The following is a 57671-nucleotide window of genomic DNA, read 5'->3' on the forward strand; positions in this document are numbered from 1 at the left end:
TTATTACAATAATTATAGATACCAATGGAACTTAAAAAAGATGACTCCTGTTCAATACAGAAATCATCTTCTTATGGCAGCATAGGCTTTTTATAAAATGTCCTTTACAAAGGGTACACTTTAGTTTCTCTGCGGTCTTTTTTATTGTGCATTACTATCTAAAAACACTATCCTCAAAGAGTCCATTCTCAACAAAACAATTTTTTTATACTGAATATATAGAAAATGGTATGATAGTAAATAAAAAAAGGAGGCGACGGTTTTATGAAGGATCAATTAGGAAGACCATTAAGAGATTTACGGATTAGTGTTATTGATCGCTGTAATTTTCGCTGTCAATATTGCATGCCAAAAGAAATCTTTGGTCAAGACTATCCATTTCTCCCTCCTAGTGAATTATTAACATATGAGGAATTAGAAAGGCTAGCAAAGGCTTTTGCTGAGCTAGGAGTCGAAAAAATACGTTTAACGGGTGGAGAGCCTCTATTACGAAAAGATCTACACTTACTAATAGAAAAACTAATTCAAATAGAGAATATTAAAGATGTTGCTTTAACAACAAATGGTGTGCTTCTTCCTAAATATGCTCATTCTTTGAAAGAGGCCGGGCTGCAAAGAGTGAATATAAGTCTAGATAGCTTAAATGATCAGTTATTTGGCGAAATTAATGGAAGAAACGTTGGAGTGAATCCAGTCAAAAAAGGGATTGCTGCAGCTAAAGCTGCGGGACTGGGGATAAAAATTAATATGGTAGTAAAAAAAGGTTTAAATGATTCTGAAATTATTCCTATGGCAACCTTTTGTAAAGAAAACGAATTAGAGCTTCGGTTTATTGAATACATGGATGTAGGAAGTACAAATGGTTGGAGTATGAAGGATGTTATCACAAAGAAAGAAATATATGAGATTTTAGCAGAGAACTTTGAATTACTTCCTGTAGAAGCCGCTTACTACGGGGAAGTGGCAAAAAAATATCAATATCAAAATACCAATATACATGTTGGATTTATCACTTCCGTATCAGAATCATTTTGCTCTACCTGCACTAGAGCTAGACTTTCAGCGAACGGACATTTATATACATGTTTATTTAATGGAAATGGACATTCTATTCGAGATTTTATGAGAAAAGATGTTAGTGATAGTGAATTAGTTGAGTACATAGTAAACATTTGGTCTAATCGTAATGATCGGTACTCCGATGAACGAACAGAGGAAACAAGGAAAAATAGAAAGAAAATAGAAATGTCATACATTGGTGGTTAAAAAAGGGGGACTAATTAGTGGAAAGTAGAACACCTATACCTGTAAAAGAGGCGGTAAAGAAAGTAATGGATTTCCAAAAGGAAGGGCAATCCGAATTAATACCACTTCTTGAAAGCAATAATAGATACTTAAGCAAAGAGATAGTGGCTACATATGATGTTCCAAGATTTGATCGTTCTGCATACGATGGTTTTGCCCTTCGCTCTGTTGATACAAATGGTTTAACAAAGGACTATACAAAATCCTTTAAGATTGTAGACGAAATTGGTGCAGGACAGGTTTGTAAGAAATCAGTTGGTGAATTTGAAGCAGTTAGAATTATGACAGGGGCTATGCTGCCATCTGATTGTGATGCTGTAGTAATGTTTGAAGTAGCAAATGAATACCAAGAAAATGGACAAGCATTTATAAAACTAGATCATTCGGTAAAAAAAGGAGCTAATCTTTCTTTTCAGGGAGAGGATGTAACCGAAGGAAGCTTACTTGTTGAAAAAGGAACCAAAATTAATCCTGGAATCATTGCTCTGCTTGCAACCTTTGGATATGAATATGTTCCAGTTGCAAGAAAACCAATAGTAGGGGTTTTTGCAACTGGATCGGAGTTATTGGAAGTAAATGAACCACTTGAGGAAGGGAAAATACGTAATAGTAATGCATACATGATTCTAGCTCAAATAGAAAGAGCTGGTGCCATTCCTATTTACTTTGGGAAGTTAGAAGATCAGTTAGAGCAAAGCTATCAATTAATGAAGGAAAAATTATCAGAAGTAGATATACTTGTTACTACTGGTGGTGTTTCTGTAGGAGACTATGATTTTCTTCCTGAAATTTATAATAAATTAGGTGCTAATGTATTGTTTAATAAAATAGCCATGCGACCAGGCAGTGTCACAACAGTAGCTCATATTGCAGATAAACTTCTATATGGATTATCAGGAAATCCTTCTGCATGCTATGTTGGATTTGAACTTTTTGTAAGACCGATTATAAGAACAAGTCTTTTTTCTAAGGAGCCACATTTATTGAAAGCACAGGCCATATTAGGAGAAGATTTTTTAACTGCCAATAGTTTTACAAGGTTTTTCCGAAGTACAGTACAATACCATTCAAACATCCTTTACACCTATCCAAGCGGTGTAGATAAAACGAATATAGTAAGTAGCTTAGCATTTGCTAATGCACTTACCATTCTACCTGGTAATAAAGAAGGCTATGCAAAAGGTGAGAAGGTGGAAGTACTTTTGCTAGAGGATGATAGAGGATCTGAATGGCCATGGGATTAACCCATATAAAATTTTTATGTAAAGGGGCAAGAAAATGAGTGCAGAAAAAAAGTTATCAATACAAGAACAAGAAGAACTATTAAAAACATTAAAAACTCGCTTTGAGAAAAACATGCACCGTCATGAAGGTATGGAGTGGGGGAAGGTTCAGGAAAAACTCGAAGCTCATCCAGAAAAATTGTGGTCTCTTTCTGAAATGGAAAGAACAGAGGGAGAACCAGATATCATTGAATATGATAGCAACAATGATCAATACACCTTTTATGATTGTTCAAAGGAAAGTCCTAAAGGAAGAAGAAGTTATTGCTATGATCGAGAAGCGTTAGAGGCACGGAAAAAACATAAGCCGGAAAATAATGTACTAGATATGGCTGCTTTTATGGGAATTGAACTTCTAACAGAAGTAGAATATCGAGTATTACAGCAACTAGGTGAATATGATTTAAAAACCTCTAGTTGGGTAAAAACACCAGAACATATTCGTAAACATGGAGGAGCCATCTTCTGTGATCGCCGCTATGACACCGTATTTGTGTATCATAATGGAGCAGACTCTTACTATGCTGCTAGAGGATTTCGAGGGTCTTTAAGGGTATAGGAAGTTGTCCTGTTATTTAAACTTATATTGTTACATAAAGCCTCTTCATTAATTTGATAAGGCTTTTTCCTATTTTATGCTACAAATAAAGTTACGAAGAACATCCTATTTACCTCGTTAAATTTCTGAATAATAAGAAAACAAAAACTTTTATGAAAAACAGTTGCTTTTATGGAGTGTTGTTTTTATAATAAGAGAATCTTAGATTAATAAATATAAATAAAAATGATTAAATATACATAAAAAGAAGAAATGGAGGAAGCTATGAAAGCAGCAATTATAGGAACAACCGGTTATGGTGGGGCAGAATTGATGCGAATATTACACAGCCATCCAATCTTTACTATACACTCTGTGCATACAACAAGAGAGGAATTGCCTGTATCAAATGAGTATCCGCATCTCTATAACATTATTAATCAGACTTTAGAGCCTATTAATCCAAATAAAATAGCGGAAGAATGCGATATTGTCTTTTTAGCAACTCCAACTGGTGTGTCTGGAAAATTGGTATTGGATTTTTTAGATAAAAATATACAGATTGTAGACTTATCTGGTGACTTACGACTAAGAAATACGGAGGATTATCAAAAGTGGTATAAGAAGGAACCTGTATCTAAAGAGGTGGTACAGAGCTTTGTATATGGCCTATCAGAGTGGAATAAAGATCAAATTGCAAGTTCAAATAAGGTTTCTAATCCAGGATGTTATCCAACTGCTACACTCTTAGGTTTAGCTCCATTAGTACAAGAAAATCTCATTAGTCCGAGTAGTATCATTGTAGATGCGAAATCAGGTATTTCTGGAGCTGGAAGAAGTCCTTCTCGATCTACGATGCTGGCAGAAATGAATGAGAATTTTAAAATATACAAAGTGAATGAACATCAGCATATTCCAGAAATAGAGCAACAGTTATCTGATTGGAATCCTGAAATGCAACCAATCACCTTTTCGACACATTTATTGCCAACTAATAGAGGTATTATGGCAACTATATACGTATCATTGAAAGAAAGCTTAAGCACTAAAAATATTCATAATCTATACATGGATAAATATTCTAATCATCCTTTTGTAAGAATAAGGCCACTAGGAACATATCCATCTATTAAAGAGGTAAATGGATCTAATTATTGTGATATAGGTTTGCATGTGGATGAACGAACAGGTAGATTAACAATCATTTCAGTTATTGATAATTTAATGAAAGGGGCTGCAGGGCAAGCTGTTCAAAATGCCAATATTATGAATGGCTTTGATGAAGTAACTGGGCTACAGTTTCTACCCCTATACCCTTAAGGAGGAGCAAATGGTGCAAGTGATTACAAGTCAAGAAGACGTTACATCTCCAATAGTGGAGGTAAAAGAGGGAAGCATCGTAACACCAAAAGGATTTAAGGCAGCAGGTGTGCATGCAGGTCTTCGATATAATAAAAAGGATATTGGGGCAATTGTAAGTGAAGTACCAGCAAATTGTGCAGCCGTATATACTACTAGTCATTTTCAAGCGGCTCCTCTTAAGGTAACACAGGATTCCATAGCTTCCGAAAAGCTAATTCAAGCAGTCGTTGTTAATAGTGCTTGTGCCAATGCATGTACGGGAGATCAAGGATTGAAAGATGCCTATAGGATGCGCCAATTAATGGCAGAGGCACTTCAAATAAAAGAAGAATATGTAGCAGTTTCTTCCACTGGGGTAATTGGTGAATTCCTTAAAATGGATAAAATAGAAGAAGGAATTAAAAAGTTAGAATTTCATCATACAACGGAATATGCAACTGCTTTTCAAGAAGCGATTCTCACAACAGATACGGTTATGAAGAAATGCTGCTATCAAGCAACTATTGCTGGAGTAACTGTAACAATGGGCGGTACATCTAAAGGGTCGGGAATGATTCACCCTAATATGGCAACTATGCTTGGTTATATCACGACAGATGCCAATATATCATCAGAAGTACTTCAAGGTGCTTTAAGTAAAGTTATCCCAACAACTTTTAACCAAATTACAGTAGATGGTGATACATCTACAAATGATACAGTGCTAGTATTAGCAAACGGGATGGCAAATCATGAACCATTAACGGAAAATCACCCAGATTATCCACTGTTTCTAAAGTTACTATCTGTCACTTGCGAGAGCTTAGCAAAGCAAATTGCCAAAGATGGAGAAGGTGCAACAAAGTTAATTGAAGTGGCTGTTTCAGGGGCTAAAACAGATGAAGAAGCAAGAATGATTGCGAAACAGATTGTCGGATCTAATTTAGTGAAAACAGCTATCTATGGATCAGATGCCAATTGGGGCAGAATAATCACGGCAATTGGTCAGACAGAAACAGATGTGAATCCATCAAGTGTTGATATTGCGATTGGTCCTATCCGTATGTTAATTAAGAGTGAACCTCAAGGTTTTTCGGAAGAGCAAGCAATAGAATACTTAAATCAAGATTTTATCCAAATATTCGTTGATTTACACAATGGAAATGGTGCAGGCAAAGCATGGGGATGCGACTTATCTTATGATTATGTCAAAATTAATGCTAGCTATCGAACTTGAGGTGAATAGATGAAGACTATACTGATAAAATGCGGCGGTAGTGTTATTGATCAACTCTCAGAGGAGTTTTTTGCTAGTTTAAAAGAATTAAAGAATGATGGATATCAATTAGTTTTTGTTCATGGCGGGGGACCAGATATTAATGAAATGCTAGAGCTTTTTCAAGTGAAGCCTGAATTTCATGATGGTCTTCGTAAAACCACTGAAGAAACTATGGCTATAGTGGAAATGGTGCTATCAGGTAAAACAAATCGTAAATTAGTTCATTTACTAAAACAAAATGGATTAAATAGTATTGGAATTAATGGAACGGATGATAATTGTATTGCTGCATCTATTATAGATGAAGAAAAATTAGGATTAGTTGGAAATGTACGAAATGTTAATTGCAAGCTGATTTCTTCCTTACTAGAAGAAGGCTATCTTCCTGTTATTACACCTTTAGGGGTGACAGAAGATGGGAAAAAGCTAAATATTAATGCAGATTATGCAGCTTCTGCTGTTGCCAAGAGTTTAAAGGTGGAACAATGTTTGTTTGTTACAGATGTTGCAGGTGTAAGAATAGACGGAGAATATCAATCTGTTATGGCACAAGAGGAGATTCTTCACTATATAGAAGAAGGACAAATAACTGGTGGAATGATTCCGAAAGTCACATCAGCATTAGCTGCCTTACAGAGTGGATTAAATAGTGTCATGATTGTTTCTGGTAAGAATAAATTCTACGATAAGAAGAAGCTACAAGGAACTCAAATTATTGAGAAAGTAGGGGTACTATAATGAGTCATTTATTTCCAACCTATTCAAAATGGGAAATAGAACCTGAATCAGCAAAAGGGACTTTTATATATGGTAAAGATGGAAAAACATATCTAGACTTTACATCAGGTATTGGTGTATGTAATTTAGGTCATTGTCAGGAAGAAGTAAAGACAGCAGTAGAGCAGCAACTAAATAAGTTTTGGCATGTTTCTAATATGTTTCCTATCGATTTACAAGAAAAAACAGCTGCGTTGTTAACAAAAGCATCTGGTTTAGATGTGGTGTTTTTTGCAAATAGTGGGGCAGAAGCAAATGAGGCTGCCATTAAATTAGCTCGTAAAGCTACAGGAAAAACAAAAATTCTAACCTTTTTGCAATCTTTTCATGGCAGAACCTTTGCTACTATGTCAGCAACTGGTCAGGATAAAATTAAACAAGGCTATGGACCAATGTTAGAAACATTTGAATATCTTCTATATAATGACCTAACTGCATTAAAAGAGAAAATCAAAGATGATGTTGCTGCTGTGATGCTTGAAGTGATTCAAGGGGAAGGTGGAGTACACCCCGCTAAAAAGGAATTTCTTCAGGAAGTAGAGGCTTTATGTAAAGAAAATGGAGTATTACTTATCATTGATGAAATTCAAACAGGAATAGGAAGAACAGGTAAACCTTTTGGATTTCAGCATTATCAAATAAAACCTGATATTATCAGTGTGGCTAAGGGTTTAGCAAATGGTATACCTGTTGGTGCTATTGTAGCTGATGGTAAGCTAAAAGAAGTTTTTGGACCAGGAAGTCATGGGACAACATTTGGTGGAAACCCAATTGCTATGGCAGCAGCGGCAAAAACGTTAGAAATTATTTTTAAAGAAGCCTTCTTAGAGGAAGTGCAGCAAAAAAGTACATTCTTATTTTCTTTATTACAACAAAAACTTGCGAGTATTCAAATGGTAAAAGAGATTAGAGGAATTGGCCTGATGATTGGCATTGAGTTAGATCAATCAGTGAGTAATATCTTAGGTGAATTACGTAGTGAAGGTCTCATTGTATTAAATGCAGGAGATAATGTAATACGTTTATTACCTAGCTTGAATACATCGAAAGAAGAGATAGAAAAAGCGGTTTTCACTCTTGAAAAAGCATTAAATATTTATGCAAAAACTACAGTCTAATATGTATTTTTTTGCAATTTGATGTATAATTATAAGAAAAGTAGTGTAACTATACATGAATTATCGAGGTGTACAAAATGGAAGGTTATTTGCACTTAAGTAATGGCATCACATATAAAGGGGAATTCCCTACAAAGTTAAAGGAAGTTAATATTATTGGAGAAATCGTATTTTTCACTGGTATGACAGGGTATCAAGAGGTATTAACAGATCCTTCATACAAAGATCAAATCATTGTATTTACTTATCCGTTAATTGGAAATTATGGCATAAACAAAGAAGACTTTGAGAGTAAGAAACCCCATGTAGCGGGAGTTATTGTATACGAGGCAAATAAAGAAGCATATCATTACCAAGCAGAATATTCATTGTTTGAATACTTGGAAAAATGGAATATTCCACTTCTCACACATGTCGATACAAGAGACATCGTAAAAAATATTCGTGTGTCAGGTTCTATGCCTGCAGTACTTTCCATGAATAAGGAGATATCTTCTGATAGCTTCGTACTAAATCAAGACGTAAAAGTAGCAAAGGTATCTGAAATGAACTTTCATTCCTATGGAGAAGGGAAATATCATATAGTACTTGTTGATTTTGGTAAAAAAGAGAGTATGTTAACAGCTTTAGTAGAGCGTGGCTGTAAGGTGACAGTTGTACCTTTTAACACTTCCTATTCCAATATAAAAACATTGCAACCTGATGGAATACTCTTATCTAATGGACCAGGAGATCCGAAAGAATTGGTCAGCATATTGCCAACTATTAAAGCATTAATTCAATCATATCCTACTTTAGGGATTTGCTTAGGACATCAATTAGCAGCTCTTTCTCTTGGAGCACATACAACGAAGCTTTCGTTTGGTCATAGAGGAGCTAACCATCCAGTAATGGATAAGACGAACAATAAATTAATTATGTCTTCTCAGAATCATAGTTATGTAGTAACAGAAGATAGCTTGCATAATACGGGCTGTCTCGTAAGATTTTATAATCTGCATGATCAATCAGTAGAAGGGCTATCACATAGTATTTACCCTCTGCAAACAGTACAATTTCATCCAGAAGCGAATCCTGGACCAGCAGAAGGTTGCTATATATTTGATGAATTCGTAGAAAACGTAAAAGCGAATAATGGGAGAGTTTTTGCATATGCCTAAAGACACAGCGATAAATACCATATTAGTGATAGGATCAGGACCAATTGTTATCGGTCAGGCAGCAGAGTTTGATTATGCTGGAACACAAGCTTGCATGGCATTAAAGGAAGAGGGATACAAAGTTATTCTTGTTAATAATAACCCTGCAACCATTATGACAGATCAAAGCTTTGCAGATGCAATCTATTTTGAACCTTTAACAGTAGATGTGTTGGAAAAAATTATTCAAAAAGAGAAACCAGAAGGACTTCTTGCTACATTAGGAGGGCAAACTGGATTAAACCTTGCTTTTCAGCTTAATGAACATGGAATTCTTGAAAAGTATAACGTGAAATTGCTAGGAAGTTCTATTGAATCCATTAAAAAAGGGGAAGATAGAGAAAAATTTCGAGCATTAATGTATGAGTTAAATGAGCCAGTACCTGAAAGTAAAGTAGTACATTTTGTAGAAGAAGCTATTGAATTTGCAGATGAAATTGGGTTCCCAATTATAGTCCGACCTGCATATACATTGGGAGGAACAGGTGGCGGAATTGCAGATGACATGGAAGAATTCACGAAACTTGTATCTGGTGGACTAAAGGAAAGTGCAATTGGACAATGCTTAGTGGAAAGAAGTATTGCTGGCTTTAAGGAAGTGGAATATGAAGTAATGCGTGATAGCATGAATACATGCATTACTATTTGTAATATGGAAAATATTGATCCAGTAGGAATTCATACAGGTGACAGTATTGTTATTGCTCCATCCCAAACATTAACAGATGTAGAGTATCAAATGCTACGTTCTGCTTCTATTAAAATCATTTCTGCCTTAGGAATTATAGGTGGATGCAATATCCAATTTGCTTTAGATCCGAATAGTAAAAAATACTATTTAATTGAGGTAAACCCAAGGGTAAGTCGTTCCTCTGCACTTGCTTCCAAAGCAACTGGTTATCCTATAGCACGAATGGCTGCAAAGCTAGCAGTAGGATATACGTTAAATGAAATCATTAACCCAGTTACAGGGGATACATTTGCAAGCTTTGAACCAGCTCTAGATTATGTAGTAGTTAAGTTTCCTAAATGGCCATTTGATAAATTTCCAACTGTTGCAAGAAAACTTGGAACACAGATGAAGGCTACAGGAGAAGTAATGGGAATTGATAGAAATATAGAAAGAGCCTTGTTAAAAGCTATTCGTTCCTTAGAGATTAAAGGTGTAGATTTAACTATACCAGGGCTGGAGCATAAATCAGTTAGCGAGCTATATGCGGGTATGTTAGAGCAAACAGACGAAAGATTTTTTATCATTCTAGAATTGATAAGAAGAGAAGAATCACTCTCAAGCATTCACGAATTAACAAAAATTGATTTGTTTTTCCTTCATATCTTTAAGAGATTAATAGGGATGGAAAAGGAAATAATCCAAACTTCTATAGAAACAGTATCGAAAGAAAGTATGCAAAAATGGAAAGAAAAAGGATTTAGTGATGCTTTCCTTGCAACTGCATGGAACACATCGGAGAGTGCTATTCGTCATAAACGTAAGGAGCTTGAAGTATTGCCTATTTATAAAATGGTGGATACTTGTGCAGCTGAATTTGAAGCAAAAACCAATTACTATTATTCCAGTTTTTACGGAAGCAATGAGCAGAAGGTTAGTGAAAAGAGAAAAGTACTTGTTATTGGAAGTGGACCAATTAGAATTGGCCAGGGAGTAGAGTTTGATTATTGCTCTGTTCATGGTGTTTTTGCTTTAAAGGAAGAAGGCATAGAAACGATCATTATTAACAACAACCCTGAAACAGTTAGTACAGACTTTGCAACTGCCGATCGTTTGTACTTTGAACCACTAGTAATTGAAGATATTATGAATGTCATGGAATCGGAAAATATTCAAGATGTTATCGTTCAATTAGGTGGTCAAACGGCTATTAATGTGGCTAAAGGATTAGAAGCATTTGGCGTAAATATCTTAGGAACAAAAAGTGAAACAATCGATGTTTTAGAAGACAGAGATTTGTTCTATAAGCTATTAGAGGAAGAGGATATTCCACATATTCAAGGGGATATTGTTCAAAATAAACAACAGATTATAGAATCCGTTCAAAAGCTTGGTTATCCAGTTTTAATTCGTCCTTCCTATGTAATTGGTGGTAAAGGAATGGAGCGTATTAATAATGAGATAGAATTAAACAATTATTTCCTAAGTGATATTCCTTATCCTGTCCTTGTTGATCAGTTTATGGAGGCTTCAGAGGCGGAATTGGACTTAGCTGCAGATGGAACCGATATATGTGTGCCAGCTATTATGGAGCATATTGAGAAAACAGGTGTACATTCAGGTGATAGCTTATCTATCTTACCAGCAAGAAATCTCTCCAATCAAGTGAAGGGAAAAATGCTTGATTATGCGAAGCGAATTGTGACTAATACAGGTTATAAAGGATTAATGAATATTCAATACATTGTGAATGGAGAAGACGTATATGTTCTAGAGGTAAATCCTCGTGCAAGTCGGACTGTTCCTATTGTAAGCAAGGTTACTGGTGTTCCTTTAGTACAAATTGCGACAAAAATATTGCTTGGGAAATATTCATTATCAGAAGATGAGAAAGTTTTCAAAGATAATATTGAGTTTACTTGTATTAAATATCCTGTCTATTCTAATTATGCTTTAAAGGGATTAGATTCTAAAGTAGGTCCTGAAATGCGTTCAACTGGTGAAGGAATTGCTTTAGCAATGAGTACAGAAGAAGCTTTAAAGAAAGTCTTTCACCCAACTCTTAAAGTGATGAAACAACAGGACATGAAAATTGTCATAAAAACAATGGAAGATGTCGAAGAACTAAAGGCTGCTGCTAAGGATGTAAATATACTGGTAGAAATAGCTAGTGAAGAAAATATTAAATCGTTATTATCAGATAAACAAACAGTTGCTTTCTATAATAATACAGATAAAGAAACAGATAAGCTTTATCGAGAAATGGCAACAATAAATAGAATTATTACCTTTACCCAAAAAGAAAGTGTTGAAGCGTTTATTCACTCACTAAAAGTAAATGACTTTACTGTCCACTCTATTCAAGATTGGCATAAAACGTTAGCAAAAGGAGTAAGTGTCGTATGATTGGAACATCAGAGCTTGATTTAAAAGGCAAAGATTTATTATCGTTAAAAAACTACTCAAAAGAAACCATTTTAGAATTATTAAATAAAGCGAAGGAATTAAAAGAGTCCCACCTCCAAGGAGAAATCATTGAACCGTTAAAAGGGAAAACACTGGGAATGATATTTGAAAAGTCTTCAACTCGTACAAGAGTATCCTTTGAAGCAGGTATGTTGCAATTAGGTGGGCATGCACTTTATCTTAATAGTCGTGATCTTCAAATAGGAAGAGGAGAGCCCCTACCTGATACTGCTAAGGTACTGTCTCAATATGTTGATGCTATTATGATTAGAACTTTCTCTCATAGCACAGTAGAAGAACTGGCAGAGCATGCTTCTATTCCTGTAATCAATGGATTAACAGACCTTTATCATCCTTGTCAGGCTTTAGCAGATTTATTAACTTTACTAGAAGTGAAAGGCACACTAAAAGGATTGAAGCTAGCGTACATTGGAGATGGAAATAACGTTGCACACTCTTTACTAATAGCATGTTCAAAAGTAGGTGTAGATATTTCTATCGCTACACCAAAATCTTATGAAGCATCAGAAGAAATTGTTGAGCTAGCTAAATCTTTTGCTGAAGCTAATGGAAGTAACGTAACTATTACTCATGATCCAATTGAAGCTGTTCAACAAGCAGATGCTATCTATTCTGATGTTTGGACTAGTATGGGACAGGAAGCAGAAAACGAGCAAAGACTACAAGACTTCCAAGGGTTCCAAGTAAATGCTGAACTAGTAAAATATGCTAAAGAAGACTATGTTTTCCTGCATTGCTTACCAGCTCACCGCGAAGAAGAAGTAACAGCAGAAATCATTGATGGTAAACATTCTTATGTTTTCCAACAAGCAGGAAATAGACTACATGCTCAAAAAGCATTGTTGGTAGAAATACTGAAATAATTAATTGTATAACAATAGTAATTGAAGTGGGGTTGTATTAATAAAATAATCAACCTCCTTCATTATAAGAATAACTATAATCTTCTGTTAATAGGTTATCTTTCATCTAAGCTGTAGGTTTTGTTTATAACAAACCTACAGTTTTTTAATGAAAATAGAAACTTAATATCACCATACATTCTTTACTTTATTTACCGTAATGTAAATCGTAAAAAAGGTCATACTAATTAGCAGTTAAGTAAACCTATTTTACTTAATGGTTTGTTTGTGACTTATGAAGGAGGAGTTTATTTTGGGACAAAATAGACAGTTTCGTCCAGGTCAAAAAGCACCAAACAATGGTATGTATATAGAAATAGGAGAAACAGGTAGTAACGTAAATAACCCACAGAAGTTAAAGATGAAAGCAGGAGATCATTTTCCTGAAAACTCCAACCATAATCGTGTTTGGACATACCAAAGAAAACCATAAATGGACAGGTTTCACTTCTTGGTAATGGGTTAAATTATATAATGTAAAGATTTAAAGGAGATGTCTTTAAGCATCTTATACAACAGAGATTCGTAGTGTATAAGAACTTAGAGACATCTCTTTACATATGGGAAAAATATACTATAATAATATCAAAGGTCAAAAATGGTCAAAGACGGAGGCGAATGGTATGAATGTAGAACAAATGACAGAAAGAGTACAATTAGCCATTACAGAAGCTCAAGCACTAGCTAAAAGTGAAAGTCATCAAGAAGTTGATGATATTCATTTGTTTCTTGCTATCCTTCAACAACAAGATAACTTACTTGCTTCAATATGGAACAAACTAGACAAAAGTTCTGAACAATTAAAGAAAATTCTTGAAAGTGAGTTGGCAAAGAAGCCTCAAGTTACTTTCAATGGTTCACAAGAAGGTACCATTTATATTACTAGTCAATTACAAGGACTCTTTACACAAGCAGATAAAGAAAGACAATTATTAGAGGATGATTATTTATCTATTGAGCATGTGATTCTAGCTGCAAGTATAGAAGAGAAAACATCTATAGGGAAAATCTTCAAACAAGAAGAGATTCGATATTCTGAACTCATGAAAGTAATAAAAGAAGTTAGGGGGTCACAAAAGGTGACATCTAAAAATCCTGAAGCAACACATGAAGTGTTAAAAAAATATGGTCGAGATTTAGTAGAAGAAGTAAAAACAGGGAACGTAGATCCAGTCATTGGCAGAGATAATGAAATTAGAAATGTAATTCGTATTTTATCAAGAAAGACAAAAAATAACCCAGTACTAATTGGGGAGCCAGGTGTAGGAAAAACAGCAATAGTGGAAGGTCTTGCTCAGCGAATTGTGAGAAAAGATGTTCCAGAGGGATTAAAGGATAAAACAATCTTTTCTCTAGATATGGGAGCTTTAGTTGCTGGAGCAAAGTTTAGAGGAGAATTTGAAGAGAGACTTAAAGCGGTTTTACAAGAAGTGAAGAATAGTGATGGAAGAATTATCCTCTTTATTGACGAGTTGCATACGATTGTAGGTGCAGGAAAAACAGATGGTGCAATGGATGCTGGCAATATGTTAAAGCCTATGTTAGCAAGAGGAGAGCTTCATTGTATAGGAGCAACAACTCTAGATGAGCATAGACAGTATATTGAAAAAGATCCTGCGTTAGAAAGACGCTTTCAACAGGTGTTAGTATCAGAGCCAACTGTTGAGGATACAATAGCCATTTTAAGAGGATTGAAAGAAAGATTTGAAGTGCATCATGGAGTAAATATACAAGACCGTTCCATTATAGCGGCGGCAACCTTATCTGACAGATATATTACAGAACGATTTTTACCAGATAAGGCAATTGATTTAATTGATGAAGCTTGTGCCATGATTCGAACAGAAATTGATTCTATGCCTATTGAAATTGATGAACTAACTAGAAAAATTATGCAACTAGAAATAGAGGAAGCTGCCTTAAATGGAGAACAGGATGATAATAGCAAAGAAAGACTTTCTATTATTACGAAAGAATTGGCAGAGTTAAGAGAAAAAGCGAACAGTTTAAAAGCAAAGTGGCAACTTGAAAAAGAGGCATTAGAAGGAATCAATGAAAGAAAAGAACAATTAGAAAAGAAAAAACGGGAGCTTGAAGAAGCCGAGAATAATTATGATCTGAACAAAGCAGCTGAACTAAGACATGGTAGTATCCCTAAATTAGAAAAAGAAATTAAAGAGCTAGAAGAGAACGAGAAGCAAAAGAATGAAGAGAGAATTCTGAGAGAAGAAGTGACAGAAGAGGAAATTGCTAATATTGTAGCAAGATGGACAGGTATTCCTGTAACGAAGCTTGTGGAAAAAGAACGAGAAAAGCTACTGCGTTTAGAACAAATTTTACATGAACGAGTGGTAGGTCAGTCAGAAGCAGTACAACTTGTTAGTGATGCCGTTCTTCGGGCACGAGCTGGAATCAAAGATCCTAATCGACCAATTGGTTCCTTTTTATTTTTAGGTCCAACAGGTGTAGGAAAAACAGAACTAGCAAAAGCATTAGCAGCAAGTCTGTTTGATAGTGAGGAGCATATTATTCGCATTGATATGTCTGAATACATGGAAAAGCATGCTGTTTCCCGACTAATTGGTGCGCCTCCAGGTTATATTGGCTACGAAGAAGGTGGCCAACTAACAGAAGCCGTTAGAAGAAAGCCTTATTCCGTAGTCTTGTTAGATGAAGTGGAAAAGGCACATCCAGAGGTATTTAATATTCTTCTTCAAGTATTGGATGATGGGAGAATTACAGATTCTAGAGGAAGAACAGTTGATTTTAAAAATACAGTAATCATTATGACATCAAACCTAGGTTCTCATTTGTTATTAGAAGGCACTGGAGAAGATGAAATTCCAGAAGAGGTAAGAAATGGGGTAATGAATACATTGAAGGGTCATTTTAGACCAGAGTTCTTGAATAGAATCGATGAAGTTATCCTATTCAAGCCATTAACATTGGAAAATATAACGAATATTGTAGACAAGTTAGTAGAAAATCTTCAATCAAGATTATCCAATCAATACATTTCTATAAGCATGACAAGAGCTGCAAAAGAATTTATAGCAAAAGAAGGATTCGATCCTGTGTTTGGAGCAAGACCATTAAGAAGATTTCTACAGAAAACAGTAGAGACACTGATGGCTAAAGAAATAATAGCAGGAACGATAAAGGAAAATGATACTGTAGAAATTGATTTTAATGGAAAAGAAATTGTTATAAACAAATAGATAGGGATGTTCTATTGTTCACCAGGCATTGGTCTAAAAAAGTGATTTTAACTCTAAGGTAGCAGGATTTAAGCAAAAAAAAGCGAAGAAATATAAAAAGGTGTTTAAATATCTGCAACAATTGTGCATATATTTAAACACCGACTGATATTTTATTGATTAATGAGAACCTTCTTGACGTGTAGGTTCATCTGGAATAATTGCAGAAATAAGAAATACTAACAATGAAAAGACAACTGTTAGAATTAACCCCATTGTGAAGCTAAATGGTACTCCATTCATTGAACCAACCACATATACTAGCATTTGAGAAAGTACAAACGTCCAAAAAATTGTCATTATGTAACGCAAATGAATTCACCTCTTTTAATAAAGCTACTTTTTCTATATCCATCTTATCATAATGCTCTTAATTAATAAACGGGTATTATCAGGTTTCACTGCTCCGTAATATTTTATGTTTACTAGCATAATTTGCAACATGTAAATATATTCATTCCTGTATTTCTTCCAGAAAGATAGGCAAACTCCCTTACATTTTAATAAAAGAGACATACATTATTAGAAGGAAATTGTTTGAAAAGGAGTTTTTATAATGGAGAACCGGAACTTTCAGCTAGATACCGAATGGAATATGTTACATTATCCTCCACAACCTAATGGTTTCGGTATCTTGATAATTGGAGATGAAAGGAACTTTGTGACTGACTCTAGTAGCTATTGGAACCAGAATGAGGGGAAAAAGCTACTAATTGATTCACTTAGAAATGAAGGTTACACGATCTTTTACTCGAATCTTTACGGTAAAAACTGGGGAAGCGAAAAAGCATTGCAATTAGCCAAGAGATTATATGAATATATTATAAGAACAGAAATACTCAATCAGAAAATTCATATTATAGCGGAAGGAATGGGAGCACTTACAGCCATTCAGTTAATGATGGAAATGCAAGATAATATACGTTCGGTAGTTCTTTTAAATCCAATTCTCTCCCTTAAGGAACATCTAGAAAGAGAACAGGAGCATAGATTTTTTTTCAAAAAATTAAAGTCTGAGATTAGTATTGCTTTCAACACAAATCAGAAGGAGCTACTGAGCTTTCTCAAAAGTAGAGAAGAATATCAGTTAGAGGATACAAAAACACCGACTAAAATCATTCATACTTTACAAAATGGAAGATCCTATTATCAAGCAAATGAATTGAAGCAAGCTTCGGTTAGTTGGGAAGAAAAAAACCTACCAATCTTAGTATCGTATGTATTACCTGAAAAAAGAAGTGCTATCTCTAGTCAGATTGAGGCTTTCTTTAAAAAGAATGAAAAACATCTATAATAATTCTTCATGCTACATGCTGTTCTAAAGTGGTTACTGCTAGAGCAGCATTTTTGTATTTACCTTACATAAAGAAGGGAAATATTTGTTTATGCGTATGCATAATATACAGTAAAGAATGGTATTAGGAGGCTTTTTCATGCAGAAAGCAATCATTTGTGGAGTATATCAATTCCTTGGGTTTCAATTATGCTCCTATCTCTTAGAGAGTGGAGTGGAGATAGTTGGATTTACACCTCCAGCTATCTCTATAGATCATTTAGAGGAGAAGAAAATGGAGATTGGAAGAAATGCAAACTTTAATGAACGGAAATGGAATGATTTTCATCAAGTTGTACAACTAAATGATAGTCACCTTTTTATAGATCTTTATTCATTAAATAGTGAGAGAATAATCTATTCTACTGTTAAGAAGTTTTTAGAAGAGAAGGCTGTTCAAAGTGCTTTAGAGAATGTATCAGTTACTATTCTAGCTAATATTACATCACTAACTAGTAAAGAACCAGCATTTTGGGAACAAGAGAATTTTAAGGATCTTAATTTGAAGGTCATATACTTACCCACTTTATATGGACCATGGCAGCCACATGAATTTTCTTTTCAACAGTTACTTAGTAATAAAGAAAAAGAGATACAAGTGAATGATGCTGAGTATATTTTAGATGCTATTTATATAGAAGATGCTGTTATGGAAATTATAAGACAATCTAAAAAGATAGAAAGTGCATCCCTAGTTTTTAGAAGCAATGTTTCTAACCATTGGAAAGCATGTACGGAACTATTAGAGTGGAATGTACAGCTACCAAGGAATCATGCTAGCATCATTTCTTTTGAAGAAATGATGGAGGTAATAGTAACTAATAAACATAGTCTCCGTGATAACTTAGATAAGCAAAAAAAACACTATGAGTTATTTAGAATATAGTGTTTTTCTTTCATAAGAAAAAGGGCATTTAAGCAACTAAATAATGGGAAACTAGAATGCTAAAGAATCTCCATTAAAAGAAGGTGGGAACGTACAATTATCTAGATTACATTCCTTAATCTATCCACTTTTTCAATAATGGAGATAGATCCTTAAGTAAAGGCTTAATTTCATTGGCTGAGGTCATAAATAGTTCTACATTTTTCATTAATAATGCTATATCAATTTGATCAATATAGTTCATAATAGCATTTATATTACCATCATCATCGCTATCTATTTCTTCCTCTACTGCTTCATCTCTATTAGTATTTGCTCCAAGGATCCAAGCATCTCCTTTTCTTCTTCTAGGTTCATTTGGTTGTATTTTACTATGGCTATCTCTGTTCTCTCTTCTTAATGGAGTGGCACCGAACATGAATTTAGAAAGATGATCAACTTCTTCTTTTTCCTCTAATTCGTTTTCCTTCTCCTCTAACTCGAACTCATGTATGTTGTGTTTTTCTTCCATTTAGATACCTCCCTTCTCCGATAAGGATCAGTCTATATAAATCTCCTATTATATTATGAAAATAAAAGGACAGATGCTTAGACCAATGTATATACTAAGCAAAATATGTTGCCAAAAGAAGGTGGATTTTGATAAAATTAGTACCAAGTCATAATATTTGATAATAATATATATGGTAGTATTTATATACTTTATTGTTGTTGCTCTAGAAAGATTTAAGGGTAAGCTAATAAAACAAGCATAATAGGTAATGAAAAGGAAGATTTACCGTATAAACGGTGATTATAAGGGAGCTGAACGCTTTGAGTACAGGAATAATAGGCATTGGTCGCGAGTTACCAGAAAAAATCCTAACAAATTTTGATTTAGAAAAAATGGTTGATACTAATGATGAGTGGATTCGAACAAGAACTGGTATTGAAGAACGTAGAATTGCAGATGACAATACAGAAACATCTGATATTGCTTATGCTGCTGCAAAGAAAGCTATTGCTGATGCTGGTATTACTCCAGAAGATATTGATATGATTCTAGTGGCAACAGTAACACCAGACCAAGCATTTCCCTCTGTTGCATGTATGATTCAAGAGAAATTAGGTGCTACAAAGGCTGCTGCGATGGATTTGAGTGCTGCTTGTGCAGGATTTATGTATGGTATGGTTACAGGTAAACAATTTATTGACTCAGGTGTTTACAAACATGTATTAGTGGTTGGAGTTGAAAAGCTTTCAAAAATCACTGACTGGGAAGATCGAAACACTGCTGTGTTGTTTGGTGATGGTGCAGGAGCTGTTGTATTAGGGAAGGTTTCAGAAGGGAGAGGTATTCTTTCCTTTGAACTTGGTGCAGACGGTACTGGTGGAAAGCATTTATTCTTAAATGAGCAAGACTATATTTATATGAATGGTAGAGAAGTTTTTAAATTTGCTGTTCGTCAAATGGGCGAAAGTAGTGAAAATGTATTGGCGAAAGCTGGGTTAACGAAAGAGGATGTTGATTTCTTAATTCCACATCAAGCAAATATTCGTATTATGGAAGCTTCTAGACAAAGGTTGAATTTACCTGAAGAAAAGCTTTCCAAAACAGTTCATAAGTACGGAAATACAAGTGCAGCTTCTATTCCTATTTCTTTAGTAGAAGAGTTAGAAGCAGGAAAAATTAAAGAAGATGATGTTATCGTTATGGTTGGCTTCGGTGGCGGTCTAACTTGGGGTGCCATTGCTATACGCTGGGGTAAATAAGAAGTCTTTTAATAGCTCAAAAGAGATAATCACAAACTAGATACTAAAGAGAAAAGGAGAATAAATCAATGAGTACGAAGAAGAGAGTAGTTGTTACTGGAATTGGTGCTGTAACACCATTAGGTAATGATGCATCAACAACTTGGGAAAATATCGTTGCTGGAAAGTCTGGAATTGGACCATTAACAAGAGTAAATGCAGACGAATATCCAGCTAAAGTAGCAGCAGAATTGAAAGATTTTAATGCGGAAGATTATATGGAGAAAAAAGAAGCGAGAAAAATGGATCGCTTTACTCAATATGCTCTAGTAGCTTCACAAATGGCAGTAAAAGATGCTGAATTAGAAATAACAGATGCTAATGCTCCTCGCGTTGGTGTTTGGATTGGTTCTGGAATAGGTGGAATGGAGACATTTGAAAATCAATATGAAATGTTCCAAAAAAGAGGCTATAAGCGTGTAAGTCCTTTCTTTGTACCGATGTTAATACCAGATATGGCGTCTGGACAAGTTTCCATCTCGCTAGGGGCAAAAGGAGTCAACTCTTGTACGGTTACAGCATGTGCAACTGGTACTAACTCTATTGGAGATGCATTTAAAGTCATTCAACGTGGTGATGCAGATGCTATGATTACTGGTGGAGCAGAAGCGCCTATCACAAAAATGTCTGTAGCAGGATTTTGTGCTAACACGGCATTATCCTTTAATCCAGATCCAAATACAGCAAGTAGACCGTTTGATGCTAATAGAGATGGTTTTGTAATTGGGGAAGGTGCAGGAATTGTTGTCCTAGAAGAGCTTGAGCATGCTCTAGCAAGAGGAGCAAAAATCTATGCTGAAATAGTTGGCTATGGTTCAACAGGAGATGCTTATCATATAACATCACCTGCTCCAGGAGGAGAAGGTGGAGCGAGAGCAATGAAAATGGCAATCGATGATGCTGGTTTAACTCCAGAAGATATTTCATACATTAATGCACATGGGACAAGTACTGCATATAATGATAAATTTGAAACAATGGCAGTAAAAGAAGTTTTCGGTGAGCATGCATACAAAGTACCAATGAGTTCTACAAAGTCTATGACTGGTCATTTACTTGGAGCTGCAGGTGGAATTGAGGCAATCTTTAGTGTGTTAGCTATAAGAGATAGTGTCCTACCACCAACTATTAACTTTGAAACAGCTGATCCTGATTGTGATTTAGACTATGTAGTAAATACCCATAGAAAACAAGAAGTTAATGTGGCTATGAGTAACTCATTAGGCTTCGGCGGACACAATGCAACGATTGTGTTTAAAAAGTATCAATAATAACTAAACAAGCTAGTGGCAACTTTTCTAAATCAGATTTGTTGCCACTAGCTTTTTATTTATAATTATTATAAATTGATATTGACTATCATCATAAAGTTGATATAATTAAATTTATATAATAGGTGTTAAACAAAGAGAATCAAGAGTCAAGCATGGGCTTTCTTTATGGAAAATATGTAGAAAGGACGAATTCTATGCTTAGTATAGAAAAGGCAAAACACCTTTTAAAAGAACAAAATATACGTCTTACACCACAACGACTAGAATTAATGAACATACTTTCTCAAGAAAACAAACATTGGACAGTAGATGAAATATATAAGTTACTAAATGAGAAAATGCCTTCTGTAAGTATTACAACTGTTTATAATAACATTCATTTATTTGCTGAACTGAATTTAGTAAAAGAAATTCAATTTGGTGAAGGGCTTAGCAAATATGAATGGAAAAAATCCGACCATTATCATATCGTATGTAGTGAATGTCAAGAAATCGTTGATATTTGGTATCCAACATTAAAGGAGGTCGAGGTATTTGCAAAATCTATCTCTAAATTCAATATCACATCCCATAACCTCCAATTCTATGGAATTTGTGAACACTGTCAAAGCGAATAGAATAACTGAACCTAGCATTTGTCTAGAATGTAAGCAACCAATTAAAAAATTAAAACATTCCATTATTTGTGGATGTGGCAGCCGTTTAAGACATGATGCAATGAAAAGATAAATGATAAATCATAGATTACGCCTAATATATATTTAGTTACTTCTCCGAATAAGGGTTGTTTTCCGTTACAGGGGGTTCGCTTTTTCGTGGGGCTCGGAGCTTGAGAAACGGTCTGCCATTGTCATGCTGGGTCTCATCTGTTTCGCAAATCCCAAAGGAGTCTCCCCCTTCCACTTCAAACAACTGCGTAGAAAAATAAAGTTTTTCTAAATTAATTTTTTAACAAGCTGAAACCCATTTAATGATGGGTTTTTTTATTTGAAAAAATGGAACCAAACTAAAAGAGTAACCATATAATGTCTATACAATACATCTATACAAAAAGGGGACATTCTTGTGGGGGTTGTTGATACGGAAAAATGGTTAGATGAACACTTCTCTGATCCAGTTACTATTTGTCATAACTTCAAAAAAGATTTTGATGATGATAAACCGCAAAATATTTATCAATATTTATCTAGTTTTGGTATGTATAAGCCCACAAGAAGAACAAAATTAATCTATGAGCAGCTAAAAGCGGGTAAAATATGGGGGAAAATAGATCGCCTTTTCAATAAATATAAAAAGAGGTGGAATGGTCCAGATATTCCTGTTTATATATTTCCCTTTCAAGCTTCATGGGGAGAGAAGGAGAATAAATCAGGTGTATCATTTCCGAATCAGCTCTTTCTTTTTATAGGAGACATAAAGGATGATAAAGAGCTAGAAGCATTATTTATACATGAATATCATCATGTATGTAGAATCCATGCTCAAAAGAAAAGCATAGAAGAATATACGTTGTTAGATTCCATTATAATGGAAGGGCTAGCGGAATTAGCTGTAAGAGAGAATTGTGGAGAAACCTATAATGCAACATGGTGTCATTTATATGAACCAGAAGAAATGAAGAAATATTGGGAAGAGAAAGTAAAGGAACATATGAATATAAAAAAAACAGAAAAGAAGCATGACGAATTATTATATGGTTTTGCTCGGAATCCAAGTATGATTGGATATTGCATAGGATATTATTTAGTAACTACTTTTCATGCAAAGAGAAAGTTATCAGAACAACAGTATTTCACTGTGAAAAGTAATTATTTTGTTTCTTAGTTGACTAGCTAAGGGAAGTCTAGTTAGTCCTTTTTCTTTCCTATATAAGTCATTTGTTAGAAAGTTTGTACATATGATAGAACTATCAATGATTTATAGAAGGGCAATGTACAAGTTGGTTTAGGGCATATCAAAAATAACCTGCTAAAATAGGAATAAATTAACTACTACTTGCCCATACTGATTGACAAACAGAAATTGAAGTGAGGGATAAAATATGCAGTATCTTCATGATGTTTGGGTAAATTGGTTTGAAGGAGAAGAAAACGGCTATAATGTTTGTCACTTTCATGAATGGAGAAAAGACGATGGAGTAGAGTTATTGGACCAGGTTCCACTTCTGAAAGTAGACTCTTGTCTTTATAATTACATAGAAAATGATTTAGCAGAATTGCCAAGACAATTATTAGAAGAGATTTTTCAAAAAGCATATCTTCGTAAAAATCATGAAAGAGTTCAATTAGATTATTGTTTTGTAGTTTCAGATGGAGTAGGTATATTAGTAGTTGATACAATAGGATATTCTGTTCCGATACGAAAAAGTCGCATGATTCCAAGACAAGAACAATTAGCCTATGAATTATTAGAAAATCAAGAAACCATTCATTATTACTTTAAAGGAAACGATGAGAAGGAATTTCATATTTTATCTCCAGAACCATATGTAATGAATGGATTGACCAGAAAAGAAAGACAGCTAAAGCAATTATTGTTTATGGCTCTTGATCAATTAAACTCGTCGGAAAACGTTGCGGAAGTGCGTTATTGGTATACAGAGTGGAGTCCTGAGCGGTACTTTGAAATTCAACATCTAAACTTTGAACATGTTTGGAATGAGCTTTACGAAAGTACCAAATATGGATGGTCAAGCAAGCATGAGAAATTCTGTGAAAATATTATTAAAGGGCAGCCATTTTTTGAAAAGCTATGGGAAATGGAGCATGGCCCAAAGGTCAATTAACGTAATCCGTATAGTAAGAGGGTACTCTAAGATTTGCAAATCTTTAGAGTACCCTCTTTATATTTGGGATGAGGAAAATATATGATTCTCTATTTTTGCTTAGTTCTAAGTTTGAACAAGTTATAACAGCATGAGATAATGAAATAGGGATTTTTTAGCAATTTTTTTAAAGAGAAATAGAAAGTTGTGGCGGTTAATCATTCAGTTGAAGCAGTTAATTAGGAGGAGAAGCCATGCAAAGATATTATTTAACACTGGATATTGGAGGTACTTATATTAAATATGCTTCTATAAATTCAGAAGGGAATATTGGGGAAAAGGGAAAAGTAGAAACACCAAAAAGTCTTGATGAATTGTTTCTGCTTATTGATGAGATATGGGCTACATATAAAGATAAGGTTAATGGAATAGCGATTAGTTGCCCAGGTCGTGTTGATACAAATACGGGTACTGTATATAAAGGTGGGGCACTTCCATATTTAGATGGCACTTCTTTTAAAAAAATTCTTGAGGATAAGTATAATATGCCTTGTGCAGTATGTAATGATGGAAAAGCTGCTGCCTTAGCTGAGCTGTGGTTAGGTCATTTACAATCAATTGAAAATGGAGCTGCAATAGTTTTAGGAACAGGTGTTGGCGGAGGTATAATAGTAAATGGAAGAATTATTCAAGGGGATCATTATCAAGCAGGAGAATTAAGTTTTCTTTTGCGTTCTCCCGAAAGTACTAACACAGATAATTTTATTGGTTTTAGTGGCTCTGCAGTCAACTTTATTCGGAAATCTAGTCAACTTTTAGAACTGGATAAATTGGATGACGGAATAGCTGTTTTTGAAGCAATTAATGAAGGAAATCATGAAGAATTGATAGAGAACTTTACTATCTATTGTAGAGAAATAGTTTTTATCATTCATAATTTACAAGCAATTCTTGATATATCAAAGGTAGTGATCGGAGGTGGAGTTAGTGCGCAACCCATCTTAATCAAGGGTATTCGCGAGCAATATAACCTTTTAAGAAGAAATTCCAAGTTGATAGATCAAACATTTGAGGCAGTGGAGATCGAAGTATGTAAATTTGGAAGTGAAGCCAATTTATTAGGAGCACTTTATCAATTATTAGTACAGCTTAAAATAAAGTGACAGGAGAATATTGAGCGGATGATTTAATGGGTGAATACAAAGTATCCACCCATTAAATCATTCTTATCTTCTTTTTCTTCCTAATCCCATAGCATTTTCCATCTTTTTAACCATTTTGCCAGCTACTAAATTTGCTTTATTAGCACCTTCATCCAAGATGTCGTCAAGCTCAGATGATGCCATTAGTTCTTTGTACTTCGCTTGGATAGGTTCTAATGCTTCAACCACTACATTGGCTAAATCATTTTTGAAGTCCCCATATCCCTTACCTTCATATTTAAGTTCTAAGCTCTCCACGCTTTCTCCTGAAAGAATTGAATAGATAGATAATAAATTAGATACCCCAGGTTTATTTTCTTTATCAAACTTAACGATACCTTCTGAATCAGTAACAGCACTCTTAATCTTTTTAATGATTGTTTTAGGCTCGTCTAGTAAAGTAATAGTCGCTTTTGAATTAGGATCTGATTTACTCATTTTCTTAGTAGGTTCTTGTAATGACATAATTCTTGCTCCAACCTTTGGTATACGAACTTCAGGTATTGTTAATATGTCATTATACTTTTTATTAAATCTATCTGCTAAATTACGTGTTAGCTCTAAATGTTGTTTCTGATCATCCCCGACTGGCACAATATCTGTGCTATATAATAGGATATCTGCTGCCATTAGTGGCGGATAAGTTAAAAGTGCAGAAGAAACTGCTTCTTTTCCAGAGGACTTGTCCTTGAATTGTGTCATTCTCTCTAATTCCCCTATATAAGAAATGCATTGCATCATCCATGCACCTTGAGCATGAGCTGGAACTTCTGATTGAATGAATAAAGTTGCCTTCTTAGGATCTATGCCAACAGCTAAATACAGTGCTGCAAGACTTCTAATATTATTTCTCAGTACAAGTCGGTCTTGCGGTACCGTAATTGCATGCTGATCTACGATGCAAAAGAAACAGTTGAATTCATCTTGAAGCTCTACAAATTGACTTAAAGCTCCAATATAGTTTCCTAATGTAATCGTGCCACTTGGTTGAATTCCAGAAAAAATTGTTTTCATTGTATTACTTCCTCCATTATGTAATCTAAGCCGATTTCGGTATATAGATAAACTTCCTAGTCATTTAACTAATACAAGATCATAAGCTATAGGTTTAAGTATTACCATTTTAACATGTTTTGAAGAAATTCAGAAAAAAATTATGGAAATAAAAGATGTTGTCCTATAGAAACAGTCTGTCTTTATTTCTTCATTATTAACACACTATATAGTTAGATATATAAAGGGGTTTTCGGTTAGGAAAGCTTCAATTCATTTATTGATGGGATATGGTTTATTTAAGCTAATTTAAAGGTGTATATGAAAAACTGTATAGAAGATAAAGGGAAGATTGTCCAAGCAGAAATAGCTTTATAGCATATTCTAAAGAAAGTTAGACATTAATAACAATATTGGTAAATTAGTATCCATGAAGCTAATGACTCTTATTCAAAGGACTACACTTACTTGACAATAAAAAAGATATTTGAATAGGAATGCTCTAATGTATAAGAAGTGAGAAATAGGGAATCAAATAAAAGCATGTATAAACGGTACCTTTTTACAGATCTTGTAACAGGTGAGAAAAGAGGAAGTTTTCATGGAGCTAACGACGAATGGAGGATTATTGTGCACTGGTATGAAAAATTAAAAGACTATTTTCCGATTGAAGAGATGAAATCCAAAGAACACATGGAATCCTTACTAGAGGATTATCCTGAACTATACCATAAGGATGAAGGGCATAATCATGTTATGATGTATGTGGAAGCAGAAGATTTTGTATTTATTGATTACTTATATGTTTCCAACGAATCAAGGGGACAAGGTTTAGGTCATCAATTATTAGAGAAATTAAAAAGAAAGAACAAGCCAATAATATTAGAAGTTGAGCCAGTTCAATATAAAGATAGTGATACGAAGAAAAGGTTGAAATTCTACCGAAGAGAAGGATTTCAACACGCTAAGTCTATTGGATATAGTCGCCGTTCATTAGCAACGAAACAAGTAAATAGCCTTGAAATATTATATTGGGCACCAAATGAGGAAGGTGAAGAGCTCGTTTATGAAGCTCTAGTTAAGACCTATAATAAAATTCATACTTATAAAGATGTCGATTTCTATGGCGAATCATACGAACCAGTAGATAAGGTCGTACAATTAAATGACCAAGAAAATGTAAGAAATATCTTTGATGAACTTTGACCTTTATGAAAGCCGAAAGCTTGTTCTCATCAGTATTTTCATTAAAGAATTCTTAATTGAGAATAGGACATAGGTTTAGGATCATTCTATTGTGGGTATTAAAAAAAATATAGAAAATTATCGAAATATGAAGATAGCTATTTTAGCAGAAATGATAAAAAAATGAAACCTTTTTTCAATTGATACGTCTATATTATTAAGTAATAAAAAATAAGAGAAAAAACGACTTAATTGCATGTTTTTCTATAGTGAAGGAGGATTGGTTGAAGGCGTAAGTTTGTAAAATAATTGATAAAAAACATATAATTAATCTTATTATGTATAAATGTAAAAAGGTATACCAAATACAATAAATTTAGTGTATAATAATTAATATAAATTACTTGATTGAATTAATTACAATGTAAGAATCTAATAGTATCTCAAGTATTTATAATCATTAGTAATTGTAGTTAAATACATGTCTAAATAAAGGGAGCGTGAATTTGTAAAATGGTAACATTATACACTTCACCAAGTTGTACATCCTGCAGAAAAGCAAAAGCATGGTTAGAGGAACATGAAATTGCATATAAAGAGAGAAATATTTTCTCAGAGCCACTTTCTATCGAAGAAATTAAAGAAATTCTTCGAATGACAGAAGATGGTACAGATGAAATTATCTCAACGAGAAGTAAGACGTTTCAAAAATTAAATGTTAATTTAGAAACAATGCCTCTACAAGATTTATTTGGCATTATTCAAAATAATCCAGGACTCCTAAGACGTCCGATTATCATTGATGAGAAACGACTTCAAGTTGGTTATAACGAAGATGAGATTCGTCGTTTCTTACCTAGGAAGGTTCGTACTTTCCAACTAAGAGAAGCTCAACGTTTAGTAAACTAATACTTAATAATAAAAAAGATCTGACTAAACCAACCCAAAACTTGTTTGGAAGAGTTTTAGTCAGGTCTTTTCTTATATATGGTGTAAAATAGATAAGCATAGCAGGGATTGCGTAAGATTGTTTGAAATAATTTCTAAGAGGTAATACTACTAAATATTACTTTAATCGAATATGGTATTATAAAGAGAAAATAGCCTTGTCCTTCCTTTACCTTGCTACCTATTGAATAGGGGTTAGAAGCACTTTAAAGTACTAAGGAATCTATGCTTTATTATTACTTTTACAAAAGGGTATGAAAACACCCTATATTTTGTATAGGCATATAATGGTTTTTTCTTTTCCCAGTATCTTTTAATTCCATTTATGCCACTTTTGTCATAAAATATAAAGTACAAGGTACAATATCAGGAAAAGTAAAATTTTTGCTCATTATTTTATCATTTAAAACAAATCTGTATGGGGGTCTTTTGTCCCTTCCATCATAGCTTGAAGGGAGTGTAAGAGTATGGAAATTGAAAGAATTAATGATCATACAGTAAAGTTTTATATTTCATATATGGATATAGAAGAACGTGGATTCAAACGCGAAGAGATTTGGTATAATCGCGAACGTAGTGAAGAATTGTTTTGGGAAATGATGGATGAAGTTCACCAGGAAGAAGACTTTATGTTAGACGGACCTTTGTGGATTCAAGTTCAAGCCCTAGAAAAAGGACTGGAAATATTAGTTACGAGAGCTCAATTGTCTAAAGATGGACAAAAATTCGAGATCTCTATTCCAGAAGATAAGTTAAAAGATCTTCCGCTAGATGATAGGCTAGAAGACTTAATGGATCAACACTTTACCATTAAAGATGGTGAGGAAGAATTTGATGAAAGCTTAGAGTTCGTTTTAACCTTTAAAGACTTTGAGGATATTATCTCATTATCTAAGTTACATGGTTTAGAAGATGTTGATACAAAGCTATATAGCTATCAAAACAAGTATTATTTATTTGTTCAATTCTTAGACGAAGAAATCCCTGAAGAGGAAGTAGAAAATGCATTAAGTATCCTTTTAGAATATGGTCAAGAAGCTCAAGTTACTATACATGTTCTAGAGGAGTACGGAAATCTCATTATTCAGGATGAAGTCTTTATGGCATTAAGAAAGTACTTTCAATAAGAAGTAACATCATGATCATTATTGGCTCTATTTTACAAGTAAATAATTCCTTCAGCTGAAACTCTACAATCGTATGAAAATTCATTGTAGAGTTTTTTCATTCTCTATAATAGCATGCTTATTTTATGGACTGGTGGGTAAATATATAATATCTGATATATAAAGAAGAACTAGGAATGGGAGAATGAAGTATGAATCATACTGCAAGGTTGGGGATATTTTTGGCTGTTGCAGCCCTTTTTGTTTATGTATTCAATTTATTTATATCTGTAAGAGGAGGGCTATACGGACAATTAAGTTTAATTATTAGTTTGTCTGTTATTTTTATTGGTTTTGTTATCTTTTTTGAAAATAGACATCCGACCCAAACATTAACCTGGTTAGTTGTCCTAGGATCTTTTCCAATAGTGGGTTTTATTTTTTATTTGCTGTTTGGAAGAAATTATCGTAAAGAAAGAATCTATAGAAAAAAGTACTTTTTAGATAAAGAAGCTTTTTTAAAGCTTGAACAAGAAATTAAAATTGGGACAGATCGCAAGTTTCAAACCTTGAATGCCCATCAGCAAAATTTATTTCGACTAGCGGAAAAGCTAGGGAATAGTCCTATCTCTTTTGGCACCAATACAAAAATTTTAACAGATGGTGATGAGACTTTTTCGGTCATTTTAGAAGAGCTAGAGAAAGCGCAGCATCATATACATATGCAATATTATATTATGAGGCATGACCGTATTGGTCAAGATATAAAGAAAATACTCATAGCTAAGGCGAAATCAGGTGTCCATGTAAGAGTTCTGTACGATGCAGTGGGCTCCTGGCAACTATCCAAGAAATACATAGCTGAACTGAAAGAAGCAGGAGTAGAGGTAGTAGCATTCGGTCCTGTTAAACTTCCTTTTTTAAATAGTAAATTTAACTTTAGAAATCACCGGAAAATTATTGTCATTGATAGTACAGTAGGCTTTGTTGGTGGGCTTAATATTGGTGATGAGTATTTGGGGAGAAATGAGTCAATTGGCTATTGGAGAGACACTCATTTATATGTGAGAGGAGAAGCTGTTCGATCTTTACAATTGATCTTCCTTCAAGATTGGTACTATATGACGAATGATAGCTTTCTTGAAGTAGATTATTTATCACCTATTACTGTAGAAGATACTCATGGCGGTGTGCAATTAATTGCAGGAGGACCAGATAATGAGTGGAGTGTTATTAAAAGTATATTTTTTAGTATGATCACTTCTGCTACCGAAAGTATTTGGATTGCTACTCCTTATTTCATTCCAGATGAAGATATTTTCTCTGCTATTAAGATTGCTTCTTTAAGTGGGATTGATGTGAGAATACTTGTACCTAATAAGCCTGATAAACGTATTGTATTTCATGCTTCTAGATCCTACTTTCCTGAATTGCTTGAAGCGGGAGTGAAAATTTATGAATACAATAGGGGATTTATGCACAGTAAAATCATCATTGTTGATGGTGAGATTGCTTCTATAGGAACATGTAATATGGATATGAGAAGCTTTCATCTGAACTTTGAAGTTAGTGCCTTCTTATTTAAGACAAGAAGTACTCAAAAATTAGTGGAAGATTTTCAAGAAGATATAAAATACTCCATAGAATTAGCATCAGACTCATTTCAAAAAAGGCATGTAGGCTTTAAAATACTAGAATCTACTTCTAGATTATTATCTCCACTACTATGATTAGAAAAAGGACTGATGAAAATCAGTTCAGGCTGTCGAGAAACCCCTCTATGGAGTAGGGAGAATATAAAGTTGTATATTTAAACACCCTGCTGAATAGGGGGATGATTTACGTTACAGGGGTTCGCTTTCCGTGGGGCTCGCGCTGAGCCGCGGTCTGCCTTTGGCCTGCAGGGTCTCAGCTATCTCGCAGATCCCACAGGAGTCTCACCCCTTCCATTACAATCATCTGGATAAAAATTCTATTTCATCTTTCTAAATTCCTTTTTCTACAAGCTGGACTGATGAAAATCAGTTCTTTTTAAAATGGCTTTAAATCCTTAGATAGGTCAAAAAGACTATTGAGTTTTTATTAAGTTTAAGTAGTTAGCAGGAAATAAACGATAATAGGAGAATAATTGGTTATGTTAATATCAGCACATAAGGAGGAGGTACAATGTTCACAGCATTAAGAGAAGATGGAACGATGCTTAATCTTCTTACTATACAAGATAAAGATTCCTTGCAATTGATACGGCGTTCGTCTTTTTTTTGTCCAGAATGTGAGGGGAAATTATTGCTGAAAATGGGGGATAAGAAAACGCCCCATTTCGCACATGAAAATCGGCATTTATGTACAGGTAGTGGTGAATCAGAATCAACGTATCATTTAGAAGGGAAAATGGATTTGTTTAAAAAGGTACAAGCGCTAGGGTTGAAACCGGAGCTAGAGCCATTCTATCCAGAGATAAAACAGCGGGCAGATGTTGGATTTTGCTATAAAAATATTCACTATGTTATTGAATTTCAATGTGCCATTATATCAGCTAAGCATTTTATCAAACGTACGGAAGGATATAAGAAATTAAATATTACACCTATTTGGATCTTAGGGTTTAAAAATTTCAAGAAATGGGCTCCTTTAAAGATGAAATGGTCTTCTTTTATTTTTCTTTTCTTAAATAATTACAAAGAACATTTTATACTCACCGCTTATTGTCCACATCAAAAAAGGTGTTACTTCCATGTTAATCCCCATCCGATTACACTTTCTCAATCCTTTCTAACAAGTTTTCAACTTCCGCTTTCTCAATTAGAAAAATGGCAGGATAGTATCCTCGCTCCTAATAAATGGTATATAACTCATTGGAGAGAAAGCATTCATCAACAAAAAAATTTCCACTTACATTACCTCACTAAACAAAATCAACTCTTTCTAAAGGAAATCTACGGTTTAGGTTTACATCCACATTTTTTCCCTCCCTTTATTGGAATCCCTTTACTTAATGGACTACTATTGGAGACACCTCCAATCTTCTGGCAAAGCTATATTTTTATAGATACATTTTTTTCTACTAAAAAGAATAAAATATATCCTCTTCAGAAAATTTATGAAGTATTCCATGCAAGAATAATAAAGGGAGATATTAAGTTAAGATTATTACCTTTGCTCCCTTCGAAAGACTGGAAATGGGCAATAAAAGAATACTTACAAATACTAATAACACTAAGCATACTTGAAGAGGTGAAGGAAGGGTTTTACCGGTTAATAAAGAAGATAGATATGGTGAATAATTATAAAGCTCAAGGAGAAATAGAAAAAAAGTTTTATGATCAATTAAAAAGTATAAATTTAAAGGGTGAAACGATTTGTAATGACATATTATAGTTATGTGAAAGAATAGATTTCCTTAAATACTTGGGTTAGGTAAAAGAATAATAGGTAGAAGTTTAGATTTTTTTAAATCATCGGATAGTTCAGAGTTAATTAGGAGTAAAGACGAAGGAAATTTGATAGAATAAGAAGGATTTATTATATAAACAGCGAATAAAGTATAAAGCGTTTCGCTAAGCGAAATAAAGAGTGGAGGATAAAAGATGACAGCAGAAACAGGAGTGAAAAAATTACCTTTACGTAATGAACTTCCGGTAGAAGATACTTGGAGATTAGAAGATATCTTTGCTTCAGATGAAGAATGGGATAAAGAATTTGAAGATGTTAAGAAGCTTTCAAGAAAAGCAGCTAGCTATCAAGGGAAATTAGGAAATGATGCAAACACGTTGTTTGAGGCTTTAACGTATCAGGATGAATTATTATCTAGGCTAGGTAGGTTATATACATATGCGCATATGCGTTATGATCAAGATACTACGAACAGTTATTATCAAGGTGTAGATGGAAGAATAAAGAGCCTCTATGCACAGGCTGCTAGTGAACTAGCTTATATGGTTCCAGAAATCCTATCTGTAGATGAAGCAGTAATTAACGGTTTTCTTCAAGAGAAAGAGGAATTAAAGCTATATAAAAAAGCGCTTGAAGAAATTAATTTGCAAAGACCCCATGTTTTAAGTGCTGAGCAAGAGGCATTACTTGCACAAGCTTCAGAAGTGCTGGATTCTTCTAGTAATACATTTGGAATGCTTAATAATGCAGATCTTGAGTTCCCAAGTATTAAAGATGAAAATGGAGAAGATGTGGAAGTAACGCATGGAAGATATACTCGATTCTTAGAAAGCTCTGATCAAAGAGTTAGACATGATGCCTTTAAAGCGATGTATGGAACTTATGGGAAATTTAAAAATACTTTTTCTTCTACATTAAGTGGAGAAGTGAAGAACCATACTTTTAATGCAAAGGTGAGAAACTATAATTCACCAAGACATGCTGCTCTTTCTGCAAATAATATTCCGGAAAAAGTCTATGAAAATCTTGTAGAAACCATTAATGAAAACTTACCTTTATTACACCGTTATGTAAAGCTGCGTAAGGAAGTACTAGGGCTAGAAGAGCTTCATATGTATGACTTATATACACCATTAGTAAGTGATGTGAAGATGGAAGTTACTTATGAGGAAGCGAAAGACTATGTGGTGAAAGGATTAGCTCCACTTGGTGAAGAATACGAAGCAATTTTAAAAGAAGGCTTTGAGAATCGTTGGGTAGATGTGCAGGAGAACAAAGGAAAAAGAAGTGGTGCATATTCTTCTGGAGCTTACGGAACTAATCCGTATATCTTAATGAATTGGCAAGATAATGTAAATAACCTGTTTACACTAGCACATGAATTTGGACATTCCGTTCATAGTTATTACACAAGAAAATCACAACCTTATGCATATGGGAATTATTCCATCTTTGTGGCAGAAGTTGCGTCAACATGTAATGAGGCACTGCTAAATGATTATTTACTAAAAACAATTACAGATAAGCAAAAACGTCTGTACTTATTAAATCATTTCTTAGAAGGATTTAGAGGTACTGTATTCCGTCAAACTATGTTTGCTGAATTCGAACAGTTAATTCATGAAAAGGCAAGTAATAATGAGCCATTAACAGCAGAAACACTTACAACAGAGTACTATGCTTTAAACAAAAAGTATTTTGGGGAAGAGGATGTTATCATCGATGAGGAAATCGGATTAGAATGGTCAAGAATTCCCCACTTCTACTATAATTTCTACGTGTATCAGTACGCTACAGGGTATAGTGCTGCAACAGCCTTGAGTAAGCAAATTCTTGAAGAAGGAGGATCTGCAGTAGAACGATACATTAATTTCTTAAAGGCAGGAAGTTCAGATTATCCGATTGAAGTCTTGAAAAAAGCTGGTGTCGATATGACAAGTAAAGAACCAATCCAAGAAGCATGTAAAGTATTTGAAGAAAAGCTTAACGAAATGGAAAGCTTATTAAAGGAATTAAAATAAGAAGGAAAGAGTAAGGAGTTTAAATGCTTCTTACTCTTTTTTAAATATGACGATTTTGTGAACAAAAGCACATGTATATTGCTATTAACCATTTCTGTATGGTATTATTTAGTTGTGAAGTTAATCACAAACAAACTTATACCCCTTTGTTTGACCGTGAAAAATTTCTCCCATCCCCTTTGTTCGTAAAATAAAAAAAGGCCTTGCCTTGAGACAGCAAGCCCTTTTTTTATTCTATTATTTTATAACTTTCCTCTAATCGTTAGAAGAAAAAAATAGACATGGCCAACTATCATCTAGTATGCCATATCTTCCGCTACTCATCCTATATATTTCCAAAACATTCCATGCTTTGCAGGTATTTGTTCTACTAATTGTCGTAATTGCAATTTCTTCATTTCTTTTTCTATTTCGTAAATAGACTTATTATAAACAACAGATAATTCCTTTGATGCAACAAACTGAAAACATGCTAAAAAGGTTTCAATTGGTGGAGGATCTGATTTTTGCGGTTGAACTTGTAGCATTTCCTCGATAATCTGAACATACACTTCGTATGGATAATAACCAGTTACTTTTATCCCTTCTTCTTCAATATTCTCATTAAAGAAAACGAGTGTCGGAACCTCTGTTACTTCCATCTCTCTAGTGATTTTTAAATCACATTGAAAAGCTTTTGCAGCAATATCTGAATGAATATCTGTTACAAATTCAATTACATCGAGTCCAGTTGTATCTGCACATGTTTTTAAAACTTCAAAAGATGAAATATTCTGCTTCTCTAAAAATAACACTTCTTGCAATTTTCTTAGAAACCTCATTCCATATTTTCGCCCTTGTAATTCAGCAGCTTTTAACGCAATTGAAGGAAGATGGGGTGATACAATGGGATTATCAAGCCACAATGATCCATCACAAGACATACCAGTTTTAAAGGCTGTTTTTTCCCAAAAATCCGCCAAATTAGCAAGATTTTTTTTACTACTGCAATTTAAAGAAGATAATCTACCACTAAGTACATGTTTAAGGGAAAAATACTTGCCATATTCAATCTGTAGCTTTTTCATAATGGGCTCAAGCGCCCAACACTCTGGACATAGAGGGTCAATAAACATATAAATCTCAAGCGGTTTGCTTTGTTGGCAAAGTTCATCGGCTGTTTTCGGGTAAGATATAGAAAAGTCTTTTTCCATCATGTTATATCACCTTTTTTTGTTTCAATTTCCTCCGAATTAATCATGTGATTTGCTGTCAACGCAAGTCTTGAAAAGATTCCTTCTTTTAAATTGCTATCTAGTTCTACTTCATCCATAGCTTGCTTCATACAAGAAAGCCATGCATCAGCATGTTTTTGAGTAATTTCAAAGGGCAAGTGTCTCGCTCTTAGCATGGGATGACCATGTTCATTTGTATAAAGAGCAGGTCCACCTAGAAATTGGGTAAGGAATTGCTTCTGCTTCCGTGCAGTTTCTGTTAAATCTTCTGGAAAAAGAGGAGCTAAGTCTGGGTGTTGACCTACGAGATCATAGAATCTATCTACAAGTTCATTTAACGTGTTTTCCCCGATAAGATCAAATGGCGTCGACATTTTCTCGACCATAATTTAAACTCCTTTATGTCAGATATATTGTATTATTGGCATGATTATATTGATAGTATTTAATCATATTGTAACAATCGACATAACAATGTACAAATAAATAGCTTATAAAGGCTGTAGTTGCCTATGCTAGATAATTTTGTGTCACTTTTTTTACATAGTTCTGTGTTTCTTTGAAAGGAGGAATTCCGCCATATTTGTCCACATGACCAGGTCCAGCATTGTATGCTGCTAATGCAAGCTCCACATTTCCATCATATTTAGATAGCATTTGTTTTAAGTATTTAGCTCCACCCATTATATTGTCTGTTGGATTGAAGACATTAGTTACCCCTAATGATTTAGCAGTTTTAGGCATTAACTGCATTAATCCAGAAGCTCCTGCGTAGCTTGTAGCATTTGCATTGAAGTTAGATTCAACCTTGATTACAGAGCTAATTAGCTTTTCTGGTATTTGATATTTTTCAGCAGCAGCTTTTATAATGTCACTATATTCAGATGGTGTAGAGGAAGTTGATGATAATTTTGTTAAACTTAAAGGCAATAGAGATACATTGTTATTTAAACTAGTAGAAGAAATAGTAGAAGAACCAAGTGTATTTGCTTCAATGGAATTAGTTAAACCTGTACTAGTATTGGACAATAAATCGCCTAATAGTTCTTGGAAAAGACTTGATGTATTATTTGAAGTACCACTAGTACTACCAAGATTAAGACTTTGCAAAGCTTGGAGTTCAAGCATTACTTTTAATTGATCAATCTTCATTGCTGTCCTCCGTGTACATAAATTTAAGCAATAAAGGGTTATGTTGTACAATCACTTTATTGCTTTAATAAAATATTTATTATAGTTGTTTATATTTTTCTTCATAAAATCTACGAACTTTATTTTTCGTTTCTCTAGTAGGGATATTTAAACTCTTTAGCAGTTGTTTAAAATCAGCTTGACCAGAAAAATGATCACTTACCTCATATTCTACCTCATAATCTTCCTTTTTTAAATAAAAACTATGATCTAAAACGAGTAAACTATTTCCAATTTGTTTTTCAGCACGTATCGTTTTTAAACTTCCAAAATAAAGAATAGAAGAAGGATTCACGTTCATTTGATTCAAAAGGGAGGAAACTTGGTTATCTTTTATGATACTAGTTTTAAATATTTCTTCACATTCTTCTTTCGACAGTTTCACGTTTGTTTCCAATAATCCGTCTTGATAAGGTTGCTTTAAGGTTAGCTCGTAAAAGGTATCCTTTTGTCGAATTCGGAGAGCCGAATTTTTTTCCTTTAACGCAAAATCAATAGTGTCAAAATAGTGGTTTTCCTGTTCAAAGAAATCCTTCTCTTTAAAACCAAAGTGACTAATAAGTAATTCATATTCTTCCTTCGTTAACATGTTTTTAAATTCTATTTCTATATTTTGAGACATAATGTAATCCTTTCTACGTTTCCTTTGTTTCATTATATGTTTTTTCTCTTCAACAATCTATCTACAAAGTTTTACGAGTAATAGAAAAGAACTTTGTTGCTTGAAAACAGAGGATGTTAGCCTATCACTGACGTTTTTCTTCTTCCTATTTTTAGGACAAAACACTAGCTCATTTGCCTTACGCTTTTCTAGGATAAATTGGTTGTTTGTGTTAAAATGGGCTTAGCTGGAGGTTGGAACATGAAGAAAATATGGCAGATTATTGGATCAGAAAAAATGGAAAATAAAGTGGTATTACATGTACCAAATAGTGTGAATCTAGAAGAGGTTTCTGCTTGTGGACAAATGTTGGTGGATTCTGATTCTATAGGATTTATATACTTACTAGAAAAAGAAAATGAATATGTTTATACATTAATCCCCAAGTCTATTTGGCATGATTGTAAAGGTGGATTAGAAGCACAAAGTACTTTTATACTAACTAACGGAGAAACTAATATAGAGCTGGTTCAATTTCAAGAGGAACTGGAATATTTAGTTGAAAATATAAAAGGAAATGGAAATTATGGAGATGAAATGGTAAAAGAAGTGGAAGCGATATTTCTCTAATACATACATAATGATCTCTTTTTTGGAGAATGGAGAATGTCTTTTAAATGGGGTGTACGAACATGAAGCAATGGGATCAATTTTTAGCTCCCTATAAGCAAGCTGTAGATGAACTTAAAGTAAAGCTTAAAGGAATGCGAAGTCAATTCTTTCAAGAAGATGAGCACTCTCCGATAGAATTTGTAACAGGAAGAGTTAAGCCGATTGCTAGTATTCTTGACAAAGCAAATGAAAAAGGGATTCCTTTAGATAAATTAGAAACAGAAATGCAAGATATTGCAGGTCTTCGTATGATGTGTCCATTTGTGGACGATATTATTAGGGTAGTTGAAGTATTAAGAAAAAGAAAAGATTTTGAGATTGTGGAAGAAAGAGACTACATCTTACATAGAAAAGAAAGTGGATATCGCTCTTATCATGTTGTTATTACATATCCAGTTCAAACGATTAATGGAGAGAAGAAGTTATTAATGGAAATCCAAATCAGAACGCTTGCTATGAACTTTTGGGCAACTATTGAACATTCTCTTAATTATAAATATAAAGGTCAATTCCCAGAGGATATTAAAATGAGATTACAAGGTGCAGCAGAAGCAGCGTTTAGATTAGATCAGGAAATGTCCTTAATTAGAGGCGAGATACAAGAAGCACAGGCATTTTTTAATCGTAAGAAAGAGATTGATAAAAAATAAGTAAGTTATTCTTATCAACAAGCTTCATACTACATTTCTAAAAAGAGGATAGGAGCTACTAACTAATGAAATTTGCGATAACCTCAAAAGGTGATACTAAATCAGAAAACCTAGTGCAAGTAATGAAACAATATTTACTTGATTTTGATATTGAATATAACGAGGAAGAGCCTGATATTGTCATTTCTGTAGGTGGAGACGGTACCCTTCTTTATGCCTTTCATCGCTATAGTAATCGTTTAGATAAAACCGCTTTTGTTGGTATGCATACTGGTCACCTTGGTTTTTATGCTGATTGGACACCTGATGAATTAGAAAAGTTAGTGATTGCTGTTGCAAAAACACCATACAGTACAATTGAATATCCTCTACTTGAGGTTATTGTTCGTTATCAAAATGAAGAAAAAGAAACAAGATATCTTGCGCTTAATGAATCAGCGGTAAAAAGTATGGAAGGTACATTCGTGATGGATGTGGAGATAAGAGGAGAGCATTTTGAACGATTTAGAGGAGATGGCTTATGTGTGTCCACTCCGTCTGGTAGTACTGCCTATAATAAGGCATTGGGTGGTGCTATTGTGCATCCATCTATAGAGGCTATTCAGCTTGCGGAAATGGCATCTATCAATAATCGAGTTTTTCGTACAGTGGGATCTCCTCTAATTCTTCCAAAACATCATACTTGTGTATTAAGGCCAGTTAACGAGCCGAACTTTCAGATAACAATCGATCATTTGAATTTGCTACATAAAAAAGTTAAATCCATTGAATTTCGAGTAGCAGAGGAAAAGATTCGTTTTGCACGATATCGCTTGTTCCCTTTTTGGAAGCGAGTTCATGATTCTTTTATTTCTGAGTAAGTAAGGAGAGATGTTTTGGGCTTTACGTTAGACTGGAATATTCGAGAAGAAGTTGCTGTGACGATAAAGGAATTTTTAAAGAATCATAAAATTTCAAAGTCTGCTTTAACAGATATTAAGTTTAAAGGAGGTAGAATTACGGTAAATGGGTTGGAGCAAAATGTTAAATATAAGTTAAATAAAGGCGACCACCTAGCTGTGATTTTTCCACCTGAAAAACCTAGTGAAGGCCTCATTCCTGAATCTATTCCTTTACCAATTGTATATGAAGATGATTTTTTACTTATTGTTAAAAAAGTACCTGGAATGAATACAATTCCCTCTAGAGAACATCCAAAGGGGAGCTTGGCAAATGCATTAGTAGGCTATTATCAAGCCAAAAGAATAGAGGCAACTATACATATTGTTACAAGGCTTGATCGAGATACTTCAGGACTTGTGTTAATTGCTAAACACCGCCATATTCATCATTTGCTTAGTGGACAGCAAAAGACAGGTGACGTGAAAAGAAAATATCTTGCTTTTGCAGAAGGTACCATGAAACCAGAGAGTGGTACGATAAATGAGCCAATTGGAAGATGTGTGGATAGTATTATTCAGAGAGAAGTACGAGAAGATGGAAAAAATGCGATAACACACTATAGAGTTTTGACTAGTAAAGCTGCTTTTTCTATAGTAGAGCTATCGTTAGAAACAGGTAGAACTCATCAAATTAGGGTTCATTTATCGCATTTAGGTCATCCTCTTTTAGGAGATGATTTATACGGAGGAAGTAGAAAGTTAATTAGCAGACAAGCTCTTCACTGCTATTTTCTCTCCTTTACACATCCAATTACCGATAAAAAAATGGCTTTCTCAATAGACCTACCAGATGATTTAGAAAAGGTGATAGAAGAAGAGGAAAGAAGCTAGTGTTACTAGGCTTCCTTCCTCTTTTGTGTAGCTAGTTAACATTATGCAAACTGAAAGTAGTGGTGCAAGGAAATTAAATGTTGATATTCACTGACTCTGAAAAGGTACGGAATTTTTCTTTTACATAAGGCATGGTGGATGGGACTGAATAAATGGTCATTTCTGGATAGCGTAGTGCTGATAATTTACCACCAAATACTGCACCAGTATCGATATTATAGGTACGGTTGATATGTCTTACTTCGGAAACGGGAGTGTGCCCGTAGACAATAATTGGTTTACCCTGATAATCTTTCGACCAGTCTTTTCTTACAGGTGAACCGTCGTTATGTTTTTCTCCTGTAATATCTCCGTATAATACAAAGGTTTTAACTTTATCATTTACTTTCCCAATTAATTCTTCCTTAATTCCTGCATGGGCAATGATTAGCTTTTGCTCATCTAGTTGTTGATATAATGGAGCATTTTCGTATAATTCCCTAAACTGTTTGCTTACTCTAGCTTGCTCTTTTTTATTTAATGCTTTATATTCTGCCACAGTTGTTTCAAGTCCATGTGTAATTTGCACTTTTCTTCCGATAAAATAGCGATATAATTTATTACAATGATTTCCTGGAACATAATAGGCTTTTTTCTGTTGCACTAACTGATATACTATCTCTATAACTTTTAATGACTCAGGACCTCTATCTGTTAAATCACCAACAAAAGCTAATTGATGATTATCAGGATGTATAGGAATTCCTTGTTCCCATACATAACCTAGTGTATGGGTTAAGTGCTCAAACTCTTTATAGCATCCATGGATATCTCCAATAATATCTATCTTCATAATAACCTCCTTAGCAAATGACACATACTTACTATATCCAAAATCTCTAACAAATTGTTTTAAGGTATTTTTTATTTTTATCCTTTGTTTATTTTTATAAACAAATAATGTTTATGAAAAGACAACTTAATAATTCTTTGTTACTATAGGGAAATATATATAAGGAGGAGGGGAGTAAGCGGAAAGAAGAGTTAGAAGCTCCATTCTTTACAAAATGAAACAAGAAGCGAATTATTTCCTTATACTAGGCTTCATTTTTTAAGGAATTGGATTTGTTAGATTCAAACAAAAGCTAGTTAGAATCTAATTAATGTATGAGAAAAAGGTCATAGGTATATATTTTATTAGAAAAGGGGGAATTAAATTGGCACACGGTGCTTCATTTACTTCACTTGTTATTGTCGTTACAGTTGCTTTATTAACACCAATAGTCCTTCAGAGGCTAAAGTTAAACATCATTCCTGTAGTGGTGGCAGAAATACTTATGGGATTAATTATAGGGAAAAGTGGATTTAATATTGTAGAGCCTGATATGTGGCTCGAAACATTATCAACACTAGGTTTTATTTTTCTTATGTTCTTAAGTGGGTTAGAAATTGATTTTTCTGCTTTTTCTAGTAAGAAGAAAAGAGAGACTTTACCAAATGGAAAACAGGAACCAAAACCATTTTCCACATCTATTATTATTTTTATAGCTATCTTACTACTTTCTATTGTTTTAAGTTATATATTTGTTCTTGCTGGATTTGTAGATAGTGTCTTCTTAATGACCATCATCATAGCAACTATTTCCTTAGGGGTTGTAGTTCCAACACTTAAAGAAGCAGATATTATGAAATCTGTTATCGGCCAAATTATTTTACTAGTAGCTGTTATAGCAGATTTAGTCACGATGATTCTTCTTGCCGTTTTCGCTTCTATTAATGAAAGTGAAGGTAACACTTGGCTATTATTGTTCTTATTTGTAGCAGGCGTAATCTTATATTTTGTAGGTAGAAGATTTAAGAGTACAAAGATAATGGATACTTTATCAAGAGGAACTGTTCAAATTGGTACAAGAGCAGTGTTTGCACTGATTATCTTTTTAGTGGCACTTTCTGAATCAGTAGGAGCAGAGCATATTTTAGGAGCATTTTTGGCAGGAGTGCTTGTTTCCTTACTGTCACCTAATGAAGAATTAGTACATCAATTAGATTCATTTGGATATGGATTTTTGATTCCTATCTTCTTTGTTATGATCGGAGTAGATATGGATATATGGTCTTTATTTACAGAACCGATGCTGTTAATGTTTATTCCTTTATTATTAATAGCTCTACTAATAAGCAAATTATTGCCAGTTTATTATTTAAAGAAATGGTATGATAATAAAACAATTATTTCGTCCGGTTTCTTATTAACATCCACTCTATCATTAGTTATTGCAGCTGCAACAATAGGGGAAAGGTTAGATATTATTACTACAGAAATGAGTGGGATTTTTATACTGGTCGCTATCATTTCTTGTATTATCACACCGATTGTATTTAAGAAGCTCTTCCCAAAAGATGCGGCTGGAGACAAGGTAATCAAGGTGTCAATTATTGGTGTGAACCAAGTGACTATGCAGGTGTATCAAGAATTAAAGTCTCCTTTATATGAGGTTACTTTCTATCATAAGAAACAAGAAAAACAAGATTTTCAAATTGCCGATTCCTTATTCGAAATTGTCGAATTAGATCATTATTCTGAGGAGATTTTACAGCAAACCAAAATACTATCAGATGATATAGTGGTTGTTTCTACTGGAGATAATGATATTAATGAAAAAATCAGTATATCGATTAAACAAGCAGGAGTAGAACGTGTCATTTGTAGAGTAGAGGACTTAGAAAAAGAAGAGATGCTTCGCAGAGAAGGAATTGAAGTATTCTCTATGCTGAATTCTACAAAAGCACTATTAACAGCGTTAATACAATCTCCTAATATATTTGCGTTACTTGGTAATAATGAAACATCCCTTCATGAAATTACCTTGAAAAATAAGGATTATGAAGGAGTGACATTGCGAACATTCCCATTTACTGGAGATGTGATTTTTGTAAGAATTTTTAGAGGAACGGATTCTGTCATTCCTCATGGAGATACAGAGCTACATGTAAATGATCATCTAATCGTTACAGGTTCAGAGGAATATGTAACACAATTAAAACGCCAATTAGAGTTTAATATGTAGGATAAAAGTGGTGGAAGAGCGGAATATCTTCCACTCTTTTTGTAAAAATAAGCATAACACCTATTCTAACAGTGCTTTCTTTTTTATCATATCTGTAGTAAAATTAGTACTAGGTACTAATAACTTGTAATAGTTTATAGGAGGAATAAGAATGACTTTTTCATTAAAGGACAAAACCTATGTAGTAATGGGTGTTGCAAATAAAAGAAGTATCGCATGGGGAATTGCGACTTCTTTGCATAAAGCAGGAGCTCGTCTAATTTTTACGTACGCAGGGGAAAGACTAGAGAAGAGTGTAAGAGACTTAGTTGCTACTCTAGATTCAACAGATAGCTTAGTTCTTCCATGTGATGTAACGGATGATGCAGAGATTGCTAAATGCTTTGAAGCAATAAAAAATGAAGTGGGCACTATTCATGGTATTGCACACTGTATCGCATTTGCTAATAAAGAAGAATTACAAGGCGATTATATGAACACAACTAGAGAAGGCTTCTTGCTTGCACATAATATTAGTTCTTATTCTTTAACAGCAGTTGCGAAGGAAGCGAAAGGGCTTATGACAGAAGGCGGAAGTATTGTTACGTTAACTTACTTAGGAGGAGAGCGTGCAATCAGAAACTATAATGTTATGGGTGTAGCAAAAGCGTCACTAGATGCAAGTGTTCGCTACTTAGCGACAGATCTTGGAAAAGAAGGAATTCGAGTTAACTCTATTTCAGCGGGTCCAATTCGTACTCTATCTGCAAAAGGAATTAGCGACTTTAACTCCATTCTTAAAGAAATTGAAGACCGTTCACCACTAAGAAGAACTACTACTCCTGAAGAAGTGGGAGATACAGCTGTATTCTTATTCAGTGATTTTTCTAGAGGAATTACGGGAGAAAACATTCACGTTGATTCAGGTTTCCATATCATATCTTAATAATAGCCAAGCTATGCAAAAAGAGTTTTTACCTTTTTGTGTAGCTTTTTTTTATATTTATAGTATCGGTGTTTCTGTATTCCTATTCGTAAATGACACTATTCCATCTTTTTCATATGTAATTCGGTACAAAATAGGTGATTGTTGCATACATTAGGATGAATTCATTAAAACATTTGCTGTGAAATGCTATAGGAGGTGATTTTTTATGAATCAGAATGATAGTAAGCCACAAATGAAGCCAACAACGAAAACCATGGTCGGAAATATGCAAACAAGTTTCTCTAAAAAGATTTCTAAACTTGATAAATACAAGGAACTCATGGATAAATTAGAAAAAGAGAAACAGCTTCAAGAAATAAAGAAAATCAAAGAAGAAGCTGAGCAAACGTTAGATGCCAAAGAAATCCAGAAAGAAATAGCACAATACGAAACGAAGCAGCTGGAAATAGAAACTATTTCTTCTCGCAAACCATCTTTTAAAAGGGTTAAAAGCTTTAAAGAAATGGATATAACGGAGAAATTAGCATACTTACTTCATTTTCCTAAGCAATTACCACCAGTTCCTTGTATTGTATCAACGAAAACAGATAATTATAGAGGATTTGTTTTGCAATTGGATGGAGGATATGTTGAATTGCGTTTAATGGATCAAACAATTACCTCCATTAAGCTTTCAACTGTACAGGATGTAAAAATGATTGGAATATAAAAAATGTGGCAGAGCTTTCTTAGCTTTGCCACATTTTTTTTATTCCTGAAATTCTACAAAACAGTGAACAATTCTATTTAATACTTGTCTGATAACATGTGTAACCATATCTAAACATAAAATGATGAAGAGTGTGTTTTAGAAAAACAGGGAAGTCATCATGACCTCCCTGTAGTTAACTAAATATTAGTCACAGATGTCTAAGTCAACGTCAGCAATACATTGTACTGCACAGAAGCAGCTTAAATCAACTGTGATACAGCTTGAAGTACGACGGAATCCTTCTAATTCACAAATTTTGCTTAAGTCGATTCCTTTGTGTCCTACGATATCAAGAGTGTCTCCATCTTTTCCAATAGGAGCAAGAACGCGTAATACTGCACAGCAGTTATCGAATACATCTTCTACACGGAAGAAGATGGATACGCAATTACAATCTGATCCAGTAAAGAAAGCATGGAATGGTGACCCATCAGCTGTACTTAATACAAATACACGAGTATCTGCTTTGTTACGTTTAGTTGGTGATACAAGTGACCCTAATGGTTCAGAGAAACAATTTGTTTCACACTCACAATTGTCTTCCGCATTATCTTGGATATCTTTAATGGCACGAACCACTTCGCACACACAGCTGGAACCGTATTTATCTTCTTTTTTTCCACAACCCATAATTGATTTCCTCCTTGTTTGTTTCTTTCTTTATAATTCTTACACTACTAACATATTGCCGAAGGGGCTTATGGGTTACGGACAAACGCCTTTTTTCTTAAAATTGGGCTTTGAACCAATCATTTTATGAGGAATAGTCTTTTAAAGGAGGTTATGTAGGATGGAGATAAGCTGGATTGAATTTATACTTTTATTACTTGCAAGCTTTCGAATAACAAGGTTATTTGTGTTTGATCGTATTACAGAGTTTATTAGAAAAATATTCTTGGCAGAAGTAGAAGAAAAAAATGAACAGGGAGAAACAGAGGTATTTATTGTACCTAAATCTGGTATTGTTAGAGGGTTCTTTGGGGAGCTAATTAGTTGCTATTGGTGTACAGGTGTTTGGGTAGCTGGATTTCTTACAATATTATATTATTTCTTTCCAACTATTTGTGAACCTTTTGTATTGCTTTTTGCGATAGCAGGAGCGGCATCATTAGTGGAAGCTTGTTTGCAAAAATTATTTCATGATTAGCTTTTGTCCAAATAGGCTAGATGTTTACACAAGCTTAATGCTAAAACATAGAATATGATAAGCAACTATCTTACGGAGTAGTATGCTTAATTATAGATAAATCAGGAGGAATTGGAATGTTTGCGAAAAAGAAGCCAGAACAAATAATGAAAAAGCAACAACCACAACCAACAAAAGTAAAAAAGAAAAAATCAGGCTGTAATTGCGGGAAGAATTCAAGCTTTTCTAGATAATAAATACATGATCTGGCATACATTAAGACAGCGTGTGATCTTAGTTATTTTAATATGTATAGGATAAGAATATAGAGAATAGTGTATGAAGTTGCCGAAACCCACGTAGATAGTGGGTTTATTTTTTTGATAAATTTGCTCTGATAAACAGATAATAAGGTTTCAATTAGGGTGTATACAAAAATTGGGAAAAGAATATATGGGAATTATCTCATAATCAAAAGAATTTCGGAAAAAAATATAGGTAATCTCCATAAAAAAATACTACATAGGGAAGGGAAGAAAATGATTATAAAAAAGGGTAGCTTCTTATTAAGTATTTTAAGTATTTGTTTTCTTTTAACAGGATGTAATGATGAATACAACGATAGCCGATGGTCGTTGTTTAAGAAAGTAGATCCAGAGCCAATGTCTATAAATAAAGAGAATAGCATAGATGAAAAGGCTATGGTAGAAGATATAAAAAAAGAAACGGCATCTGTTTCCTCTATATTTGACGTGGCGGTTATAAGAGGTAAGAAAGAAACTCTTATAGCTTATAAGGTAAAGCATATGGCACGGTTTAAGATGAAAAGTATTGAAGAAGAATTAAAAGAAAAGTTAAAGTCTAAGTATCCTGATGAAACATTCATCGTTTCCAGCGATTTTAAGATATTTTTAGAAACCATGCGATTATGGGATTTAATGCAAGATCCGGCATTTAGCGAGAAGAAAGCAAATAAACGCTTAGAAGATATTGTCCATTTGAATAATGAATTAACGTAAAGGAGGGAGAAATATGGCTAACAGTAAAAAAAATAAAACACCAAAACAAAAGCAATATGAAAAGTTTGAACAACAATTTGAAACAAAGAGGCCAGTGCTTAAAAACTGCATAAAAGCATTTTTGGTAGGTGGGTTTATTTGTTTTATTGGACAAGTAATTGCCTATATGTATATCTATTTCTTTCATTTTACTGAGCAAACCTCTGGTAATCCAACCAGTGCTACGGTCATTTTCTTGTCTATGCTATTAACTGGATTTGGTATATATGATCGTTTAGGGCAATTTGCTGGAGCTGGAAGTGCAGTACCTGTTTCAGGGTTTGGTAATAGCATCATCTCCGCTGCCATCGAACACCGTACAGAAGGATTCGTTCTTGGCGTTGGAGGGAATATTTTTAAGCTAGCAGGTTCGGTTATCTTATTTGGTGTTTTTTCTGCATTCGTCGTAGCTTTAATTAAGACTATTTTTATTATGATGACTGGGGGATTTTAAATGCTTCGTGGAAAACAATCTTGGGAATTTACCAATCACCCAGTTATTAGATCTACTGGAGTAGCTGTTGGTCCCTTTGAAGCGAATGGTAATTTAACGAAGGATTTTGATGTGATACATGACGACTTATGGATGGGAAAAACATCTTATGAGCAGGCACATCGTCTTCTCTTAGAAGAAGCAGCACAAACGGCTTTGAAGAAAAGTAATATCAGACCAGAAGATACGCAATTCTTTTTAGCAGGTGATTTAATCAATCAAATTACCCCAACAAGTTTTGCTGCAAGAGACCTTCAAATACCGTATTTTGGTTTGTTTGGTGCATGTTCTACCTCTATGGAGGGGTTAGCACTTGCTTCCTTTATTGTTAATTACCAGGGTGCTAATAATGTGCTAACAGGTGCGTCTAGTCACAATGCTGCAGTGGAAAAACAATTTAGGTATCCAACAGAATATGGAGGGCAAAAACCTCCTACTGCGCAATGGACAGTAACAGGTGCGGGAGTCGGTCTAATTACAACCAATCAACAGAATGAAAATCTTCCCTATACCACATCAGCTACCATTGGAAAAGTAAATGATTTAGGGTTAGCTGACCCATTCAATATGGGAGGAGCAATGGCACCAGCAGCTGCAGATACTATTTTAGCTCATTTTAAGGATTTAAACTTAGATCCATCTCATTATGATTTAATTGTAACAGGTGATTTAGGTAAAATTGGACGAACAACAGCTATGGCGTTGTTAAAAGATAAAGGTCTCTCTATCGATGAAAATAAATTTACCGATTGTGGGTTATTAATCTATAAAGAAGATCAACCTGTGCAATCTGGTGGCAGCGGAGCAGGTTGTTCCGCAACGGTTCTTTATGGTCATTTACTTAATGAAATGAAAAAGGGAATGTATAAGAGAATTTTATTAGTGGCAACTGGAGCATTATTATCACCACTTACTGTGCAACAAAATGAAACGATTCCATGTATTGCACATGCAGTTTCCATAGAAATTTAATAGGGAAAGGAGGAATAGCGATGATTCCAATGTTTTTTTGGGCATTTGTCATAGGAGGAATTATATGTGTTATTGGACAACTCATGTTTGATGTAGCGAGATTGACTCCAGCACATACTCTATCAACATTAGTAGTGGCAGGCGCCATTCTTGATGGTCTAGGTCTTTATGAGCCATTTGCAGACTTTGCTGGAGCAGGTGCGACCATTCCGATTACAAGCTTCGGTAATGCACTCGTACATGGAGCGATGCAAGAAGCAGAGAAGCATGGTCTAATTGGGGTATTAACAGGAATGTTTGAAGTAACTAGCTCAGGGATATCAGCTGCTATTATCTTTGGATTTATAGGAGCATTAATTTTTAAACCAAAAGGCTAACAGACTTCTAGAGCTTGGAATCTTTATGCTTCTTTATAAGAAGTGTTTACAATAAACGTATAGGGTGACAAGCCATGCTTCTTATATTAAATACGATTGTTCGTTCCATATTAATTATTATCAGTTTATTTTTCATTACAAAACTGTTGGGAAAAAAACAGCTATCAAAGCTTTCTTTTTTTGAATATATGGTGGGGATAACAGTAGGAGATATTGCTGGTACACTATCTATGGATTCAGCTCTAGAACTGAAAGAAGGAATTACATCCATTGTCATTTGGACATGTATCCCCATTTTAATAAGCCATTTTTCCCTTCATAGTAAGAAATTCAGAGATTTTGTAGAAGGAACTCCGACTGTATTCATTAAAGATGGAAATATTATGGAGGCTCATTTGCGGAAAGAAAAATATAGTTTAGATGAATTATTAGAACAATTAAGAATCAAGAGCATCTTTCGCGTTGAAGATATCGAATTTGCTACTCTAGAAGCGAATGGAGAATTAAGTGTTCTTTTAAAAAAGGCTAAACAATCAATGCTAGTGGAGGATATAATAGATAAACCTAGAGTAGAAAAAGAGGTTTACACCATTATAATGGACGGAAGAATTCTACAAAGAACATTGGAAAAATATAGCCTTACAGAGAAATGGGTATACACGGCTTTAAAAAAAAGAGGAATACACCTACAAGAAGTTTTTCTTGCGCAGGTAGATCATCAGGGTGAGTTAACTTTTGATTTTTATGATGATGAAAAATAATGCAGTACCAAAATACTTAAAGAGAGAGCATTATCATATATGACATTCGTACATTCTATAATAACCTAGTAGCTTGCCTACACAAAACGGCTTAAACTTCATATCCTGTTAAAGAATACAGGTAAAGTGAGGTGAAGTAGGGATGTGTTATGGCGGATATGGCTATGGTGGTAATAGCGGCGGTGGATACGGTTCTTCCTTTGTATTAGTCGTTGTTCTATTCATTCTTTTAATTATCGTAGGAGCAAGCTTCTACAACTAATAAGTGAAAAAGGCAGCTTTCAATAGCTGTCTTTTTTTTGCCTTTTTCCTGAATTAGCTCGGCGCTCGCTCCGCGGAAAGCGAACAGTAAGCCTCGGAAAACACAGGCTTACTTTTGCTAGCCACCAAGAAATACTTTTTCAATGGCTTCCCAGCAGATCCCACAAGAGTCTCCCCTGTAACATAGTTAATCTGCATAAAAATTATATTTAATCTTTCTAAATTTCTTCTTCCACAAGCTTAAAATACGGCTTTCTAAAAGAGCTGTCTTCATTATTTTTCTCACCTTTTCATCAATACTTCATACAATGTACAGTAGCTCATCTAAGGAGGAAAATACGTATATGAACAATAATTTCTTTAAGAACATAGAATCTAAAACTGGTGTAAACATGAAGGATATTTTAGAACTAGCAAATTCCTTACAAAATGCTGATTTTAAAGATGAAAAAACAGTAAGAGGCGTTATTCGTAGAGTGTCTCAAATTGCAGGTAAAAATGTACCAAAAGAAACAGAAGACAAAATTGTTCAATCCATTGTAAAAGACGGTAAACAATTGGATTTCGGTACACTATCTAAAATGATTAATACAAAAAAATAATAGAAGAAAAGGGTAACTTTTACTTTTCCATTATTAAAGTTACCCCGTAATTTTTTTATGAATGAAAAGGTGTTAAAGATAAGCTGGATAAGAATCGTGATGCTCTAGCTTTTTTTCCCTTCAGATACATAGGAAGTGAAAGATACAATTCTTGTTGTGCCCTTGTCATCGCTACATACAGTAATCTTCGTTCTTCCTCTAAAGGTTTTAAATCGTTATTTCGATAAGAATCTAGTGAAAAGTCATGGGGCAAGGAACCATCCACTGCACCTAAAATATAAACGATTTTATATTCCAATCCTTTTGCACGATGAATCGTACTGAGAGTAATAACATTCAGCGCGTCTCGATATTGCTTCCTTAATTCATCATTCATAGCAATCATATGATCCGTATAAAGAACAAATTCCTCAAGGGAAGTGAATTTCCGAGCAACAACTTTTAAATCACGAATATCATCTGAACCCTTATCCCACTGATTTCCTTCATTTCCCCGTTTTTTTATAAATTCTAGGAAGCCTAATTCCTTTTCAATTGTTTGGATGGCGTCTAAAGGTGTCGACTTCGTTAGTTTTTTCAGTAAGGCTGGAATTCGTTTTAATCGACTCTCTTGAAAGGCAAACCCCGTTTTTACAAGTGGTAAACAATCTAAAAAGCTACAATCTTCTAAGATACTAGTAGCCTTAATATCTTGTAATACTGTTTTTTTCAAAAAAAGTGTTGGCAATATATCTGTGACTGCCTGTTGACTATCAGGATCTACTATTAATCTTAAATAGGCTAGCATGCTTTTTACAATGAATCGTTGATAGAAAGACCCAGCATTTTGTTCCAGAGCAAATGGAAGATTAGAAGAAGCAAGCCGCTCAAACATAGCTCGACTATTAGTATTCGTTCGAAATAGAATAGCAAAGTCTTTAGGTTCAAATCCTTGTTTAATTTTCTCCTGCATATCTGTCACTATCATAGTAGCTTCTTCTTCCTCATCATATGGATAGAAGAAAACAGGTTTCTTTCCTTTATAGCTTGTATGCATTTGTTTAGTTCGTCTTTGCGTATTTTTACTAATAGTAGCTTTTGCAATAGAAACGATTTCCTTCGAGGATCGATAGTTATAATCCAAGATAATTGTTTTTGCATTAGGAAAATCTTTTTCAAACTCTAACAGGTATTTAGGGTCACTGCCTCGAAATGAATAAATAGCTTGATCATCATCTCCTACTGCATAAATAGAGGTAGCTTTTTGTGTCATTAATTTAATCCATTCATATTGGACCTTATTTATATCTTGAAACTCATCTAAAAGAAAATGAGAAAAACGTTTTTGATAGGTTGCTAGTAAGTTTGGATTTTCTAGGAAAAAGTAATACCCATTCAAAAGCATATCATCAAAATCATATAAATTTTTCTCTTGTTTCTTCGCTTCATAATCACTATATAATAGAGCAACCTTATTTTCCCAATCATTTATCGGTTCTACCTGACTAGGAAGAAGCATACTGTTTTTCCATGCACTAATAAGCTGTAAGGCAGCATCCATAGGGAAGTCCTTTTCATCTATTTGGTGAGCACGAGCACTTTCTTTTAATATAAGTTCTCGTTGCCAATTACTGCTTAAGAGGTGTTCTCGTTGCCATTTCTCAGGTTGATGAAACATTAAAATTTGATATAAGATACTATGAAATGTGCCAGAAACAATCTTGTTAATCAGTTCTTTCGTCATCATAGGATAATGAGAGAGACGATCCTTCATTTCCTTTGCAGCCTTATTGGTAAAAGTTACTAACATAATGGTAGAAGGATTAACTTTGTGCTCATGTATTAAATAAGCAGCTCTTGTAGTAAGAACACGAGTTTTACCACTTCCAGCTCCAGCAACTACTAGTATAGGACCATAGTCAATCGACACTGCCATACTTTGAGAAGCGTCAAGTGGAAAACCATTTTTCTGCAGAATGTCTAGATACGAACTAGGGGAATAGGTTGTGCTTTTATTGGTGACTATCGCTGACTCATGTACAGAGGTTTTGGCAGTCATTGGATGTTTAAACGTTAATTCAGGCTCTGTGTTTTTTGTTTTGGAAATACTACGAGATTTAGGAATTCGAAATCCATTTTTTTCTTCATATTCATTTGATGCAGCTTGTTCATCTTGATAATTGGAAATTTCTCGCATTTCACAAGGCTCTTTAGAAGAATAATGATAGAAATAAGGAGAACTAGCAATACCTAAATATAACTGTACCGTTTCTCCACAAACAGGGCATACAAGCTTACCTTTTTTGCCGGCCTCATATATTTTTTGAAATTCATCTCTTGCGGTTGAATGAATGGTAATAAATTGATTATTAAATAAGGCAGTTAACATGAAGAAACCTCAAATCTTATTAAAACTTTAAATAGCTATCTTTTACTATTTAACATCATAACATTGTTTATTAGAGAGAGAAAGGTTTGATTTAGGTGAAACGTGGAATAGAATAATATACTAATATAGGAGGAAATTAGCATGGGATACATACTACCGATAAGACATTATGAGCAAGAGCAATATAATATTAGAGATATAGCGAGCAAGCAAAAAATATACAAAAAAGAAGAAGTAACAAAAATTGCAAAAATAAATAATACCATGGATCATTTACAGTTACAGAAGGAAGCAGATGATTTAACGAAACAACAAATGCATGAAAATCAGCTTTTGAAAGAGCGAATGATTGCTCAAATCACTGGTAAAGGTACTCGCTTTCATGCATCTATCTAATTTCCTTAATCCATACCATAATTTTGTATATATAAGGGGTGCCCATCTTGCCATTCTGCATAAAGAATTGTTTTTGGTTGGGTGAATCCCTGTTTTTCTAATTTCTCTCTAAATTGTTGTTCTGTTAAGCCAATATAGGATAAATTTTCTTTGATAATCTCTCCGTCCATAATGATGCTAATGGGTAGTGTATTAGTTTGGTAAGGGATTTGTAACTCCTCTTTCGTTGGACTTGATAAAGCTTGTTTTTTCATGACACTAATGGTTCCATCTGTTTCAAGAATAGCAAAGGCACATTCGGTGATGGAAAAAACATCCTTCGATCGAAGTAAATGCTGCAATTGATTTAAATCTAACCGATTCTTCTTTAATTCCTCATAGTCAATTTTTCCTTTATTTATGATAATAGAAGGTTTTCCTTCGAGTATTTTTCTTGTTTTTCGAAATTTCTGTGTAAGTAATTCTGTTAGATAGATAAGAGCTCCCCATATAATAATGGAGTAAAGAATTTCTTTTATTCCCGTTTCTTTGTCATACATAGCATTTCCTACTAGTTCTCCTAGTATTAAAACAGATACAAAATCAAATGTAGTAATTTGTGTAATTTCTGTTTTACCAAGAATTCTAGTTAGTATTAAAAGAAAAACATATCCAACTAGGAGCTCTGTGAATATATGAGTAAAATCCATTAACATCTTCCTTTCTTCCAATCATTGTAGGCAAATAAGAGAAAATTAAACAATATTTGCTTACCCAACAAGAAAAGAAGTGTATCCTTCGAATCATCTATGAAAGAAGTAGTTTTTTTATATCGCGAAGAGTAGAGCCTTGTTGCATAATGGCAAGGACATCCTCTAATAATCTAAGCTGATTGTTTGAGATAATATTTTATTGTAAAAATATACCTATTTGTTAATATAAGTATATGTGTATGGGTAATGTGGGGTATTTTAACAAGTCACTCGTTTAAATTTCATTAAGAGAGAAGTGGATATTTTGATTGCAAAATATATTGGTACCACTGATCATCTGTTACAAAATTCTACTATATCAGAAAAAGTAACTGGATTGATCCATCCAAAATTTAGATTTAAATATAGTGGAATTATTGAATTAACAGACAAGGAAATAAAATTAGAAAATTGGAAGGAAATTAATTTAGATGAAATTCAGTCAGTAAAATGCGAATTTGACGATTTGTTTTTGGAAGGCAAACAATCAATGGAGATAATAGGCTAGGTTATTATACAAAAGGTGAGCCATTAATAATTACAGTAGGGAACGAAAAAATTTACTTATTAATTGATTGGAATTTTACAACTGGTTTTTCAGATAATAAGAAATGGTTAGAGAAAATGGAAGCATTGCTATAATAATAAATCCTCTCTAAATTCTCTGAAGAGGATCCAATAGAATTAGAAAAATGACGTGTTTTTGGACACGTCATTTTATATGTGGATTAACACGGAACAACTAGCCATAAATCAGACTCTTATAATCTTTTCATCATCGTTCTATGTGGAATTCCTGCATCCATAAATTCTTCTGATACGATCTCATAGCCTAATTTTTCGTAGAATGGGATTGCATGAGTTTGAGAGTTAAGTTTGAGAGCAGGGGCTTTCTGGCTTATTGCATGCTCTTCCATTTTGTCCATTACTAGTTTCCCAGCTCCACCTTTTCGGCTGGACTTTAAGATGCAAACTCTTTCTACTTTGCCATAGTCTGCAAAAGGACGATATCTTCCTGCTCCGACTGGACGGGATTGATCATCGTATAGAACAATATGTGCACAATCTTGTTCATATTGATCTACTTCTAATTCTTCGGGAACATTTTGTTCTTCTACAAATACTGTTCTTCGCACGTAATATGCATCTTTTAATTCTTGTTCTGTTTGGGCAACGATTGCTTTCAAGATTTAAATCACTTTTCCTTTCCTAAACGGAATGTTTCTAATACAGTCCATGAACCATTTTCTAACTCATATAATAGATGAAAACGGTCTGTTACTTCCTCATGATTAAACGCTTGCATACTTAAATTACTAAATAAATCTAAGTGTTCATCACTAGATAGTTCTTGCCCAAGAGTAATATGTGGAACAAAAGGATGTTCAATCGTCACATTGAGTGAGCTCACTAGTTCTTTTTGTAAGTCCTCTAAGTTTGCATTAGGTTCTACTTTTAAATAGATGACATTAGATACTGGCTTAAAGGAACTCACCTTTACAATTTTTATTGGTATAGAGCGATAATGTTTAGCTATTGTTTCTAACTTATTGCTAATGTCTTCAATCTCTTCATTATTAGCTTCAAGCTCACCAATCAATGTAATATGTGGCGGAATTAGCGCGTATTTTGGGTCATAGCGTTTACGATACGAGTTAGCCACATCCTGCAGTTCTTTTCCTGGGAAAATTGCGATTCCATATTTCATCCTTTGAACCTCCTACTTCATAAGAATACTTCTATTATATAGAAAATGGACTTATTCTTTATACGTTTACAATGTTCTATATGTTAGATATTATAACAAAATAATCAAACTAAGTTCAAAGTTTTCCGGAAAAATGTTAGAGGTAGCTTCTAGGAGGAAAACATCCGTAGTAGAATTTTTCCTAATAAAGGTTGCCAATACTTCCATGTATGATCTCCATTAAATTCTTCATAAAAATAATCTGCATTAGAGGCTCTCAACATTTTCGATAACTCTCTATTGGGTGTTAGGAAATCTTCAATAGTATCATTCGTTGTCTTTACCGCTGTTTCCTCAGATCCGATAATATGATCTATCTCTAGAAGATGATAGTTAGAGAAATTTTCTACAGCAGTTAGAACATCTTCGTTTACTAAAGGAGATTGAAGCATCACTTTTCCAAAGGTATGAGGATATTTAAGTGCAGTCATTAATGAAACAGTTGCACCTAATGAATCCCCGATTAGTCCTCGTGTTAATCCCATTTGATAGGTTGGGTATTCTTTGTCTATAAATGGAACAAGCTCATGTGCTAAAAAGCGAATATACTTAGCGTTTTGAGATCCAGAGGGATGATACTTTTCCCGTCTATTTTGAACACTAGTATAGGGAATACCTACAATGATCGTATCTGTTAATTGATTATGTAATTCATCGACAACTCTTCCTATCCGTCCAAGTTGAAAATAATCTTTCCCGTCTTGTGCGATAAGCACATGATATTTATAAAGAGTAGAAAAATTTGATGGTAGATATATGAGTAAGGTTATGTCTTCTTCTAATTCTTTACTATATAGCTGTACTTCTTGTATTTGACCTTGCTTCGCCAAGTTGATCCCCTTCCTTTTATTAGGTTTTAGTCAAGTTTAACAGTAATAGAAGGTGTTGAATAGTGAGAAGT

General features: G+C 34.0%; 58 protein-coding genes. 44 read left to right on the top strand and 14 right to left on the bottom strand.

Annotated features, from left to right (window positions below):
* From F9279_RS14820 to clpB, 13 genes are all read left to right on the top strand, one after another.
* The coding region (locus tag F9279_RS14820) for an IS3 family transposase (protein WP_152113033.1) at positions 1-85 on the top strand (85 nt) is incomplete at its 5' end.
* 179 nt (positions 86-264) lie between these two features.
* Complete coding sequence (gene moaA, locus F9279_RS14825) at positions 265-1266, top strand: GTP 3',8-cyclase MoaA (RefSeq protein ID WP_152114372.1); 1002 nt, start codon at positions 265-267, stop codon at positions 1264-1266.
* 17 nt (positions 1267-1283) lie between these two features.
* A complete protein-coding gene (glp, locus tag F9279_RS14830) occupies positions 1284-2549 on the top strand; it encodes a gephyrin-like molybdotransferase Glp (RefSeq protein ID WP_152114374.1) in 1266 nt (421 codons plus the stop codon).
* 34 nt (positions 2550-2583) lie between these two features.
* Complete coding sequence (locus F9279_RS14835; RefSeq protein WP_152114376.1) at positions 2584-3147, top strand: DUF4256 domain-containing protein; 564 nt, start codon at positions 2584-2586, stop codon at positions 3145-3147.
* A 264-nt stretch (positions 3148-3411) separates the two neighbouring features.
* On the top strand, positions 3412-4446 hold the full coding sequence (gene argC / locus F9279_RS14840) for an N-acetyl-gamma-glutamyl-phosphate reductase (protein WP_152114378.1): 1035 nt from the start codon (positions 3412-3414) through the stop codon (positions 4444-4446).
* A 10-nt stretch (positions 4447-4456) separates the two neighbouring features.
* Positions 4457-5704: a bifunctional ornithine acetyltransferase/N-acetylglutamate synthase gene (gene argJ / locus F9279_RS14845; RefSeq protein ID WP_152114379.1), complete on the top strand. Its 1248-nt coding sequence runs from the start codon at positions 4457-4459 to the stop codon at positions 5702-5704.
* A 9-nt stretch (positions 5705-5713) separates the two neighbouring features.
* Positions 5714-6484 carry an acetylglutamate kinase gene (gene argB / locus F9279_RS14850; RefSeq protein WP_152114381.1) on the top strand — a complete coding sequence of 257 codons (771 nt, stop codon included), beginning with the start codon at positions 5714-5716 and terminating at the stop codon, positions 6482-6484.
* Positions 6484-7641 carry an acetylornithine transaminase gene (locus F9279_RS14855; protein WP_152114383.1) on the top strand — a complete coding sequence of 386 codons (1158 nt, stop codon included), beginning with the start codon at positions 6484-6486 and terminating at the stop codon, positions 7639-7641. The genes argB and F9279_RS14855 overlap by 1 nt, the downstream gene beginning before the upstream one ends.
* Before the next feature lie 77 nt (positions 7642-7718).
* Positions 7719-8801 carry a carbamoyl phosphate synthase small subunit gene (locus F9279_RS14860; protein WP_152114385.1) on the top strand — a complete coding sequence of 361 codons (1083 nt, stop codon included), beginning with the start codon at positions 7719-7721 and terminating at the stop codon, positions 8799-8801.
* A complete protein-coding gene (locus F9279_RS14865; RefSeq protein WP_152114387.1) occupies positions 8794-11916 on the top strand; it encodes a carbamoyl phosphate synthase large subunit in 3123 nt (1040 codons plus the stop codon). Before F9279_RS14860 ends, F9279_RS14865 begins: the two co-directional genes overlap by 8 nt.
* Positions 11913-12860, top strand: a complete 948-nt coding sequence (gene argF, locus F9279_RS14870; protein ID WP_152114389.1) for an ornithine carbamoyltransferase — start codon at positions 11913-11915, stop codon at positions 12858-12860. The genes F9279_RS14865 and argF overlap by 4 nt, the downstream gene beginning before the upstream one ends.
* A 292-nt stretch (positions 12861-13152) precedes the next feature.
* Positions 13153-13332, top strand: a complete 180-nt coding sequence (locus F9279_RS14875; protein WP_152114392.1) for a YjzC family protein — start codon at positions 13153-13155, stop codon at positions 13330-13332.
* Positions 13333-13522: 190 nt separating this feature from the next.
* Complete coding sequence (gene clpB, locus F9279_RS14880; protein WP_152114394.1) at positions 13523-16117, top strand: ATP-dependent chaperone ClpB; 2595 nt, start codon at positions 13523-13525, stop codon at positions 16115-16117.
* A 159-nt stretch (positions 16118-16276) separates the two neighbouring features.
* Here the strand turns inward: clpB and F9279_RS14885 are convergent, their stop codons facing one another.
* On the bottom strand, positions 16277-16456 hold the full coding sequence (locus F9279_RS14885) for a YjzD family protein (RefSeq protein ID WP_193224590.1): 180 nt from the start codon (positions 16454-16456) through the stop codon (positions 16277-16279).
* Between the two features lie 256 nt (positions 16457-16712).
* Between F9279_RS14885 and F9279_RS14890 the strand changes: the two genes are divergently transcribed.
* On the top strand, positions 16713-17450 hold the full coding sequence (locus F9279_RS14890; protein WP_152114398.1) for a hydrolase: 738 nt from the start codon (positions 16713-16715) through the stop codon (positions 17448-17450).
* Positions 17451-17589: 139 nt separating this feature from the next.
* Positions 17590-18375, top strand: coding sequence for a hypothetical protein (locus tag F9279_RS14895; RefSeq protein WP_152114400.1), 786 nt, complete (start codon positions 17590-17592; stop codon positions 18373-18375).
* A gap of 115 nt (positions 18376-18490) precedes the next feature.
* Here the strand turns inward: F9279_RS14895 and F9279_RS14900 are convergent, their stop codons facing one another.
* The gene (locus tag F9279_RS14900; protein ID WP_152114402.1) at positions 18491-18886 is read right to left on the bottom strand and encodes a hypothetical protein; all 396 of its coding nucleotides are present in this window, start codon (positions 18884-18886) and stop codon (positions 18491-18493) included.
* 302 nt (positions 18887-19188) lie between these two features.
* On the opposite strand from F9279_RS14900, the gene F9279_RS14905 reads away from it, so the two are divergent.
* The 6 genes from F9279_RS14905 (at position 19189) to F9279_RS14930 (ending at position 25367) form a co-directional block, all read left to right on the top strand.
* Positions 19189-20127 (top strand): beta-ketoacyl-ACP synthase III, encoded by a 939-nt coding sequence (locus tag F9279_RS14905; protein ID WP_152114404.1) that lies wholly within the window; start codon positions 19189-19191, stop codon positions 20125-20127.
* 68 nt (positions 20128-20195) lie between these two features.
* Complete coding sequence (fabF, locus tag F9279_RS14910; protein ID WP_152114406.1) at positions 20196-21437, top strand: beta-ketoacyl-ACP synthase II; 1242 nt, start codon at positions 20196-20198, stop codon at positions 21435-21437.
* A 197-nt stretch (positions 21438-21634) separates the two neighbouring features.
* On the top strand, positions 21635-22057 hold the full coding sequence (locus F9279_RS14915) for a Fur family transcriptional regulator (RefSeq protein WP_193224591.1): 423 nt from the start codon (positions 21635-21637) through the stop codon (positions 22055-22057).
* A gap of 448 nt (positions 22058-22505) precedes the next feature.
* On the top strand, positions 22506-23264 hold the full coding sequence (locus tag F9279_RS14920; protein ID WP_152114410.1) for a DUF2268 domain-containing protein: 759 nt from the start codon (positions 22506-22508) through the stop codon (positions 23262-23264).
* A 217-nt stretch (positions 23265-23481) separates the two neighbouring features.
* Complete coding sequence (locus F9279_RS14925; protein WP_152114412.1) at positions 23482-24225, top strand: YjbA family protein; 744 nt, start codon at positions 23482-23484, stop codon at positions 24223-24225.
* Between the two features lie 233 nt (positions 24226-24458).
* A complete protein-coding gene (locus tag F9279_RS14930) occupies positions 24459-25367 on the top strand; it encodes an ROK family protein (RefSeq protein ID WP_152114415.1) in 909 nt (302 codons plus the stop codon).
* Positions 25368-25430: 63 nt separating this feature from the next.
* On the opposite strand, the gene trpS is transcribed toward F9279_RS14930, so the two are convergent.
* Positions 25431-26420 carry a tryptophan--tRNA ligase gene (gene trpS, locus F9279_RS14935; RefSeq protein WP_152114417.1) on the bottom strand — a complete coding sequence of 330 codons (990 nt, stop codon included), beginning with the start codon at positions 26418-26420 and terminating at the stop codon, positions 25431-25433.
* A gap of 609 nt (positions 26421-27029) precedes the next feature.
* On the opposite strand from trpS, the gene F9279_RS14940 reads away from it, so the two are divergent.
* The 6 genes from F9279_RS14940 (at position 27030) to pepF (ending at position 35052) form a co-directional block, all read left to right on the top strand.
* On the top strand, positions 27030-27605 hold the full coding sequence (locus F9279_RS14940; RefSeq protein WP_152114582.1) for a GNAT family N-acetyltransferase: 576 nt from the start codon (positions 27030-27032) through the stop codon (positions 27603-27605).
* A gap of 492 nt (positions 27606-28097) precedes the next feature.
* Entirely contained in the window at positions 28098-28493 is a 396-nt protein-coding gene (gene spxA / locus F9279_RS14945) for a transcriptional regulator SpxA (protein WP_016204317.1), read from the top strand.
* Between the two features lie 506 nt (positions 28494-28999).
* Complete coding sequence (gene mecA, locus F9279_RS14950) at positions 29000-29659, top strand: adaptor protein MecA (protein WP_152114418.1); 660 nt, start codon at positions 29000-29002, stop codon at positions 29657-29659.
* 191 nt (positions 29660-29850) lie between these two features.
* The gene (cls, locus tag F9279_RS14955) at positions 29851-31368 is read left to right on the top strand and encodes a cardiolipin synthase (protein ID WP_152114420.1); all 1518 of its coding nucleotides are present in this window, start codon (positions 29851-29853) and stop codon (positions 31366-31368) included.
* A 436-nt stretch (positions 31369-31804) separates the two neighbouring features.
* The gene (locus F9279_RS14960) at positions 31805-33016 is read left to right on the top strand and encodes a competence protein CoiA (protein WP_152114422.1); all 1212 of its coding nucleotides are present in this window, start codon (positions 31805-31807) and stop codon (positions 33014-33016) included.
* 209 nt (positions 33017-33225) lie between these two features.
* Entirely contained in the window at positions 33226-35052 is a 1827-nt protein-coding gene (pepF, locus tag F9279_RS14965; protein ID WP_152114424.1) for an oligoendopeptidase F, read from the top strand.
* A 320-nt stretch (positions 35053-35372) separates the two neighbouring features.
* Here the strand turns inward: pepF and F9279_RS14970 are convergent, their stop codons facing one another.
* The 4 genes from F9279_RS14970 to F9279_RS14985 form a co-directional block, all read right to left on the bottom strand.
* Entirely contained in the window at positions 35373-36245 is an 873-nt protein-coding gene (locus F9279_RS14970; protein WP_152114584.1) for a ClpXP adapter SpxH family protein, read from the bottom strand.
* Complete coding sequence (locus tag F9279_RS14975; protein WP_152114426.1) at positions 36245-36652, bottom strand: globin; 408 nt, start codon at positions 36650-36652, stop codon at positions 36245-36247. The genes F9279_RS14970 and F9279_RS14975 overlap by 1 nt, the downstream gene beginning before the upstream one ends.
* 124 nt (positions 36653-36776) lie before the next feature.
* Positions 36777-37418, bottom strand: coding sequence for a lytic transglycosylase domain-containing protein (locus tag F9279_RS14980; RefSeq protein ID WP_152114428.1), 642 nt, complete (start codon positions 37416-37418; stop codon positions 36777-36779).
* A gap of 79 nt (positions 37419-37497) precedes the next feature.
* On the bottom strand, positions 37498-38079 hold the full coding sequence (locus tag F9279_RS14985) for a CYTH domain-containing protein (RefSeq protein WP_152114587.1): 582 nt from the start codon (positions 38077-38079) through the stop codon (positions 37498-37500).
* Positions 38080-38319: 240 nt separating this feature from the next.
* Here F9279_RS14985 and F9279_RS14990 point away from each other — a divergent pair, with 240 nt between their 5' ends.
* The 4 genes from F9279_RS14990 (at position 38320) to F9279_RS15005 (ending at position 41152) form a co-directional block, all read left to right on the top strand.
* Positions 38320-38688 (top strand): hypothetical protein, encoded by a 369-nt coding sequence (locus F9279_RS14990; RefSeq protein WP_152114430.1) that lies wholly within the window; start codon positions 38320-38322, stop codon positions 38686-38688.
* A gap of 62 nt (positions 38689-38750) precedes the next feature.
* Positions 38751-39380: a GTP pyrophosphokinase family protein gene (locus tag F9279_RS14995; protein ID WP_152114432.1), complete on the top strand. Its 630-nt coding sequence runs from the start codon at positions 38751-38753 to the stop codon at positions 39378-39380.
* 65 nt (positions 39381-39445) lie between these two features.
* Entirely contained in the window at positions 39446-40240 is a 795-nt protein-coding gene (locus F9279_RS15000; RefSeq protein ID WP_152114434.1) for an NAD kinase, read from the top strand.
* 15 nt (positions 40241-40255) lie between these two features.
* Positions 40256-41152, top strand: a complete 897-nt coding sequence (locus F9279_RS15005; protein ID WP_152114436.1) for an RluA family pseudouridine synthase — start codon at positions 40256-40258, stop codon at positions 41150-41152.
* A gap of 73 nt (positions 41153-41225) precedes the next feature.
* Here the strand turns inward: F9279_RS15005 and prpE are convergent, their stop codons facing one another.
* On the bottom strand, positions 41226-41984 hold the full coding sequence (gene prpE, locus F9279_RS15010; RefSeq protein ID WP_152114438.1) for a bis(5'-nucleosyl)-tetraphosphatase PrpE: 759 nt from the start codon (positions 41982-41984) through the stop codon (positions 41226-41228).
* 364 nt (positions 41985-42348) lie between these two features.
* Between prpE and F9279_RS15015 the strand changes: the two genes are divergently transcribed.
* The 3 genes from F9279_RS15015 (at position 42349) to F9279_RS15025 (ending at position 45836) form a co-directional block, all read left to right on the top strand.
* A complete protein-coding gene (locus tag F9279_RS15015; RefSeq protein WP_152114440.1) occupies positions 42349-44199 on the top strand; it encodes a monovalent cation:proton antiporter family protein in 1851 nt (616 codons plus the stop codon).
* Positions 44200-44350: 151 nt separating this feature from the next.
* On the top strand, positions 44351-45124 hold the full coding sequence (fabI, locus tag F9279_RS15020; RefSeq protein WP_152114442.1) for an enoyl-ACP reductase FabI: 774 nt from the start codon (positions 44351-44353) through the stop codon (positions 45122-45124).
* Between the two features lie 208 nt (positions 45125-45332).
* Positions 45333-45836 (top strand): CotO family spore coat protein, encoded by a 504-nt coding sequence (locus F9279_RS15025; protein WP_152114444.1) that lies wholly within the window; start codon positions 45333-45335, stop codon positions 45834-45836.
* A gap of 186 nt (positions 45837-46022) precedes the next feature.
* On the opposite strand, the gene F9279_RS15030 is transcribed toward F9279_RS15025, so the two are convergent.
* Positions 46023-46508, bottom strand: coding sequence for a CotY/CotZ family spore coat protein (locus tag F9279_RS15030; protein WP_152114445.1), 486 nt, complete (start codon positions 46506-46508; stop codon positions 46023-46025).
* Between the two features lie 160 nt (positions 46509-46668).
* Between F9279_RS15030 and F9279_RS15035 the strand changes: the two genes are divergently transcribed.
* The 8 genes from F9279_RS15035 to F9279_RS15070 all read left to right on the top strand — a co-directional run bounded on the left by F9279_RS15035 (position 46669) and on the right by F9279_RS15070 (position 51528).
* Positions 46669-47025: a DUF1360 domain-containing protein gene (locus F9279_RS15035; RefSeq protein WP_152114447.1), complete on the top strand. Its 357-nt coding sequence runs from the start codon at positions 46669-46671 to the stop codon at positions 47023-47025.
* Between the two features lie 518 nt (positions 47026-47543).
* Positions 47544-48023, top strand: a complete 480-nt coding sequence (locus F9279_RS15040; protein ID WP_152114449.1) for a sporulation protein — start codon at positions 47544-47546, stop codon at positions 48021-48023.
* Positions 48024-48036: 13 nt separating this feature from the next.
* Positions 48037-48516, top strand: a complete 480-nt coding sequence (gene spoVAC / locus F9279_RS15045; protein WP_152114451.1) for a stage V sporulation protein AC — start codon at positions 48037-48039, stop codon at positions 48514-48516.
* The gene (gene spoVAD, locus F9279_RS15050; protein WP_152114453.1) at positions 48517-49527 is read left to right on the top strand and encodes a stage V sporulation protein AD; all 1011 of its coding nucleotides are present in this window, start codon (positions 48517-48519) and stop codon (positions 49525-49527) included.
* A 20-nt stretch (positions 49528-49547) separates the two neighbouring features.
* Entirely contained in the window at positions 49548-49904 is a 357-nt protein-coding gene (gene spoVAE, locus F9279_RS15055) for a stage V sporulation protein AE (RefSeq protein ID WP_152114456.1), read from the top strand.
* A gap of 74 nt (positions 49905-49978) precedes the next feature.
* Positions 49979-50665 (top strand): DUF421 domain-containing protein, encoded by a 687-nt coding sequence (locus F9279_RS15060; RefSeq protein ID WP_152114458.1) that lies wholly within the window; start codon positions 49979-49981, stop codon positions 50663-50665.
* 142 nt (positions 50666-50807) lie between these two features.
* The gene (locus tag F9279_RS15065) at positions 50808-50927 is read left to right on the top strand and encodes a YjcZ family sporulation protein (protein ID WP_152114460.1); all 120 of its coding nucleotides are present in this window, start codon (positions 50808-50810) and stop codon (positions 50925-50927) included.
* A gap of 343 nt (positions 50928-51270) precedes the next feature.
* On the top strand, positions 51271-51528 hold the full coding sequence (locus F9279_RS15070) for a stage VI sporulation protein F (RefSeq protein WP_152114462.1): 258 nt from the start codon (positions 51271-51273) through the stop codon (positions 51526-51528).
* Positions 51529-51583: 55 nt separating this feature from the next.
* Here the strand turns inward: F9279_RS15070 and F9279_RS15075 are convergent, their stop codons facing one another.
* Positions 51584-53896: a UvrD-helicase domain-containing protein gene (locus tag F9279_RS15075; RefSeq protein WP_152114464.1), complete on the bottom strand. Its 2313-nt coding sequence runs from the start codon at positions 53894-53896 to the stop codon at positions 51584-51586.
* A 141-nt stretch (positions 53897-54037) separates the two neighbouring features.
* On the opposite strand from F9279_RS15075, the gene F9279_RS15080 reads away from it, so the two are divergent.
* Positions 54038-54292: a hypothetical protein gene (locus tag F9279_RS15080; RefSeq protein WP_152114466.1), complete on the top strand. Its 255-nt coding sequence runs from the start codon at positions 54038-54040 to the stop codon at positions 54290-54292.
* Between the two features lie 5 nt (positions 54293-54297).
* On the opposite strand, the gene F9279_RS15085 is transcribed toward F9279_RS15080, so the two are convergent.
* Entirely contained in the window at positions 54298-54981 is a 684-nt protein-coding gene (locus tag F9279_RS15085) for a DUF421 domain-containing protein (protein ID WP_152114468.1), read from the bottom strand.
* A 307-nt stretch (positions 54982-55288) separates the two neighbouring features.
* On the opposite strand from F9279_RS15085, the gene F9279_RS15090 reads away from it, so the two are divergent.
* Positions 55289-55531, top strand: a complete 243-nt coding sequence (locus F9279_RS15090) for a hypothetical protein (RefSeq protein WP_152114470.1) — start codon at positions 55289-55291, stop codon at positions 55529-55531.
* 253 nt (positions 55532-55784) lie between these two features.
* Here the strand turns inward: F9279_RS15090 and F9279_RS15095 are convergent, their stop codons facing one another.
* From F9279_RS15095 to F9279_RS15105, 3 genes are all read right to left on the bottom strand, one after another.
* Positions 55785-56210, bottom strand: coding sequence for a GNAT family N-acetyltransferase (locus F9279_RS15095; RefSeq protein WP_152114472.1), 426 nt, complete (start codon positions 56208-56210; stop codon positions 55785-55787).
* 8 nt (positions 56211-56218) lie between these two features.
* A complete protein-coding gene (locus F9279_RS15100; RefSeq protein WP_152114474.1) occupies positions 56219-56731 on the bottom strand; it encodes a 2'-5' RNA ligase family protein in 513 nt (170 codons plus the stop codon).
* Positions 56732-56880: 149 nt separating this feature from the next.
* A complete protein-coding gene (locus F9279_RS15105; protein ID WP_152114476.1) occupies positions 56881-57600 on the bottom strand; it encodes an alpha/beta hydrolase in 720 nt (239 codons plus the stop codon).
* Positions 57601-57671 lie beyond the last annotated feature (71 nt).

The sequence above is a fragment of the Bacillus sp. B1-b2 genome (assembly GCF_009183415.1).
Lineage (GTDB): Bacteria > Bacillota > Bacilli > Bacillales > Cytobacillaceae > Niallia.

Coding starts and splice junctions, on each gene's coding strand:
- spoVAC (WP_152114451.1), top strand. CDS start 48,037: ATGGCTAACAGTAAAAAAAATAAAACACCAAAACAAAAGCAATATGAA.
- pepF (WP_152114424.1), top strand. CDS start 33,226: ATGACAGCAGAAACAGGAGTGAAAAAATTACCTTTACGTAATGAACTT.
- F9279_RS15065 (WP_152114460.1), top strand. CDS start 50,808: ATGTGTTATGGCGGATATGGCTATGGTGGTAATAGCGGCGGTGGATAC.
- argB (WP_152114381.1), top strand. CDS start 5,714: ATGAAGACTATACTGATAAAATGCGGCGGTAGTGTTATTGATCAACTC.
- spxA (WP_016204317.1), top strand. CDS start 28,098: ATGGTAACATTATACACTTCACCAAGTTGTACATCCTGCAGAAAAGCA.
- F9279_RS14885 (WP_193224590.1), bottom strand. CDS start 16,456: ATGACAATTTTTTGGACGTTTGTACTTTCTCAAATGCTAGTATATGTG.
- F9279_RS15060 (WP_152114458.1), top strand. CDS start 49,979: ATGCTTCTTATATTAAATACGATTGTTCGTTCCATATTAATTATTATC.
- F9279_RS14995 (WP_152114432.1), top strand. CDS start 38,751: ATGAAGCAATGGGATCAATTTTTAGCTCCCTATAAGCAAGCTGTAGAT.
- F9279_RS15025 (WP_152114444.1), top strand. CDS start 45,333: ATGAATCAGAATGATAGTAAGCCACAAATGAAGCCAACAACGAAAACC.
- F9279_RS14860 (WP_152114385.1), top strand. CDS start 7,719: ATGGAAGGTTATTTGCACTTAAGTAATGGCATCACATATAAAGGGGAA.
- spoVAE (WP_152114456.1), top strand. CDS start 49,548: ATGATTCCAATGTTTTTTTGGGCATTTGTCATAGGAGGAATTATATGT.
- F9279_RS15040 (WP_152114449.1), top strand. CDS start 47,544: ATGATTATAAAAAAGGGTAGCTTCTTATTAAGTATTTTAAGTATTTGT.
- F9279_RS14960 (WP_152114422.1), top strand. CDS start 31,805: ATGTTCACAGCATTAAGAGAAGATGGAACGATGCTTAATCTTCTTACT.
- F9279_RS15085 (WP_152114468.1), bottom strand. CDS start 54,981: ATGGATTTTACTCATATATTCACAGAGCTCCTAGTTGGATATGTTTTT.
- F9279_RS15030 (WP_152114445.1), bottom strand. CDS start 46,508: ATGGGTTGTGGAAAAAAAGAAGATAAATACGGTTCCAGCTGTGTGTGC.
- F9279_RS14900 (WP_152114402.1), bottom strand. CDS start 18,886: ATGGAAGAAAAACACAACATACATGAGTTCGAGTTAGAGGAGAAGGAA.
- argC (WP_152114378.1), top strand. CDS start 3,412: ATGAAAGCAGCAATTATAGGAACAACCGGTTATGGTGGGGCAGAATTG.
- argF (WP_152114389.1), top strand. CDS start 11,913: ATGATTGGAACATCAGAGCTTGATTTAAAAGGCAAAGATTTATTATCG.
- F9279_RS14895 (WP_152114400.1), top strand. CDS start 17,590: ATGCAGAAAGCAATCATTTGTGGAGTATATCAATTCCTTGGGTTTCAA.
- F9279_RS14930 (WP_152114415.1), top strand. CDS start 24,459: ATGCAAAGATATTATTTAACACTGGATATTGGAGGTACTTATATTAAA.
- cls (WP_152114420.1), top strand. CDS start 29,851: ATGAATCATACTGCAAGGTTGGGGATATTTTTGGCTGTTGCAGCCCTT.
- F9279_RS14985 (WP_152114587.1), bottom strand. CDS start 38,079: ATGTCTCAAAATATAGAAATAGAATTTAAAAACATGTTAACGAAGGAA.
- F9279_RS14975 (WP_152114426.1), bottom strand. CDS start 36,652: ATGGTCGAGAAAATGTCGACGCCATTTGATCTTATCGGGGAAAACACG.
- F9279_RS14990 (WP_152114430.1), top strand. CDS start 38,320: ATGAAGAAAATATGGCAGATTATTGGATCAGAAAAAATGGAAAATAAA.
- clpB (WP_152114394.1), top strand. CDS start 13,523: ATGAATGTAGAACAAATGACAGAAAGAGTACAATTAGCCATTACAGAA.
- fabI (WP_152114442.1), top strand. CDS start 44,351: ATGACTTTTTCATTAAAGGACAAAACCTATGTAGTAATGGGTGTTGCA.
- F9279_RS14925 (WP_152114412.1), top strand. CDS start 23,482: ATGCAGTATCTTCATGATGTTTGGGTAAATTGGTTTGAAGGAGAAGAA.
- F9279_RS14865 (WP_152114387.1), top strand. CDS start 8,794: ATGCCTAAAGACACAGCGATAAATACCATATTAGTGATAGGATCAGGA.
- moaA (WP_152114372.1), top strand. CDS start 265: ATGAAGGATCAATTAGGAAGACCATTAAGAGATTTACGGATTAGTGTT.
- F9279_RS15100 (WP_152114474.1), bottom strand. CDS start 56,731: ATGAAATATGGAATCGCAATTTTCCCAGGAAAAGAACTGCAGGATGTG.
- F9279_RS14970 (WP_152114584.1), bottom strand. CDS start 36,245: ATGGAAAAAGACTTTTCTATATCTTACCCGAAAACAGCCGATGAACTT.
- F9279_RS14980 (WP_152114428.1), bottom strand. CDS start 37,418: ATGAAGATTGATCAATTAAAAGTAATGCTTGAACTCCAAGCTTTGCAA.
- F9279_RS14890 (WP_152114398.1), top strand. CDS start 16,713: ATGGAGAACCGGAACTTTCAGCTAGATACCGAATGGAATATGTTACAT.
- F9279_RS15080 (WP_152114466.1), top strand. CDS start 54,038: ATGGGATACATACTACCGATAAGACATTATGAGCAAGAGCAATATAAT.
- F9279_RS15000 (WP_152114434.1), top strand. CDS start 39,446: ATGAAATTTGCGATAACCTCAAAAGGTGATACTAAATCAGAAAACCTA.
- argJ (WP_152114379.1), top strand. CDS start 4,457: ATGGTGCAAGTGATTACAAGTCAAGAAGACGTTACATCTCCAATAGTG.
- F9279_RS14855 (WP_152114383.1), top strand. CDS start 6,484: ATGAGTCATTTATTTCCAACCTATTCAAAATGGGAAATAGAACCTGAA.
- F9279_RS15075 (WP_152114464.1), bottom strand. CDS start 53,896: ATGTTAACTGCCTTATTTAATAATCAATTTATTACCATTCATTCAACC.
- fabF (WP_152114406.1), top strand. CDS start 20,196: ATGAGTACGAAGAAGAGAGTAGTTGTTACTGGAATTGGTGCTGTAACA.
- F9279_RS15070 (WP_152114462.1), top strand. CDS start 51,271: ATGAACAATAATTTCTTTAAGAACATAGAATCTAAAACTGGTGTAAAC.
- F9279_RS14915 (WP_193224591.1), top strand. CDS start 21,635: ATGCTTAGTATAGAAAAGGCAAAACACCTTTTAAAAGAACAAAATATA.
- prpE (WP_152114438.1), bottom strand. CDS start 41,984: ATGAAGATAGATATTATTGGAGATATCCATGGATGCTATAAAGAGTTT.
- spoVAD (WP_152114453.1), top strand. CDS start 48,517: ATGCTTCGTGGAAAACAATCTTGGGAATTTACCAATCACCCAGTTATT.
- mecA (WP_152114418.1), top strand. CDS start 29,000: ATGGAAATTGAAAGAATTAATGATCATACAGTAAAGTTTTATATTTCA.
- F9279_RS15035 (WP_152114447.1), top strand. CDS start 46,669: ATGGAGATAAGCTGGATTGAATTTATACTTTTATTACTTGCAAGCTTT.
- trpS (WP_152114417.1), bottom strand. CDS start 26,420: ATGAAAACAATTTTTTCTGGAATTCAACCAAGTGGCACGATTACATTA.
- F9279_RS14835 (WP_152114376.1), top strand. CDS start 2,584: ATGAGTGCAGAAAAAAAGTTATCAATACAAGAACAAGAAGAACTATTA.